Below are 57,671 nucleotides of genomic sequence, written 5' to 3' on the forward strand. Positions count from 1 at the left end.
AATCAATAAAAAATTGGTATCAACAAACTTGGCACACTATTGAGTTCTCAAACAACAGACACACCCGGCACCACCCAACCAAACGGTTCAGGATCGCTCCGGAGCAACTTTCCAAACTTACCCGCTGACTTCTCACTTGTCAAACCGGCGTCCGCGACGATCTGCACCGTGAGGCTTGATTGTCGGTTTTTCCGTCTGACTCCGTGGAGCAGCGCGGAAATAAACTCTACCACCACTCTTCCCAGATGGCCAACCCGGCTTCGAGACTCACACGGGGCAACCGGTGCCGGCCGCGAGAAGGCCCGGAACCACAAGGATTCCGGGCCTTCACGAAAAGGACTACCGCAGCAATCAGCCCGCGGCTGATGGTCCCGGCTTGAAGTACGCGGCGCCGAGCGGCGGCAGCGTAACGCTCAGGGTGGCCGGCTGTCCGTCCTGTCCCTCATCCGTCGCCTTCAGCTCGCCGTTGTTCAGCACGCCGGAGCCGCCGTAGGTCGTGGCGTCGGTGTTGAGCACTTCCGTCCAGGCACCTGCCTCCGGCACTCCCAGGGTGTAGCCGGCATGCGGCGCCCCGGAAAAGTTGATGGCGCAGACCAGGGGGTTGCCTTCCTTGTCCCAGCGGATGAACGACAGCACGTTGTTGTCTGCGTCTCCCCCGTTGATCCACTGGAAGCCGCCGGGCTCGTTATCGCGGGCGTACAGAGCCGGCGTGGATGCGTAGAGCTCGTTGAGGTCCTTGGTCAGCAACTGCAATCCCTTGTGCGCGGGGATGTCGGCGAGCCACCAGTCGAGCCCGTGCTGTTCGGACCATTCCGCTTCCTGGCCGAACTCCGTACCCATAAAGATGAGCTGCTTGCCCGGGTGGGCCCACTGGTAGGCGAAGAAGGCACGCAGGTTGGCAAGCTGCTGCCAACGGTCGCCAGGCATCTTCCGGAGCATGGAGCCCTTGCCGTGGACTACCTCGTCATGGCTGATGGGTAGCAGGAAGTTCTCAGTGAAGGCGTAGACCAGGGAGAACGTCACGGTGCCGTGGTGCCACTTGCGGTTGATGGGCTCCTCGGAGGCGTACTTCAAGGAGTCGTGCATCCAGCCCATATTCCACTTCAGGCCAAAGCCCAGGCCACCGTGGGCAGTGGGCGCGGTGACGCCGGGGAAGGCCGTTGACTCTTCGGCGATCATCACAGCACCGGGATGCGTCTTGTACACGGTGGCGTTGACTTCCTGGAGGAAGGAGATTGCTTCCAGGTTTTCCCTGCCGCCGAAGCGGTTGGGCCGCCACTGTCCCTCTTCGCGGGAGTAGTCCAAATAGAGCATGGAGGCGACGGCATCCACGCGAAGGCCATCAATGTGGAACTCGTCCAGCCAGTAGAGGGCGTTGGCCACAAGGAAGTTGCGGACTTCGGTACGGCCGAAGTCGAAGATCAGCGTGCCCCAGTCAGGGTGCTCACCAAGGGCCGGATCAGCGTGCTCGTACAGTGGCTCGCCGTCGAACTGGGCCAGGGCCCAGGCGTCCTTGGGGAAGTGCGCGGGCACCCAGTCCAGCAGGACTCCGATGCCGGCCTGGTGGAGTGCGTCCACCAGGTACCGGAATTCGTCCGGGTGCCCGAACCGGGAGGTGGGGGCGAAGTACGAGGTGACCTGATAGCCCCACGATCCGCCGAAGGGGTGTTCAGCCACCGGCATGAATTCCACGTGGGTGAAGCCAAGCCACTTGACGTAGTCCACCAGTTCCTTGGCGAGTTCCCGGTAGCCGAGCCCCAGCTTCCATGAACCGAGGTGGACTTCGTAGACGCTCATGGCCGAGTTGTGCGGATCCCGCTTGGCCCGGGCTTCCATCCATTCGTCGTCCTTGAACGCGTAGGAGGGCTCAACGACCCGTGAGGCCGTCAGCGGCGGAACCTCGGTTCCGAAGGCGAGCGGGTCGGCCTTCTCCACCCAGTGGCCGGACTTGGTGCGGATTTCGAATTTGTAGCACGCCCCTGCTACAACCCCGGGAATGAAGACTTCCCATACGCCGGAGGAGCCGAGGGAGCGGAGCGAGTTTTCGCGCCCGTCCCAGGCGTTGAAGTCACCGATGACGCGTACAGCCTGGGCGTTGGGCGCCCAGACGGCAAAGGACACGCCGTCCACGTCCCCCAGGGACGACTTGTAGTGCTGGACATGGGCGCCCAGCACTTCCCAAAGTTTTTCGTGCCGGCCTTCACCGATGAGGTGCAGGTCAACTTCGCCGACGGTGGGCAGGTAGCGGTAGGGCTCGTCCACGGTGACCGGTTCAGCATCAGGGTAGGTAACGGCCAGACGGTAGTCCGGGACGTGCCCCTGCTGCAGCGGCTCCAGAACGGCCACCCATACGCCGTGGGCTTCATGTTCCATGGGGAATTCGCCGGCCGCGGTGATGACGGTGACGGCTTCGGCCAAATGCTTCACGGTACGGATGGTGACGTGCCCGTAGTCGTCCAGGTGCGCGCCCAGGATGGAATGGGGTGCGTGGTGTTCACCGTTCGCGATCTTGCCCAGGGTGCCTGCATCCACGTGCAGCGGCACCCCCGGACGATCCGTTCGTGCTGAGCCTGTCATTTCATTACCTTCCGATGCTGCCCCGGCTTGGTCGCCGGCGCCGTTACCGCTGAGGAGCCGCCTGGAGGCGTTCACAGGGATCGCCAGCCAGTCCGGCCTGTTCCGCATTTCATAAACTACTTCGTACAGGGCCTTGTCCAGCCACAATGCCACAAACAGGGGCGATTCCCTGTGGACCGTACCCGGAGTGACCTCCGCATAACCGGCGAGGAACGCCTCGGCGCAGTCATCGACCCAGGAGGCCGGCACCTGGGCGCCTTCCTGCTCGCGCTGGGCGGCTCCTGCCGCGTAATCGAAGGACCGCAGCATGCCCACGACGTCCCGCAGGGGAACATCGGGAACGTTCCGCTCCGCGATGGGGCGCAGCGGTTCGCCTTCAAAGTCGAGGATCGCCCACCGCGGCGGGCTTCCTGCCTGTCCGGGGACCTGAAGGATCTGGCCAAGGTGAAGGTCGCCGTGGATCCGCTGGAGCGGACCGGTCGGCACGGCGTCGAGCCCTTGCAGCAGATCGTCCAGCGCTGCGTCATAGGGGCCGACGGCGGAGGCGGCTTCTGCCCAGGCCTGCCGGACGCGCTGGGCTACTGCAGGGGCAATCGCCTTTCCGGGTTCTGCTTCCGCGGTTTGCCCGAGCGCTTCAGCAAGCCGGCGGTGGACCGTGGCCGTGGCGGCGCCGAGGGCCCGGGCCTCGGCCGTAAAGTCCGTTCCGGACCTGGCCGCGTCAACAGCCAGGCGCCAGGCATCCCGTCCGCCGGCCAGAAACTCGTGCGCTACCGCCAGCTCCCCCTGGACGTACCGCGAGCCGGAGCCCGGGCCGTCGGAGGAAGGCCCGCCCTGCTTCAGCCATTCGCCCCGTACCCAGCCCAGGGTGGCCGGCACTTCGGTGGTTCCCGCTGATGTAAGGGCGGCACCTACTTCGACCTCGGGGTTGGTCCCATCCGAGAGCACGCGGAAGAATTTCACAATGGCGGCCGACTCGCCGTCGTCCACAATCACTGAACTGTTGGACTGCTCACCCGAAAGGACCTTGACCACTCCGCGGGCGGTGGGAAGGCGGTGGTTTCCCGGGGTGCGGAACCCGGTGGCGGTGCCGCTGGGCGCCTTTTCCTCGCCGCGCATGAGGTCGAGCCAGCCGCCAACAAAGTCCGGATCGTGCACGGCGTCGTAGACCCATGGCCTGGAGGGATCCATGCCCGCGGCCTCCCCCACCAACGCGCGTTCCATGCCCGCCGCCGGCGCGGGCCTGAAGCTCAAGGGGACCTGGACCACGTCGGTGCGGCGGCCGCCGTCGGGTCCCTTGGTGGTCACTTTCAGGAGGAACACGGCGAGCCCGGCGTGGCCGGAAGGATCCTCCAGCCCCAGGCTGCCGGCCTGGGACAGCTCGAAAGCGGGCGTCTTTACGGGGAACCAGCGTTGCTTCGGAAGCCATTCCTGGAGCAGCGCGGTCAGGGCGGGGGTAAGGATGGGCTGATTCATGTCAGTTCTCAATCGAGAGGATCGGCATTGCCTGCGTATAGGGGGACGAAGGATTGGAAGCTGTCGACCTGATCCTCAGCCAGAAGAAATCGTGGCTGCCCAGGGTCAGCGTCAGCGTCCCGTCCTCGTTGATGCCAGGAAATGGCTGGCCGCCAAACACGTCACGGAGACCGCGCCCGCTGTAATCGGGGATGCGCAGCCTGGCGGCCACTGGATGCTGCGAGAGGTTGAAAGCACACAGAATGGATTCGCCGTCCACCCCCGCCGAGTTACCGGTGGGCAACTCACGGAGGTAAGCCAGCACGGCGTCATGGTCGGCCTCGACATGCTTGAAGGCACCGAGGCCGAAAGCGGGATGGTTCCTGCGCACGCTGAGGATCTGCCGCGTCCAGCGGAGCAGGGATCCCGAGTGGGCGGCCTCGGCTTCGACGTTTGCCATGTTGTAGCTGTAAACCAGCGACTGAATGACCGGCAGGTAGAGCTTTCCGGGGTCCGCATTGGAAAAGCCCGCGTTCCGGTCGGGGTTCCACTGCATGGGGGTCCGGACCGCGTCCCGGTCCTCAAGCCAGATGTTGTCCCCCATGCCGATCTCGTCCCCGTAGTACAGGAACGGGCTGCCCGGTAGCGACAGCAGCAGGGCATTGATGAGTTCAATCTCAGCCCGCGAGTTATCCAGCAGGGGCGCGAGCCGGCGTCGGATGCCGATGTTCGCACGCATGCGGGGATCCGGCGCATACCAGCCCAGCATCGCTGCGCGCTCGTCAGCGGTCACCATTTCAAGGGTGAGCTCGTCATGGTTGCGCAGGAACGTGCCCCACTGGGCGCCGTCGGGAATGTCAGGGGTGTCCTGCATCGTCTCGATGATGGGCGCGGCCTTTTGGTCCCGGAGCGCGTAGTACAACCGGGGCATGATCGGGAAGTGGAAGGCCATGTGGCACTCAGGTGCCTCGTCCGTCCCGAAGTACTCCACCACCTCATTGGGCGGCTGGTTGGCCTCGGCAATGATCACGCGGCCGGGGTAGCTTTCGTCCACCATGGCGCGGAGCTTCCGAAGGAAGTCATGCGTGGCGGGCAGGTTCTCGCAGTTGGTTCCCTCCTCCTCGAAGAGGTAGGGGATGGCATCGGCGCGGAACCCGTCGATGCCCTGGTCCAGCCAAAACCGCACCACGTCGAAGAGGGCGTCGATGACCTTGGGGTTCTCAAAGTTCAGGTCAGGCTGGTGGCTGAAGAACCGGTGCCAGAAAAACTGCCGGCGGATCGGGTCGAAGGTCCAGTTCGATTCCTCGGTGTCCACGAAGATGATGCGGGCGTCCTGGTACTTCTCGTCCGTGTCGCTCCAGACGTAGAAGTCGCCGAAGGGCCCGTCCCGGTCCTTCCGCGACTCCTGGAACCAGGGGTGCTGGTCGGAGGTGTGGTTCAGGGGCAGGTCGATAATGACCCGCACTCCCCTGGCATGCGCCTCGGCAACCAACCGCTTGAAGTCCGTGATGGTACCGAATTCATCCAGGACCGAGTTGTAGTCGGAGATGTCATAACCCCCGTCGCGCAGCGGCGACTGGAAGAACGGCGGCAGCCAGAGGCAGTCCACCCCCAGCCACTGCAGGTAGTCAAGCCTGTCGATGAGGCCCGAGAAATCTCCCGAGCCGTCACCGTTGGCATCCGCAAAAGCTCTGACGAGGACCTCGTAGAAAACGGCTTTCCGGTACCACAGCGGATCGTGCTGCAGGCCCGGCGCATTCAGTTCGAAGGTGCTCTTCGGTGTGAAATGCTGGCCCGAACTTTGCGGATTAAAACTCACTGATGAGTTCTCCTCACGCTCAGGATGTGTGCGGGCTCAACATGCGGATCGAGGCGGACATAGTTGAACTCGCCCCACTCCCAGCTTTCACCGGAGATGAGGTCGTCAACGTGGAAGCCGCCGTTCGCAGTGAGGTCCTGGGGGTCCAGCTCGAGCGCAGCCAGGTCCAGTGCCACACTGCATTCCTTGGTGACATGCGGATCGACGTTGACCACCACAATGATGGTGTCCTTGGATCCGTCGGCGAGGGTTTTGTGCTTGGAGTACACAACTGTCGAATCGTCAGTGCTGTGGTGCACCGTCAGGTTCTGCAGGTCCTGCAGCGCCGGGTGGGTGTGCCGCAATTCGTTCAGCCTGGTGATGTAGGGGGCGAGGGTCCGCCCGGACTGCGCTGCTGCGTCCCAGTCCCGTGCCTTGTATTCGAACTTCTCGTTGTCGATGTACTCCTCGGCCCCTGGCCGGGCAACGTGTTCGTACAGTTCGTAGCCAGCGTAAACGCCCCATAGCGGGCTTGCCGTGGCGGCCAGGGCTGCCCTGATCTTGAACGCCGCGGGCCCGCCGAACTGAAGGTATTCGGTGAGGATGTCCGGGGTGTTCACAAAGAAGTTGGGCCGGAAGAAGGCCGACGACTCGTGGCTGACCTCGTGGAAGTACTGCTCAATCTCCTTTTTGGTGTTGCGCCACGTGAAGTAGGTGTAGGACTGCTGGAAGCCTGCGCGGCCCAGCGCGTGCATCATGGCCGGGCGGGTGAAGGCCTCGGCGAGGAAGACGACTCCGGGAACTTCCTTGTTAACCTGCGCAATGAGCCATTCCCAGAACCACACGGGTTTGGTATGCGGGTTATCCACGCGGAAAATCTTTACGCCGTGGCTGACCCAGAGCAGGACAATACGGAGAATTTCTTTGGAGAGCCCCTCGGGGTCGTTATCGAAATTGAGCGGATAAATGTCCTGGTACTTCTTGGGTGGGTTTTCCGCATAGGCGATGCTGCCGTCCACCCGGGTAGTGAACCACTCGGGATTCGACTGGACCCAGGGATGGTCCGGGGCAGCCTGCAGGGCCAGGTCCAAAGCCACTTCCAGGCCCAGTTCATTGGTCCGTGCCACAAAGGCGTCAAAGTCGTCAAAGGTGCCAAGGTCAGGGTGGATGGCGTCGTGGCCGCCCTCCTTGGCGCCGATCGCCCACGGCGAGCCGGGATCGTTCGGGCCGGCGACCAGGGTGTTGTTGGGTCCCTTGCGGTGCTGGACACCGATGGGGTGGATGGGCGGCATGTAGAGGACGTCGAAGCCCATGGCGGCGACGGCGTCGAGCCGTTGCGCGGCGGTGCGGAAGTTTCCTGAGGTCCAGGTGCCCGTGTTGTGGTCCAGGACTGCACCTTCAGAGCGGGGGAAGAACTCGTACCAGGCGCCGCGGCCGGCCAGGTCCCGCTCCACCAGGAGCGGGTACTGCTGGGAGACGGTGACGAGTTCGCGGATCGGCTGGTGCGCGACAACCCCGGCCACTTCGTGGCTGAATCCGGCCCCGAGGCGCTCCTCGGTGCTGAGGGACGTGTCGGCCAGCCTGTCCGCGGCGCCGCGGAGGACGCCCCTGTCCCACTCACTGCGGGAGCCGTCGTCGGACGCTTCACGGAGCAACGCGGCACCCTCGGAGAGCATCAGCTCGACGTCGATGCCGGCCTCCACCTTCACCTCGGCGTTGTGGTGCCAGGTGCCGTAGCGGTCGTGCCAGGCTTCAATGACGAAGGACCAGTTGCCAGTGTCCGACGGCGTGAGGACGCCTTCCCAGCGGTCCGTTCCCATACCGCGTTCCCCGCGGGGCGGGGCGAGCCTAACGCGCTGGCGTTCGTTACCTTCCGGATCCAGGAGCACGGCACTGACCCCAAGCTGGTCATGCCCTTCCCGGAACGCGGTGGCACCCACCACGATTCCCTCGCCAGGCAGGGCCTTGGCGGGAAACTTTCCACCCTCCACCACCGGCTGCACGGCCGTGATGGGGAAACGTCCAAACCGGAGGCCGTCCGTGATGGGGCCCTGCGGCTTTTTCTCTGATGCGGCAATGGTTCCTGAGTTAGTCGTCACAGGCTCGACGTTAGCGAGAAATGAGCAGGATTGCTAAGCCTGCGCACTAATTTCGCTGTGACCCGTGTCATTTCCTTGACGCCGAGGGTCATTTACCCAAAAGACACGCAATCCTGGTTCCAGCTGCCGATGTTGTCCGTTAGTGTGACGCAGGTGAAGGCAATCCGCAGGTTTACGGTCCGTACAGTCCTCCCCGAACCCATCCGGCCGCTGGTCCGGCTGGCGAGTAATTTGCGCTGGTCCTGGCACCGCCCAACGCGCGAGCTCTTCGCCGGGCTGAACCCGCGGCTCTGGGTGGAGAGCGGTGAGGACCCTGTCGGTTTCCTGGGTTTGGTAAGCCGGGAAGAATTCCAGCAGCTTGCCTCGAACCAATCGGTGGTGGAACGGGTCCGCGCCGCCGAGGAGGACCTTGACCGGTACCTCGAGGAGCCCCGCTGGTACCAAAGCCTGGGCTCGGACGCGCCGGCGTCGATTGCCTACTTCTCCCCCGAATTCGGTATCACCGAGGTCCTCCCCCAGTACTCCGGCGGCCTGGGCATCCTGGCCGGCGACCACCTCAAGGCTGCCTCGGACCTGGGCGTGCCCCTGATCGGCGTCGGATTGCTCTACCAGGCCGGATACTTCAAGCAGTCATTGTCCCGGGACGCCTGGCAGCAGGAAACCTACCCGGTCCTGGATCCGGACGGCCTGCCGCTCACCCTGCTCCGCGAGCCTTCCGGGGACGGCAACGGCCGGCCGCTGCAGATCTCCCTGCCTCTCCCCAACAACCGCCGGCTGCTGGCCCACATCTGGCGTGCCGACGTCGGACGCGTCCCGCTGCTGCTCCTGGACTCGAACGTCCCGGGCAACGACGAAGCCGCGCGCAGCATCACGGACCGTCTTTACGGCGGCGGCGGAGATCACCGGCTGCAGCAGGAACTGCTGCTCGGTATGGGCGGGGTCAAGGCGCTGCGTGCTTTCCAGAAGCTCACCGGGACAGGCGCTCCGGAGGTGTTCCACACCAATGAAGGCCACGCAGGTTTCCTGGGCATCGAACGCATCCAGGAGCTGATGTCCGGGGTTGAGGCCTTGACGTTCGACGAGGCTTTGGCCGCAGGCCGCGCCTCCACCGTTTTCACCACGCACACCCCGGTGCCTGCCGGCATCGACAGGTTTGAGATCTCACAGATCCACCATTTCTTCCAGGCGGGGCTCGCCCCGGCTGTGCCCGTGGACCGGATCCTGGAGCTGGGCCGCGAGAATTACGCCGCCGGCAACCCCTCCGTGTTCAACATGGCCGTGATGGGCCTGCGGCTGGCGCAGCGGGCAAACGGCGTGGCCAAGCTGCACGGCGAAGTGTCCCGCGGGATGTTCTCCGCGCTGTGGCCCGGCTTCGACCACTCGGAAGTGCCCATCACCTCCGTGACCAACGGTGTGCACGTGCCCACCTGGGTGGACAGCCGCATCTCCCGGCTCGCCCGGGAGCAGTTCGGCAGCGAAGCTGAAGCGAACGGCCGCTGGGACCTTGCCTATAACGTCAGCGATGCCGATGTTTGGGAACTTCGCCGCGAGATGAGGAGCGCCCTGGTTGACGACGTCCGCCGCAGGCTGCGGGCGGCGTGGAAGAAACGCGGCGCGGCCGATGCCGAGCTGCGCTGGACGGACAAGGTGCTGGACCCGGACGTGCTCACCATCGGGTTCGCCCGCCGCGTGCCCACCTACAAGCGCCTCACCCTGATGCTGCGCGAGCCGGACAGGCTCAAGGCACTACTCCTGCACAAGGAGCACCCGATCCAGCTGGTGATTGCCGGCAAGTCCCATCCTGCGGACGACGCCGGAAAGAAGATGATCCAGGACCTGGTCCGTTTCACCGACGACCCGGAGGTCCGCCACCGCATCGTCTTCCTGCCCAACTACGACATCGCGATGGCGCGGACGCTGTTCCCGGGCTGCGACGTGTGGCTGAACAACCCGCTCCGGCCGCTTGAGGCCTGCGGAACGTCCGGCATGAAGGCCGCGCTTAACGGTTCGCTGAACCTGTCCGTCCTGGACGGCTGGTGGGATGAGATGTACGACGGCGAGAACGGCTGGGCGATTCCCACGGCCAATAATGACGCATCCCCCGACGAACGCGACGACATCGAGGCCGCCGCGCTCTACGAGCTCCTTGAGACGCAGGTCGCCCCGCGGTTCTATGGCAGCACCGTTTCAGAAGGAGCCGGAGCTGCGGGTCCGTCGACGTCGGGCACGGAGAAGGTGCCCACGCACTGGGTGTCCATGATCAAGCACACCCTTTCGCACCTCGGCCCGGCGGTTTCGGCCGAGCGCATGCTGCGCGACTACGTGAACATCCTCTACCGTCCGGCAGCGGAGGCGGGCCGGAGCGCCGGCGCCAACTCCTACTCCCAGGCCCGGCTGCTTGCAGCGTGGACGGCAAAGGTCCGTTCTGCGTGGCCGCAGGTGCACGTGGAGCATGTGGACTCGGTGGGAGTCTCCGAGGATCCGCAGATCGGCGACACGCTCCAGGTGAACGCCTACGTGGCACTGAACAGCCTCACCCCTGATGACGTCAGCGTGGAGGTGGCCTACGGCCGGGCGGAGGAAAGCGACACCCTCACGGACATCACCGTGGTGGAACTGAAGGTCCAGGAAGACCTGGGCAGCGGCCGCCACCTGTTCAGCGGCTCCCTGGTGATCGACCGCTCGGGGTCCTTCGGCTACACCGTCCGCGTGCTGCCGAAGCATGATGCGCTGGCGTCGAAGGCCGAGCTGGGCCTGATCGTCAACGCATAACAGGCAGGGCCCGAACCACTGCAGGAGGATTCCATGAACGACCGCACTGTGGCAGACCTGATCGTGGAACGGCTCACAACGTGGGGCGTCAACCGTGTGTTCGGGTACAGCGGCGACGGGATCAACGGGTTTATGGGTGCCCTCCGCCGTGCGGAGGGCCGGGTTGAATTCGTTCAGGCGCGGCACGAGGAGACCGCTGCGTTTATGGCGGTGGGCCATGCGAAGTACACCGGCGGGGTGGGTGTGGTCACGTCCACGCAGGGGCCGGGCGCGGTCCACCTCCTCAATGGCCTCTACGACGCCAAGCTTGACGGCGTGCCTGTGGTGGCCATTGTGGGGCAGCAAAGCAGGACGGTGCTGGGGTCGGCCTACATGCAGGAAATTGAGCTGACCGTCCTGTTCAAGGACGTGGCTGCCCAGTTTGTGCAGCAGGTCAGCGCCCCCGAGCAGCTTCCCATGGTGCTGGACCGCGCCTTCCGCACAGCCAAGGCCACTTCCTCGCCGTGCGTGGTGATCCTGCCGCACGACATCCAGTCCGCGCCCGCACCGGAGCTGGAACAGGAACACGGCGTGGTGGTTACGGCCCCGTCCTGGAGCACGTCGGCCAAGACACCCCGGGAGGAAGACCTGGACGCTGCGGCGGCCATCCTCGACAATGCGCAGCGGGTGGCGCTTCTCGTTGGCCAGGGCGCCAGGCACGCGGCCGCGGAAGTGGTGGCTGTGGCGGAGCAGCTGGGGGCGGGCATCGCCACGAGCCTCCTGGGCAAGCCATATATGGACGAGACATTACCCTTCGCCGTGGGCACCATGGGACACCTCGGCACCACCGCCAGCGCCCATCTGCTGGGCAACTGCGATGCGCTGCTGATCGTCGGCTCGAACGATCCCTGGACCGAGTTCTATCCCCCGCCCGGGGCTGCCAGGGCCGTCCAGATCGATATCGACGAGCGGAAGATCGGCAACCGCTACCCCGTGGAAGTGGGACTGGCAGGAGACGCCGCAAACGCCCTCCAGGCCCTTGGCACGCGGCTCAATCAGCGGCAGCGCGGGCAATGGCGGGAGGACGTCGAACAGGAAGTGACGCGCTGGCGGGCTTTGGCCGAAGAACGCGCCGCGGTCCCTGCCCGGCCCGTGAACCCGGAGCGCGTGGTGCGGGAGCTCAACAGCAGGCTTCCGGCCAACGCCCAGGTGAGTGTCGACGTCGGCAGTTGCGTTTACTGGTACGCCCGCCAGCTGGTCCTTCCGCAGGGGGTGCCGGCCCACCTTTCCGGAACGCTGGCCAGCATGGGCTGCTCCATCCCGTACGGCATTGCGGCCAAGCTTGCCCACCCCGGCCGGCCGCTGGTGGCGCTGTCCGGGGACGGCGCCATGCAGATGTCAGGAATTGCCGAGCTGGTGACGGTGGCGCACCGCTGGCGGCAGTGGGAGGACCCCAGGTTCGTCGTCTGCGTCTTCAACAACCGGGAGCTCACCGAAGTGACGTGGGAGCAGCGCGAGTCCGAGGGCGAGCCGCGGTTCCGGGACAGCCAGGAACTGCCTGACTTCCCGTTCGCGGGTTATGCCGAACTGCTGGGCCTCACGGGCATCCGGGTGGACGATCCCGAGCTTCTCGGCGATGCCTGGGAGCGCGCTTTTGCGGCCGACCGTCCGGTGGTGATCGAAGTGCTCACCGATCCGGAGGTTCCCCTCCTGCCGCCCTTCCCGGGAGGCCGGGAGAAGGCGGAGAGCATGCGCAAAGCCCTGGCGGAGGAACCGGGAGGCAGCCGGGCACAGGACCTGCTGGAGACCTATGCGGGGCATGAAGAACGCCGCTAGGGCTGCTGCGGTGATCGTCAGAGCAGTACTGCGGTAACGGACAGGTCCTTGCCGGCGTAGCGCTCGGCGTCCTGGAGGATTTCGCAGATGACCCCGAAGGACCGGTCAGCGCGGAAAGGCGCTGCGACCTGCCACAGCACCGTGACCGGCGGGTTGCCGTTGTCCGTGATGCTGTCCGCGAAGTCATGCAGGGAATCGTTCAGGGCATCAAGGTTGACGCCGTAGTGTTCGGGGAAGTCCAGGACCTCGCCAAAGGTTTCCAGGACTGCCTTCTTGCTGTCGGCTGCAGGAACCACCAGGCTGCGGCGGCCTGCATCGGCCACCTGCTCCTGCAGTTCTTCCAAAGTCCATGTCTCGCCGGAGTAGATCTTCATTGGCGCCTAGCTGCCTTCTGCTATGAATCGAAACGTCTCGTAGTGGTCATCCGTGTAGTACTTCTCGCCGCCGCCGCCCGCAACAATGCGCCGTGCTCCCCGGTCTGATTCTCCCGGCGTGGGCACCGTGTATTCCCGGTAGTAGCCCCGGTCCCGCCGTGGCAGGATCCGCTCGAAATTCCCGAAGGTCTGGTCGTCCTGGTTGTAGCGGTACGGTCCCCCGGCACGAATGAGGGCGAGGGTCCTGCGGCCTTCAGCCGGCAAGGCAGACTCGCGCACCTCCGGCAGGCCGGACGGGTTGACCTGTGCCGGGGGCTTCGGTGAGGCATCTGCCTTCCCGGGGCCGGCAGCAGCGGGCCCTGTCGCGGGGGAACCCGTTGCGGCGCCCGGTGCAGGCGTGGCACTGGACCCAACCTCCGGCGTCGTACTTTCCGTCAGTTGGCCCAGGATCCCGGTGCCGCCGAAGGCGAGCAGCCCCAGCACCACGAGCGCAGTGAGCAGCAGGGGCAGGATATTGCGGTTGCGCATTAGGTCGTTCCCCGGTGCCTCAGGTGCGGTAGATATTGATGGAGTTGGCTTCCACGAGGTCCTTCTCCCCGGAAGCCACTTTGCTGCCCTGGCGGAGCTCGTGCAGCGGTGTGGTGGTCAGCCGCAGCTCGAACTTCGTGTGCGGGGTGCCCTGGGCGATGATCCGGGGCAGCGTGATGTGAACGTCGGAGGTGCTGCCGTTCACCACCACCAGGCCGGCCAGCGTCCCGTCGTCCGAACCGAGCAGGAGTTGCATCACGCGGTGCTGCGGATCGTTCCAGCGTTCCATGGACATGGGCTGCCCGGCCTGGTCGAACCAGTACAGGTAGGACTGCTCATCACGGACCGGGAACTCATGGGGCTGCGCGGCGAGGAACTCCTTGCGCAGGCGGATGTACCGTTTGGTGGTGCGGAGCATTTCGTGCGACTCGGGGGTCCTGGTCCAGTCCAGCCAGGCGAGACCGTTGTCCTGGCAGTACGCGTTGTTGTTCCCCTGCTGGGTCCGGCCCAATTCGTCTCCGGCCGTGATCATGGGGACGCCGATGGAAATCAACAGCGTGGCCATGAGGTTACGGCGGGACTGCGCACGCTTGGCCAGGATGGCGCCGTCCTCGGTGGGGCCTTCAAACCCGTGGTTATAGCTGCGGTTGTCGCCGTGGCCGTCCCGGTTCTGCTCACCGTTCGCCTCGTTGTGTTTGCGGTCGTAGGAGACGAGGTCATTCAGGGTGAACCCGTCATGGGCCGTGATGTAGTTGACCGAGGCAAGCCGGGAGCGGCCGGACGCCGCAAAGAGGGCGGCGGAGCCGGACATCACGTCCGCAAGCCTGGCCACCGATCCGCCCTGCCCGCCGGATTCAAGGGAAGCACGGTCTGCCAGCCAGAATGAGCGCACGGTGTCACGGAAGTGGTCGTTCCAGTCCGCCCAGCCGGCCGGGAAACGTCCGGTCTGCCAGCCGCCATAGCCAATGTCCCAGGGTTCGGCGATCAGCTTCACGTCGGACAGGACGGGATCGGCCGCAACGGCAACCAGGAACGGGTGCTGGGGGTCGAACTCGTTGGCATCGTTGCGGCAGAGCGTCACGGCAAGGTCGAACCGGAAGCCGTCGATGTGGAACTCGTTTACCCAGTGGCGCAGGGAGTCGACCACCAGTTGGACCACCTGGGGCTCAGCGAAGTTCAAGCTGTTGCCGCAGCCCGTGGTGTCCACGTACTTGCCGTTCCCGTCCGTCCGGTAGTAGGTGTCCTCCCCCAGCCCGCGGAAGCTCAGGGCCTGGCCGTCCGGCCCGCCTTCTGCCGTGTGGTTGTACACAACGTCCAGGATGACTTCCAGCCCTGCGGCATGGAGCGCCTTGACCAATCCCTTGAACTCGTCCTGGACGGCCTGGGGGCCCGCTTCCTGGGCCGCTTTGGTGGCATAGCCGGGGTGCGGGGCGAAAAAGGCCGCCGTGTTGTATCCCCAGTAGTTGGTCAGTCCCAGGTCCTGCAGGTGCGGCTCATCAAGGTGGAAGTGCACGGGCAGCAGCTGGACGGCCGTGATTCCGAGGCTTTTCAGGTGTTCGATGATGGCCGGGTGCGCCATGCCGGCGTAGGTGCCCCGGAGCTCCTGGGGCAGGTCCGGGTGGAGCATGCTCTGGCCGCGGACGTGGGCTTCGTAAATGATGGTGTCGCGCCATTCCAGGCGGAGCCGCGCGTCCTGTCCCCAGTCAAAGTCGCTGGCCATCCGCACACTGGTCAGGAATCCGTCGCGCTGGTCCACTGCCTGGCCGTAGGGGTCCAGCAGCAGCGGCTGGCCGCCGTCGTCGTTAACGTCCCGGGTGGGCACGGCAAGCGGCAACGACTGTTCGGTTGCTGCCGGGCGGAACCCGTACCGCGAGCCGTACGGCAGGTGGTCCACGATGCCGTGATGGACGCCGTGGGTGACGTTGGGCAGCGCCTGTACGCGCCAGTCAGCGCCCGGCGCCCTGTAGACGATTTCCAGGCTTTGCACGCCGGGGGCGTAGCAGGCCACGTTGGCCCGCGCACCCGGCCTCCCGTTTCCGGCCGGACCCGTAGCGGCCATTTCCGCGCGCGGGACAGTCACACCGAGTGGAAGGGCCGTTGAGGCGTCCGTGGTGGAAGCAGTGTCGAAGAGCGGCATAACCATCACCTAAATATTAGCCGCCAAGGGCACATCGCCTGCCTACGCGTCATCGTGGCGCATAGGCAGGCCGGGAAAACGGAACCTTTGTTACTGTGCTGCGTTTACTTGGCCGCGCGCTGGCGGGATACTTCGTACAGCGAGATGCCCACTGCCATGGAGGCGTTGAGGGATTCCATGGCCGAGTCGATGGGGATCGAAACAATCTGGTCGCAGTTCTCCCGGACCAGGCGGCTGAGGCCCTTGCCTTCCGAGCCCACCACGATGCACACCGGTTCGGTGGCCAGCGTGAGGTCGGGAAGCGAAACGTCGCCGTCTCCGTCAAGGCCCAGGACAAAGATGCCCATATTCTTGAACTGCTTCAGCGCACTGTTGAGGTTGGACGCCCGTGCCACCGGCACCCGGACCGCTGCCCCTGCACTAGTTTTCCAGGCCGAGGCGGTGACCCCCACCGAGCGGCGTTCGGGGACAATTACGCCGTGGCCGCTGAAGGCGGAGACGGAGCGGATGATGGCGCCCAGGTTGCGGGGATCGGTGATGCCGTCCAGCGCTACGAAGAGCGGCGCGTTGGCGACGTGCCCCTTCTTCCACTTATCCACCGTTTCTTCGGCGAGGTCGTAGGCGTCCTGGTACTCGTACGGCGGGATCTGCAGGACCAGGCCCTGGTGGACCGCGTCATCAGTCATCCGGTCCAGTTCCGGTTTGCCGGTTTCCAACAGCGGAATGCCGCGTTCGGCCGCGATCTTCAGGGACTCCTTGACCCGGTCATCCATTTCGATGCGGATGGCGATGTGCAGGGCTTTGGCGGGGATGCCGGCCCGGAGCGCTTCAACCACGGAGTTCCGGCCCGTGACCACTTCCTCCGTGGCCCGTCCCTTGGGGCCGGACTTGGCTGCGCCGGCACTGCGCGCGCCCGTGCCGCGCTTGGCGGCGGAGCGCTCAGCGAGCTGCTTGGACTTGTGCGCTTTATGGTACGGGCGGTCCTCCGCCTTGGGCGTGGGACCCTTGCCTTCGAGGGCCTTGCGGCCATGGCCACCGGTTCCGATGGTTGGGCCCTTCTTCGCTTTAACCGATCGGCGACCATTGTTGGCCATTGTGTTCCACCCTTGATTGTGTTGACTGCGTCTGCTTACCAGTCTACTGAACCAAGTAAAATCGCCTGACCCGGGGTTGCCTGCGGGAGAAATTCCCCGTTCAGTCCCGCTTCAGGCTCCAGGTTGCGCCGTCCGGGCCATCCTCCACGACGACGCCGGCGGCAGCCAATGTGTCCCGGATGGCGTCGGAGGCGGTCCAGTCTTTTTCGGCGCGGGCGGCGGCGCGGGCTTGCAGCTGCGCCTGGACCAGGACCTCCAACGCTGTTGCTTCCTTGCCGCTGCCGGAATCGTTGCCCGCCACGGCATTGAGTCCAAGCACCTCGGTCATCATCACCACGGCGTACATGGCGTGGCGGCCGGCGTCGTCATCCCCTTCGGCGAGGGCGGTGTTCCCGGCACGGACCGTCTCGTGGAGCGCCGCCAGTGCACGCGGGACGTTGAGGTCGTCGTCCATTGCCTCGGTGAAGGTACGGACAGCGTCGCTTGATGAGCCGAAGTTGCCGTCGACAATGCTGACGTCGTTGCCGAAACGGGCTGAGGCTTTGGCGAGGAAACCGTCAATGCGTTCGACGGCGGCGGCAGCCTCCTGCAGTGACGTGGGCCGGTAGTCAAGGATGGAGCGGTAGTGGGCCTGGCCGAGGTAGTAGCGGACCACCCTGGGTGGGGCAAGTTCCAGCATCTCGGCAGGGCTGATGGTGTTTCCGATGGACTTGGACATCTTTTCGCCCTGGTAGGTGACCATGCCGTTGTGCATCCAGAAGTTGGCGAATGGGTGGCCCGCGGCCTGGGACTGGGCCAGCTCGTTTTCATGGTGCGGGAACCTCAGGTCCAGTCCGCCGCCATGGATATCAAACTCGGTGCCGAGGTATTTGGTGACCATGGCGGAGCATTCCAGGTGCCAGCCCGGGCGGCCGGCGCCCCACGGGGAAGACCAGCTGGCGGTTGCCGGTTCGCCGTCCTTGGAACCCTTCCAAAGCGCAAAGTCGCGGGGGTCCCTCTTCCCCCGAGGGTCAGCGTCCGGAGCTGCCTGCATGTCGTCAATGTTCTGCCGGGTCAGGGCGCCGTATTTGCTCCAGGACCGGACGTCGAAGTAGACGTCGCCGGACCCGTCCAGGGCGGGGTAGGCGTGCCCGCGGTCCATCAACTGCTGGATGAGGGCATGCATTTCCGGAATGTGGCCGGTGGCGCGGGGTTCGTAGGTGGGCCGTGATACCCCAAGGGTGTCGTACGCCTTCAGGAATTCCTGTTCGTAGCGGTAAGCCAGGGCCCACCACTCCTCCTGGACCACTTCGCCGGGCTCCGGCGTAAAGTCCGCCGCGAACGACGCTTCCGACTTGGCGAGGATCTTGTCATCGATGTCAGTGACGTTCCGGACTACCGTGACCCGCAGGCCGCGGTAGGTCAGCCAGCGGGTGAGCTGGTCAAAAGCGATGGCGGAGCGGATGTGGCCGACGTGGGGCATGCCCTGCACCGTGGCCCCGCAGTAGTAGAGGCTGGCCTTGCCCTCGACGAGGGGGACGAAGTTCCGGACTTCGGCGGAGGCGGTGTCATAGAAGCGCAGGGTCACCGCTCCAGATTAGCCGATGGCGGCAGTGGGCTTCGGATATACCAAGGCAGTGGCCACCGCGGAGATACCCTCTCCACGCCCCGCGAACCCCAGGCCGTCGCTGGTGGTTGCCGTAACGCTGATGGGCGCCCCGGCCGCTGCGCTGAGAACCTGTTGCGATTCTTCACGGCGGGGACCGAATTTGGGCCGGTTGGCAACGAACTGGACTGCAACGTTGCCGATTTCGAAGCCGGCCGCCCGAACGATCCTGGCTGCTTCCGTGAGGAGGGTTACCCCGGATGCGCCGGCGAACTCAGGACGGCTGGTCCCGAAGTGTGTGCCGAGATCGCCAATTCCGGCGGCCGAGAAGAGGGCGTCCGCAGCCGCATGGGCCACCGGGTCACCGTCCGAGTGCCCGGCGAGGCCGCGCTCGCCTTCCCACAGGAGCCCGCCGAGCCACAGCGGGCGCGGCGCGTCCTCCGGGGCGTACGCATGCACGTCGATGCCGATGCCGGTGCGGGGCAGGACCACGTTGATGCCAGCCACGGTCACCCCTCCACCCAGCGGGCGCCCAGTGGCCCTTCCAAAAGTCCCTCCGCGAGGATCAAATCCAGCGGAGTGGTGATCTTCAAGGACTGGCTGGAGCCGCGGACAGCGTGGACCGGGGTGCCGAGCATTTCCACGAGCATGGCGTCATCGGTGACGGCGGCGGATTGCTGCTCGTCCAGGGTTCCCGCGGCTTCGTGCGCCTTCACGAGGGTGCTGAGCCGGAAGCCCTGCGGCGTCTGGACGGCGCGCAGGTTCTCCCGCGGCGCCGTCCCGGTGACAACCTCCGGCGCCAGGGCGCTGTCCTGGCCGGTAGTCGCGGCCACTGTTTTGACGGTGTCCACGACGGCAACAGCAGGAATAACCGCCTCAGCTCCGGCGGCCAGTGCGTCCACCACCCGGTGGAAGACCGCTTCCGGGGTCAGGGCCCGGGCAGCATCGTGCACCAGTACCGCGTCGATCCCATCCATCAGCGCGGCCATGCCCGCGCGGACGGACTCAGGCCGGGTGGCGCCGCCGTCGACTAGGGAAAGGAGGGGGCCGCCGTCAGCCAGTTCCTCGCGGAAGTCCTCGCACAGCTGCCGGAGGGCCGTGTCGGAGGCCGGGAGCGCGATGCACACCTGGCTGCTGACTCCGGACGCGACAATGCCCCGCAGGGCGTGCATCAGGATAGGTTCGCCGCCCAGCGGCACTGCTGCTTTGGGCATGCCGTAGCCGAGCCGTTGCCCGGAACCGGCGGCCACCAGGATCACTGCCGTGACGGGGCGCGGAGGAGTTTCACTCATGCGGACTAGCCTACGTGCCAGCGGCCGGCCCCGCCCGGACCTGAATCCGGGCAAAAAGAAGCCCCGGCGGCACTTGGGTGCCACCGGGGTTCAATTCTTAGGAAGCCAGGACCTCGTCGAGAACGCTTGCAGCCTTCTCCTCGTCGGTCTTTTCAGCCAGCGCCAGTTCTGAAATCAGAATCTGCCGGGCTTTGGCCAGCATTCGCTTCTCGCCTGCGGAAAGGCCCCGGTCGTGATCCCGGCGCCACAGGTCACGGACGACCTCTGCCACCTTGATGACGTCACCGGAAGCAAGCTTCTCCAGATTTGCCTTGTACCTGCGTGACCAGTTGGTGGGTTCTTCGGTGAACTCGGCACGAAGCACATCAAACACGTGCTCCAGGCCTTCCTTGCCCACTACGTCCCGAACGCCAACAAGATCAACATTCTCTGCTGGAACTTCAATGGTCAGATCACCCTGAGCCACCTTGAGCTTGAGATACATTTTCTCTTCGCCCTTGATGGTGCGCATCTTGATTTCTTCAATCTTCGCAGCACCGTGGTGAGGGTAAACTACTGTCTCGCCGACCTCAAATACCATGTGGACATTTCCCCTTTCCCGCAGACCAGTTTATCACGATTCAGGCATATGCCCGGCCGCGAAAAGGGCCACGAACCGCGAAAATACGCGGAAAATCGGCACAATCGACCCCCTTCACCCCCTTGACGAACGCGGATAATAGTGCATTCCGGAGGTGCTGCCAAGGGCGATATGACGGCGTCGAATCCTCCTTCCAGCAGCTTTCCGGATAGGCTATGGCTGAATAATCTTTCAAGACTCTCGAGGAGTACGTGACGTGCGTTTCACTGCGATGAACCGGGCCCAGCGCGCCAAGCTGGCACTGACGGGTGCCGCCCTTGGCGTCGGACTGCTGGCGTCGGGCTGCGGCTACACCAATTCCCAGCAGACCAGCGTGCAGTACCAGTCGTCGGACGGGATCATCGCCGACCTCGGTCCGCTCCAGCTGCGCAACATCCTCATTGTGTCCTCCGGGAAGGACCAGCCCGGCCGCGTAATCGGCGCGGTCTACAACTCCTCCTCGCAGGACGTGACCCTGAAGCTCAACGGCGCTGCAGGCTCGCAGACGGAAGTGCCGGTTAAGGCCAATTCCTCCACCCTGCTGAACGACACCACCGCCGAAGCGATCCTGAGCACCACGGGTGATATTCCTGGCTCACTCGTTGACGTCAAGATCAGCGAAAGCGGCACCAACATGAGCAACACCGTGAAGGTTCCGGTGCTGGACGCCACGCTGCCCGAGTACAAGGAATACCTGCCGGCAGGCAGCACTCCTTCTCCCAGCCCGTCCGCGACGCCGACGGCCTCCGAACTCGGAGGCGGAAGCGGCCACTAAGGCTGGCCGGAATAAGCAACGCACGTACAAAAGGGAGGGGCCGGCCGGCCCCTCCCTTTTGTATGGGTCGTTGCACGCCTCCTGTCCGGAGCCGGCAGTCCTACGGCTCGAACTTGTAGCCGAGGCCGCGCACGGTCACCAGGAACCGAGGCGCTGAAGGATCCGGTTCGATCTTCCCGCGCAGCCTCTTAACGTGGACATCGAGCGTTTTGGTGTCGCCCACATAGTCCGAGCCCCAGACACGGTCAATGAGCTGGCCGCGGGTGAGCACCCGGCCCGAATTGCGCAGGAGCATCTCCAGGAGTTCGAACTCCTTTAACGGAAGCAGTACCTGTTCACCGCCCACGCTGACCACATGGCGTTCAATGTCCATCCGGACGGGCCCGGCCTGGACGGTGGAGGAGATCAGTTCCTCCGGTTCACCCTGGCGGCGCAGGACGGCCCTGACCCTGGCCACCAGTTCCCTGGAGGAGTAGGGCTTGGTGACGTAGTCGTCGGCGCCGAGTTCCAGGCCCACCACTTTGTCGATCTCGGAGTCCTTGGCCGTCAGCATGATCACCGGGACGCTGGAACGCTGGCGAAGCTGGCGGCACACCTCGGTACCGGAGAGCCCGGGAAGCTGAAGGTCCAGCAGCACCAGGTCCGCCCCGTTCCGGTCGAATTCAGTGATGGCATCCAGGCCGTTGTCCACGACCTCCACCTCGAACCCTTCCTTGCCCAGCAAATAGGACAAGGGATCGCTGAACGATTCCTCGTCCTCAACAATCAAAATCCTGCTCAAGCGTTAGCTCCTCGTTCTTTTGCGCCTGCGGCGCGGGGTACTTGGGTGACGGCTGGCTTCCGGTGGCCATGTCCAGCCAGGCCAGAGGCGGCGGCGTGCGGGACCTCGTCCTCGCCCTCCTGCCCTTCCATTTCCGGGAGGCGGAGCGTGAAGGTGGACCCCTGGCCCGGCTGCGACCAGAGGGTCACTTCCCCGCCGTGGTTGGAGGCCACATGCTTGACGATGCTCAGTCCCAGGCCGGTGCCGCCGGTGTGGCGGGACCGGGCCGAGTCCACACGGTAGAAGCGCTCGAAGACGCGCTCCTGGTCCTCGGGACTGAGCCCCTCACCCTGGTCTGTCACGGAGATGGACACCAGGCCTTCCCGGGAGCGGACGCCGATGCCCACTCTGGTATTGGGGGGCGAGTAGCGAATGGCGTTGTCGATCAGATTCCGCAGTGCGGTGACCAGGAGGTCCTGGTCACCGAAGACCTTGCCCTCTGTCCGGCCGCCCATCACTATGCGGATGTTCTTACTCTCGGCCGGAAGTTGGGACCGGTCCACGGCCTCGGCAATGACCGCGTTGACGTCGACGGGGCGGCCTTCCTGCGCGACGCTTGCGCCCTGCAGCCGGGAGAGTTCGATGATGTCCTGCACCAGGGCGGCCAGGCGCCCGGATTCCTTGTGCATGCGTTTGGCGAAGCGGCGCACTGCCTGTTCGTCGTCGGCCGAGGACTCCAGGGCTTCGGCGAGCAGGGAGATGGCACCGACGGGGGTTTTGAGTTCGTGGGAGACGTTGGCGACAAAGTCGTTCCGGATCTCTTCCGTTCGCGTGATCTCCGTGCGGTCGTCCGCGAGCAGGAGAATGTATTCCTCCCCGAGCATGGCCGCCCGCACCTGGACGATGATGGTGCCCTGTCCCAGGGGGCCGCGCGGAAGCTCCAGCTGCTTCTCCAGGATGACGCCGTCGCGCCGGACTCCTGCCGTCATGTCCAAGAGTTCCTTGTGGACCACAGTGTGCCCGCGCACGAGGCCATAGGCGTAGGCAGCAGGGCTGGCGCGGACCACGCCGTCCACAGCGTCCACCACCACAAAGGCACGTCCGACGACGGCCAGCACCTCGGCGGCGCCGGTGGGCAGGGCGATTTCATCGGCGTCAACGTCCAGCAGGTGCCGCTGCTTCTCGCTCACCCTGAAGGCCAGCACGCCGAACGTGCCGAGCGCCAGGCCGATAAGGCCGGCGACCAGACCGATGAGCATAGGATCCACAGCTCCACCTTATGTGCTGGCAGGTGGCCGTCGGCGCGTCCAGGACCGCTGCACCGACGGTTCAACTAACGTTCATCTTCAAGGGCCTAACCGTTTACCGCATACTGGCAGAGTAACGAGTTGGACTGCCGAACGGCGACACGAATTCCGGCTGCCCTGGAGCGGGCGGGACGGAGTTCCAAGGAAAGGACGCCTCAGTGCGCAAGGTTTTTCAGGAAGAGCTCACCCAGGTCGGTGACCAGCTGGTGGAGATCTCCCGCCTGGTCAGCGAAGCCATGGACAAGGCCACCACCTCCTTCCAGGTGGCGGACGTCGACCTCGCCCAGGACGTCATCGCCGCGGATGCCCGCATCGATTTCCTGCAGAACAGCCTGGACGAGCGGGCCATCGACATCCTGGCGCTGCAGGGTCCGGTTGCCAGCGACCTGCGGATGATCGTGGGGTCCCTGCGGATGAGCGCCTCGCTGGAGCGGATGGGCGACCTTGCCCGGCACCTCGCCCAGCTGGCCCGCCTCCGATTCCCCTCCACCGTCATTCCGGAATCCATGACTGGAACGTTCAAGAACATGGCGGAGCTGGACCAGGAGATCGCAGACAAGCTCACCGTGCTGCTGGAAACGCGCGACCTTGAGGTGGCGCGGGACATCCTGAAAGCAAACACGGCCATCAACGATCTCCACCTCAGCGTGTTCAAGGCCATCGCCGCCCCCGAGTGGGCTGAGTCGCCCGCCACCACTGTGGACGTTGCCCTGGCCAGCCGGTACTTCGAGCGCTTCGCGGACCATGGCGTCTCGGTGGCGCAGAAGGTCACCTACCTGGTCACCGGAGCCTGGCACCCGACCGGCATCGAGCACAGCTAACAGCTGACCTTTTGAACAAGCGACGGCGGGGCGGTCGCCGAAAATGACCGGCCCTCCGTCGTACGTTTTTGTGGCTTATTTCTTGCCCTGGTTGGCCACGGCGAGGATGGCCTCGGCAGCTGCATCGGGATCCAGGTAGGTGCCGCCCGGCTTTACCGGCTGGAAATCCTCATCCAGGTCGTAGACCAGCGGGATACCCGTGGGGATGTTCAGGCCGGCGATTGCTTCATCGCTGATGCCGTCCAGGTGCTTGACCAGTGCGCGCAGGGAGTTGCCATGGGCCGTGACCAGGACGGTCTTGCCTGACTTCAGGTCTGCCTTGATGTCCGACTCCCAGTACGGCAGCAGGCGGACCAGGACATCCTTCAGGCACTCGGTGCGCGGCAGGGCGTCGCCCAGGTCGGCGTAGCGGGGGTCGTGCGCCTGGGAGAACTCGGAGTCGTCGTCCAGGGGCGGCGGCGGGGTGTCGTAGGAACGGCGCCATTCCATGAACTGCTCTTCGCCGTATTCGGCAAGGGTCTGGGCTTTGTCCTTGCCCTGCAGCGCGCCGTAGTGGCGTTCGTTCAGGCGCCAGTCGCGCTTGACGGGGATCCAGCCGCGGTCGGCCTTGTCCAGGGAGATGTTTGCGGTGTTGATGGCCCGCTTCAGCAGGGAGGTGTAGAGGATGTCCGGGAGAACATTGTTCTCAACCAGGAGCTCCCCGCCCCGTGCTGCTTCCGTGCGGCCCTGGTCGTTGAGGTCTACGTCCACCCATCCGGTGAACAGGTTCTTGGCGTTCCATTCGCTGTGGCCGTGGCGCAGCAGAATCAGCTTGTAAGTCATGATTTTCATCCTAGCCGAGCGCCGCTGCCGCCCGCCCAGCGTTACAAAGCGTGCCCTGCGGCGGGGGCTGCGGCAAGGATAAGGTGGGGCGGTGGTGCAAAAAGCTGAACGGGTGGCCGCCCCGCAGATATCCGGCAAAAACCCCGCCGGCAGGAACCCGGCCGGCAGGCAAGGCAGGCCGGTAGGCAACGTCACCCGCGGTACCACCAATCCCAACCGCATGCGGCGCGTTGACCGCTGGCTAACGGGCCCCCAGGCCTGGCGGCTCCGGTCTGCTGAAAACCCCCTGGTGGTGGATCTGGGCTACGGCGCCACCCCTGCCACCGCCGTCGAACTCTTCGAGAGGCTGTCCGCCCTGCGTCCGGACGTCCAGGTGCGCGGAATCGAGATTGAACCGGACCGGGTCCTCGCCGCACTGCCGCTGCAGCGGCCCGGCTTGAGCTTCCATGTGGGCGGCTTCGAAATTCCCGTTTCCGGGCGGCCCGTGCTGGTGCGTGCGTTCAACGTCCTGCGCCAGTATGAGAAAGCGGATGTGGCCGGAATTTGGCGGCTGGTGCAGGACCGCCTGTCCGACGATGGCCTGTTCATCGACGGGACCTGCGACGAGATCGGTCGGCGGGTGACGTGGGTGGCGCTGGATGCGGAACGGCCGCTCTCGCTCAGTATGTCTGTCCGGTTCGGCAGTTTTGACCTGCCCTCCGAGGTTGCCGAACGGCTGCCAAAAGCGCTGATCCACCGCAACCTCCCCGGCGAACGGGTACACGCCCTGATGCAGGCGATGGACCAGGCCTGGCTGGAAGCCGCTCCCCTGGCGTCCTTTGGGAACCGGCAGCGCTGGCAGGGCATGTGCCGAAGCCTGCGCGACGCCGGTTGGCCTGTTCAGGACGGACCGGCCAGATGGCGGCTGGGCGAGCTGACGGTGGGCTGGGAAGCAGTGGCCCCGCGGAACTAACTCCAACGGGTTGAGGGGCCCACGCCGGCAGGGTGCCCCGGGCGAGCTTGCGAGCCTAAGCAGACGGTGATGGGCCCCACGCCGGCAGGGTTCCCCGGGCGAGCTTGCGAGCCTAGGGTGCCGGTGGGATCACCAGGGTCCGTAGGGCCCCGTGTTGCGGCTGCCGCCACGGCCGGCATCCTTCACGGCCGGTCGCACGTCTGCCAGGTAGACGGACGCCGCGACGACCGCCGCGAGCCCGAACAGGCCGAGCGTGCCGAAAAAGCCGCCGCTGCCAAGGAATGAGATAACGCCGACGAGGGCGGCTCCCCCTGTCAGGGCCATCCAAAAGGTCTTGGTCCTTTTCCCGGTGGCCTCGAACGCATTGGCGCGGTGCCGGGCGCAGTCCACTACGGCCCACAGTTCAAGTCCGAGTGCCACGAGGGCAAGAATAAAGAACACTGCCTGCTCTACAGGCCGAATAATGAGTTCACCGTCCACAAGCCCAGCCTAGCCGCCCAGCGCGTCCAGCGCCTGCTTCAAATCTGCCCAGAGGTCCTCAACATTTTCGATGCCCACGCTGAGGCGGACCAGGTTCTCAGGAACATCTGTTGGCTCTGCGGCGTGCCGGCGCCGGCGTTCGATGAGGGACTCAACCCCGCCCAGCGATGTAGCGGGCAGCCAGAGGTTCACCGCGCGGACCACCGCGTCCGCAGCGTCAGCTCCGCTCATCCCGCCCACGGCCGCTACCTGGAAGCAGACGATCGAACCGAAGCCTTTCATTTGCGCTTTAGCCCGTTCGTGGCCAGGATCCGCGGGAAGGCCCGGGAACCGGAGCGATTCGATCCGGGGATGCGCTGCAATCCGCTCCGCCAGGACCATGGCCGTAGCCTGGGACCGTTCGATGCGCAGCGCCAGCGTCCGCAGTCCGCGCAGGGCCAGCCAGGATTCGAAGGGGCCGGCGATGCCGCCATGGATGGTCCGGTGATGAAGCAGCACGGAACGGATATCCGGGTTGGACGTCACCAGGGCGCCCAGGACGACGTCGGAATGGCCCGCCAGGTACTTGGTCACCGAATGCAGGACGACGTCGGAGCCCAGGCCCAGGGGCTGCTGCACCAAGGGGGTGGAGAAGGTGTTGTCCGTGACGACGATGGCCCCGGCAGCATGCGCTGCCGCAGTAAGAGCCGGAATGTCGGCGATGCTGAGCATGGGGTTTGTGGGACTCTCAAGCCACAGCATGGCCGCGGCCTTCCCGGCCGGGCCGCTGGGCGCCAGCGCTTCCTTGACTGCTTCGGTATCCGCGACATCAACGGTTCGAAGTGCGATAAAACCCTTTTGGGCAAGCTCGGCGGCCATCACCAGGGAACCGGAATAGCAGAGCGTTGGCATGACCAGCACTCCCCCGGCGGGAATGAGCGACAGGGCGGAACTGACGGCCGCGAGGCCCGAGGCATACAGGAGGCCGGGCAGTTCCGATCCCTCGAGCTGGCCCAGCGCTTCCTCGAAGGGATCCCAGGTGGGGTTGGAGTACCTGCCGTAGCCGCGGTCCCCATCAGCAAGGGCACCAATGCCGAAGAACGTGGAGGACAGGACGATGGGAGGGTTGACCGGCTGGTCCCTTTCCCGCGGGGGACGCCCGGCGGCCACCACTATCGTCTCGGCTGCCAGGGAAGCCGCCTGCTGTTCGGAAAGACTCATGCAGGAAAGCCTACTGTCCGGTGCGGGCACCCCGGAAAGCCGTTACCCGCCCGCCGGTACTGTCCACATACTCCCTGCGGCAGTCTGCCATTGCCGCGCGCGATGGGTAGGCTTAACCGGTGAGCAAACAACGGGCGGGCCTTTTCATCGCGTTTGAGGGCGGGGATGGTGCCGGCAAATCCACCCAGGCAGCCCGGCTTGCAGATGCCCTTGAATCCCGCGGCCTCACCGTCCTGAAGACCAGGGAGCCCGGCGGAACCCCCATCGGGGAGAAGCTTCGGTCCCTGGTCCTTGACCACGGCCATGGCCACATCGACGCCCATACCGAGGCCCTCATCTTCGCGGCTTCCAGGGCCGCCCACGCCAGCCAGGTCATTCGGCCGGCGCTGGAGCGCGGCGAGATCGTTTTGACGGACCGTTATATCGACTCTTCCGTTGCCTACCAGGGAGCCGGGCGGGACCTCGGTAAGGACGCCGTCCGGTCAATCAATGCGTGGGCCACCTCGGGCCTGGAGCCCCACCTTACGGTGCTGCTGGACGTCGACCCGGCAGTGGGCCGCCGGCGCCGGACCGCCGGTGACGCCGCGGAGGACCGGCTCGAATCAGAGGCGGATGAATTCCACCTGAGGATCCGGAACGCCTTCCTGGAGCTGGCCGCAAGCCGCGCCGGTTCCTACCTTGTGCTGCCCGCCCATCTTCCCGTGAGTGACCTTGCCGCACAGATCCTCCAGCGCGTTGACGCACTGTTGGCGGCCGCGGAGGGTGGCGCATGACGGTCTGGGACGACCTGCAGGGCCAGGCCGCCGTCGTCGAACAACTGCGCCAAGCGGCCACCGGTGAAAGCCTGACGCACGCGTGGCTGTTCACCGGGCCGCCGGGGTCCGGCCGGTCAAATGCCGCCAAGGCGTTCGCCGCGGCGTTGAACTGCGACCAGGAGGACGTCAACCGGCGCGGCTGCGGGCAGTGCCCGGCCTGCCTGACGATCCTCGGGGAGACCCACTCCGACGTCACCTTCGTCCGTACCGAAAAAGTCACCATCACCATTGACGAAGCGCGTGACCTGGTGGCCACGGCGGGCAACCGGCCGTCCTCCGGCCGCTGGCGGATCATCGTGGTGGAGGATGCAGACCGGATGGCCGAGCGCACCACCAACGTTCTGCTCAAAGCCATTGAGGAGCCCACTCCCCGCACTGTGTGGATGCTGTGCGCACCGTCCCCGGCTGACGTGCTGGTGACCATCCGGTCGCGTTGCCGAAGTGTGGCTTTGCGGCTGCCGCCCGCCTCCGATGTGGCTGCCCTGCTGGTTAAGCGCGACGGCGTGGAGCCGGCGCTGGCGGAGCGCGCGGCCCGGGCGGCACAAAGCCATGTGGGTATTGCCCGGCGGCTTGCCCGGGATCCTGCCGCCCGGGAACGTCGTCTGGAAACCGTGAGGTTCCCCTTGGGCCTGCGGGGCGTTACCGCCGCCGTGATGATGGCAGAGAAGCTGGTCAAGATCGCCACCGCCGAGGCCAACAGCTCCAACGAGGAACGCGACGCCGCCGAGAAGGCTGCCCTGCTGGCAACCCTCGGAGCGCCGGAGTCCGGAACCCTCCCTCCGGCCATGCGGAGCCAGGTGAAGCAGCTTGAGGACGACCAAAAGCGGCGGGCCAAGCGGTCCATCACCGATTCCCTGGACCGGACGCTCACCGACCTGCTGTCCTTCTACCGGGATGTGCTGATTATCCAGCTCGGGAATGCTGTGGAGCTCGTGAACGTTGAGCTGAGGAGTGAATTGGAGGAGTTCGCCAGCCGCTCCACTCCAGAAGCCACTCTCGCCCGCATGGACGCCATCAACAAAGCCCGCGAACGCATTACCACCACCAACGTAGCCCCGCTGTTGACCATTGAGTCCATGGCAGCCAGCCTGATCTAGCCCCCTCCAAGGAGACCCGATGACTGCCCGCCCCCTGCCCGCGCGCCCCCAATCCTGGGTGATTGGAATGCGTGCCGCCGGGGCCATGGCGCTTGCCATGGTTCTGGCCTCCTGCACCCTCATCGACGGCGGCAACCGTAGCCAGGAGGCATCCACTGCCAAGGCTGATCCCTCGATCGTGGCGTCCGCTCCGTCCGGGCTGGAGCAGTTCTACTCGCAGGAAGTGGTGTGGGAATCCTGCGAAAGCGAGTTCCAGTGCGCCAAGGTGAAGGTGCCGATGGACTACGACAAGCCCGAGGGTGACACCATCGAACTTGCCGCGCTGAGGGCACCGAGTACGGGCAACAAAACGGGCAGCCTGCTGGTGAACCCGGGAGGGCCCGGTGCGTCCGGGTATGACTTCGTCAAGGACGCCTCCGGGACACACTTTTCCCAGCCAGTGCGCGACGCGTACGACCTGGTGGGCTTCGATCCCCGGGGCGTTAAGCGCTCCGCCCCCGTGACCTGCATGACGGACGCCGAGCGTGACGCCGCCCGGGCCAAAATATACGACCTGGACATCGACGCCGGGCTGGAAGCAGCCCGCGCGGACAACAAGGCGATCGCAGCCCAGTGTGCCGAGCAGACCGGCCCGGTGCTGGCGCACATCGATACGGTGAGCTCGGCGAAGGACCTGGACATCCTCCGCGCAGTGGTCAATGACACAAAGCTCAACTACCTCGGGTACTCCTACGGCACGTTCCTGGGCTCCACCTATGCTTCGCTGTTCCCGGACAACGTGGGGCGCATGGTGCTTGACGGTGCCCTCGATCCGTCCATCAGCAACGAGGAGCTGACCCGGGGGCAGGCCCGAGCCTTCGAAAAGGCCATCCGGGCATATGTTGCCAGCTGCCTGGAGCAGGACGGCTGCCCGCTCAGCGGAACAGTTGATTCAGGAGTTCAGCAGCTCCGCGACCTCATCGCCGCCGTCGAGCAGACGCCCCGCACTGCCAAGGACGGGCGGGTGGTCAACGCCACGATGTTCGTCAGCGGCCTGATAACCCCGCTGTACAACGATCAGAGCTGGCCGGCCCTGACCCAGGCCCTTGAAGCGGCGATGACCGGAGACGTGAGCCTTATGCTTCGGCTGGCCGATCTTGGTGCCGACCGCGCTGCCAACGGGACGTATACGTCCAACTCCACGTTCGCGTTCAACGCCATCAACTGCCTGGACTACCCGATGGACTCCGATACCGCAGCCATGCGGGCCGAACAGCAGCGCCTCATGCAGGACTCGCCCACGTTCGGGTATTTCTTTGCCTACGGCGGCACCAACTGCGCCGACTGGCCGTACAAGAACACCCGCACGCCCGCGCCCGTTGAGTACACGGGAGACTCGCCCATCGTGGTTATCGGCACCACAGGCGACCCTGCAACACCTGTCGAGTGGGCCGCTTCACTCCGCAAGCAGCTGGGCAACGCCACACTGCTGACCTGGGAAGGTGAAGGCCACACCGCCTACGGCCGGTCCAACAGCTGCATCGAGGACCCCGTGGACAGCTACCTTGTCAGCGGCCAGGTTCCCGCCGATAACACGGTGTGCTGAAGGCCTCAGCCCTTTCGTCCCGCCCATTTTGACCCGGGCGCGGGGACTCTATTACAGTTGACTCTTGCATGAGGCGCCCGGTTCTTCCGGGCAAGCATGCGGTGCTTCCTTAGCTCAGTCGGTAGAGCGTTTCACTCGTAATGAAAAGGTCATCAGTTCGATTCTGATAGGAAGCTCGGGATAAACCCCGTGTTGTCGTTGATTTCGACGATGACGCGGGGTTTTTCGCTGGTTAATGGGCACCCGGGTTTTGGTCACGAGCAGTGAGAGCCCCGCCCACGACGAGGCCGGCTCGCGCACTAAGTGACTGCGATACGCGCCAACAAGAGGGCGTTTACGGTCACGTCGAAGACGGCTCGGCCATCTTTGTGGGTGAAAGGTGTCTCCGCGGGGCCCGTGTCTCCTGGCTGGGTGACGGTCACCCGCCGGGGTGTCTTCCCGCCGCAGGGTATGGCCACCTGGAAGTTTGCGCTCTGCGGATTGAACCCGCCGGTATCGAGGCCGTCCATGTTGGCGAAGAGCACGTCCAGGCGGTGCTCGGTGCGCTGCCGCAGGTCGATGACGACCTCGGCCGGCGCGTCGGTCACGATGGTGCGCCCGGTTCCCTCCATGATCCCCGCCAGGGCGGTTGTCACTGCGGCATCGTCGCTTTCGTAGTAGTGCTGCCCCACCTGCCCGGTCACCAGTATCACCGCGCCGTCGCGGTAGGACGTGCGCGACCAGTCGGGGCCCGGGCTGATGCCGAACGCGCGCAGCAGCGCCGGCTGCGGGCGCTGCGCGCCGTTCTCATCAAAGGCGCCGGCATCGGTACCGGCGGTGACCACCAGCGTGCCGCCGGCCTCGACGTAGCTCTTCAGCCCGGCGATCTCCTGATCCGAGAGTGCCGCCGGCCGCGGCGCCACCACCACCGGGTAGGGCGCGAGCCGTGCGGCCGACAAGTGCGGTGCGGTGACCACGTCGTACGGGGCGTGCGCGTGGATGAGGGCTTTGCAGATGCCGCGGTACTCGCCGACGTAGGGCAGGGACACCGCCGAATCCCTCTGCCTGGTGGTCCACCAGAGCTCATCAGCGGCGTTGGTGCTGGTGTAGAGCCCCACACCGGAGTTCCTGTCGACATAATCCCGGCTCGCGCTGGAGAAGACCACCGCCACCGGGTTGGCGCTCCCGCCGGCCCAGATGTCGTTGTTGTCCTTGAGCCAGCCATACATCCTGCCGCGCCAGGCATCACCCACGGTGCGGCTCAGGAGCGGGATCTGGCTCTCGTACGGCCGCTGGCCGCCGGCTATGGCCAGCACCATGACCCGCTCGGCGTCGTCGGCCTGCCGGCCGTAGGAGATCGCCCAGCTTGGGTTCTTGCCCGCACAGCCGCGTCCGTGCCGCATCATGATCGCCATCGAGATCCAGTCATCCGCCGATGCCTCACGCATGCCGGTCTCGTCGCTGACGCAGCTCACTTCCCACGCACGGAGCACGTCCCCGTCGTCACGGCTGGCGGCGTCCAGGCCCTGCACCGTGCCGTTGCTGTAATCCATGGTGCCGGTCTCGACGATCAGCTCGAAGTCGGGCCGTACCGTGCGGGCCCCGGCAAGCACCGCCTGCTCGAACTCGTGGATGATCCCGTGCCGCCACGCCACCCAGCGGCGGAACACCGGGTCGTCCCAGTCCACCCGGGCGGGTTGTGCCAGCCCGGTCTCGGCACGGAACTTGGCCGCGCAGGTCTCGTTCGTGCACGGCCACACGCCCACGATGTCCGAGAGCAGCGGAACATCACCCCACAAGCCATCCAACGCCGTCTGCGCCAGCCGCTTCACCCGGTTAATAAAGTAATCGCGGTACCCGGACGTGGGGCAGAGCCAGGCACTCTCGGTCCCCTCCGGCACCCAAAACACCCGGCCCCCGCCAACAAACACGTTCGCCTGGCCATCCATGCCGCGCTGCACCCAGTCCGGGTGATCCTTCCCCATGGTGCCTTGCCCGCTCACCGCGTTCCTGCTGAGCGCCTCCAGCATCGAGCAATACACCACCGCCTTCATACCGCGCTCGTGGCATTTCCGCGCCAACGCGTCAATGTAGATCGCGCTCTCCTCGAAAAGCCCCTCGCTCATATAGAAGGAAAGGTCCGTATCGACCACCACCACGCTCACGTGCGAGGCCGCGAGCGCATCGAGCCGCGCGTCGACGTCCGGATCATCCTCAAAGCTCTCGAACCCCGCCACACGGGCGTCGGAGACCCAGCTCAGCTCCGGGGATGCCGGCTCCACGACCTGCGGGCGCGCGCCGCCGAGCGGGTTGCTTCTGCATCCAGCGCTAACGGCAACAGCACCGAGTCCGACGGCGCCAGCGCCGAGCGTGGCTGCAATAAACCTACGTCTCGTTACCGGCTTAGCACTCCTGGTTGCCATGCACAGACCCTAACCTCGGAACCTTTGAACAGCCTGTGGACTTGCCTCCGAATGGCGAGGCCGCAGTTTGGAAAAACCTTGTGCGGCGGACCTACCGTTCCAACGTAACTACCGAAAATGCCAAGGCCCTCGTCCACCAACCAGGCAGGGCCGACTAAAGCGCCAGCGTGATGGGCCCTGCCGTGGAGGGGCCGCCGCATTGTTCGCTCCCTCCGACCCGGGTCCAGGTCAGGTCCACCTCGCGTTCGGCGAGTACCTCACCACTTGCCGCCGTTGCCCTGACGGTGGCTCTTTTGGGGGCATTCATGGGCGTACTGAACTGCCAGGTGCGGTCATCGATTTTTCTGCCGAAGTACGGGCTGTAGTCCGGGTCCCCGACGGGCTGTCCCGGCGTCGCGGGGGCAGCGGTCTCGGCCTGGCCAGGGAGGGCGGGGAGGCCGGGAGCGATGGTACTTTTGGGTGCCGTGCTTGGTTGTGGCGTAACGGAGCAGATCCCGTCCGGGCAGAACTGGACCTTGGCCACGCCGTCCACTGGCCCGTCGAGGACAACGGTGGCAGAGTTGCTCCAGCCGATGGCAGGACACACGCCGGGCGTAGCGCAACCTGCTGTCGAGATCGCAAGGATCAGGAGTAACGGGACTGACAATCTCTTCATTGGCCCAGCATGACACCGGCAGGCGGAGGTGAAGGTTGCCTTTCGGTCACATCTTGGAACCAGGATGACACCAGGTCCTCAGCCCGCAGTCCAAGCCGCCGAAAGACCGCTTTTCATGCGATTGTCATTTCCTGCTGCTAGTGTCCGGGCCATGAATGAAGTGTGGTTGTCATCAAATTCTGCTGCGGCACATGATCTGTCCGGCCGGTCCGGGTTCGACGACGGGTTCCTGGGGCTTCCAGTTCCGATACCGGCCCTCGCAGGTCCTGAGACAGTACTGCTGCCCTACACACACTTCTCAGTGCTTATGCGGCTCGACAAGCGTCTGGCCGCCATAACTGCTCTAGGTATCAATGGCGAGAAGTTGATGGACCTGGACAGGTCCGGAATCCAGTGGCGTCTGGACCCCAGACTGGCTGAAGACCAGCAGACCGGGGAGCGGCTCTACGCACGCAACGATATCGATCGCGGTCACCTGGTGCGCCGTGCCTCCGCTGTCTGGGGCGATTCCCGAGCGGAGGCAGCCCAGGCCAATCAGGACACCTTCCATTACACAAACGCTGCTCCACAGGCAGCAAAATTCAACCAAGGCCTGGACCTGTGGCTCGGCCTCGAGTCCTACCTGCTCGACAATGCCGCCGACTACGGGCGCCGGCTCATCGTCTTTACCGGACCCGTCTTCGGTGAGAACGATCCGGTGTACCGGGGCGTGGATATCCCTCTGCTGTTCTTCAAAGTCGCTGCCTTCCTGCAGGACGGGGAGCTGGCAGCCACGGGCTACGTAGTGGACCAGACCGCCCAGTTGGGCGAACTGCCGGACGTCACCCTGCCAAAGGCGGTGGACGAGGCTCCGCCGTTGGGCCCGTTCCGGACTTTCCAGGTACCCATCAGGGACATCGCCGCACTGACAAGCTTGGATCTGAGTCAGCTGATCGCCGCAGACCGAATGCCAATAGCGGTGCAGCTGCCCTCCGCCCGGGTAGCGACCACCTGGAGGAAGCTCTTGTCCCCGGAGGACCTGGACCTGGACTTCGACCTCATCAAGGACTAGGACGGGCAGTTCTTACAGGAACCATCCACCGGCAAGTAGTTGACCCGTCCGAGAGTCGAGTACTTCCTACGCATGCATGGCAAGGAATTGGCTTCTAGTCTTGTTGATACGGCAGCACGCCGGCTACGGCTGCTGCCGGCCATTCGGTTTTCCTTGTGGCGTGCTTCCAGCCTAAGAAGACGGTACTGGTGCACAGGTTCCAATATTCCAGGACTTCCCATGCCGCTGTCCCCCGAATCAGCCGAAAAGCGCTCGCTACTGGAAACGCTCCCCCAGCAGCTGCTCGGCCGTGTGGCCCAAGCAGCCGTTCGCGAGGACGCCCTGCAGCAAGCACCCGGCAGGCCGGTCCTGATGCTCCGGCCCGCCCTGGTGAAGGTGGGTTCCATCATCGGGCTCGCCATTGCCTACACCGTCACGCACGTGTTGGTGGAGTGGGACGACGGCGGCGGGCACGACACGCGGTGGGTCGCCAGCTGGCTGGTGCGTCGCCTTTAGCTGCGCCCGGCCCGAGCCGGTGGCAGCATGCGCGTGCGGAGTGCCCGCTTCGTCGTAGGCTGAACTTCGTGTGCGACGGAGAGGAGACCGCGATGGCCGGGAGTGCATTGACCGGGACGAGCGTGGCCGGGCTGATGGCGGAGCTCGCTGCGCTGGAGGAACCGCGGGCACGTGAGGTAAACGAAAAACACGGTGACGACCACGGGGTGAACCTCGGCAAGCTGCGGGCCGTTGCCAAGCGCCTGAAGACACAGCCGGAACTCGCCCGCGAGCTCTGGGAGACCGGCGACACCGCGGCGAGGCTGCTGTCCCTCCTGGTCTGCCGTCCGAAGGTGTTCGGGCGTGACGAGTTGGACACCATGTTGCGCGAGGCCCGCACCCCCAAAGTGCACGACTGGCTCGTGAACTACGTGGTAAAAAAGAATCCCCACGCAGAAGAGCTGCGCCTGGCCTGGTCCGCCGATCCCGATCCGGTGGCAGCGAGTGCAGGCTGGGCGCTGACCAGCGAGCGTGTAATGAAGCAGCCCGAAGGCCTCGACCTCGCCGGACTGCTGGACATCATTGAGTCGGAGATGAAGGGCGCGCCGGGCCGTCTGCAGTGGGCGATGAACACTTGCCTGGCACAAATCGGAATCGGGCACGCGGAGCACCGGGACCGGGCCGTCAGCATTGGTGAACGCCTGGAAGTGCTCAAGGACTACCCAACTCCCCCGGGCTGCACCTCGCCCTATGCGCCCAGCTGGATAACCGAAATGGTTCGCCGGCAACACGATAAGTAGCGGGAACCGCGGGCCGTAGGAGTATCCTTCTGCGCCGACGCCGGCACCTATGATGGCGTTCATGGAAGACGAGTCCCTGGCGGAGATTGCCAACGAGCTCTACGCCAAGCCGATGGAAGACTTTGTGGCGGCCCGTGCCGCCGCAGCGAAGGAAGCTGCCGGTTCGGACAAGGAACTCGGAGCAGCGGTGCGCACGCTGCCAAAGCCGTCTGTTGCCGCCTGGGCCGTCAACATGCTGGCCGTGCACCAGCCGGAAGCCCTTACCGAACTGGCGGATCTCGGCGGCAGGATGCGCGAGGCGCAGGCGTCGCTGGATGCCGCGGCCCTTCGCGGGCTGGGACGCGAGCGGCGGACCATGCTGGCCGCCGCCGTCGATACGGCCCGCTCAGTAGCTCAGCAGCACGGCCGGGCCATCAGCGATGCGATGGCCACCGACGTTGAGGAGACGCTTCGAGCCCTGACCGCGGATGAGGGCGCAGCTGCTGCTGTCCAGAGCGGACGGCTCTTGAAGACACTGTCGGCGGACGGCGTGAACGCCGTGGAGCTTGAAGGCTCCGTGGCAGTCCCGGCCGCCCTGCCCGCAGCCCGGGCGGCTCCCGCTCCGGCCAAGGCGCCGGTGCGAAAAGATCAAAAGGAGAGTACGACGGCGGCGGGCACCGACCGGACCAAGCCGGACAAGCCGCGGCTTGAGGCAGTCCGGCAGACACCGCGGCCAACGTCACCACCCGCGCTGGAGAAAGCCAAAACCGCGCTGGCCGAAGCGCAGGCTGCAGAAGCTGAGGCAGCCCGGCTTGCCCGGGACCTGCAGGACCAGGCAGACGAACTGCGGAGCAAAATCGCGGAGCTGACCCAGGAAGCATCGGATCTGCGAAACCGCCTCAAGGCGGCCGAGGACCGGCTGGAACAGTCCCGCAAAGGGCTGGCGGGCACCACTGCCGAGGCAAAACAGGCGGCGCGGGCCGCAGACAAGGCCGAACGGACAGCGATGCTGGCACAGGAACGGGTCCTCCGGCTGGGCAACACGCGGAGCTGATTCCGGGGAATGTCAGACCCCGGTTGCACACTGGATTTATGGAAAACCAATTCGTACAGGAATTTCACGTCACCTACTTCGACGCCGACTGCGGCCGTGCCCGCGCCGAGACCTTTGGCACCCTTGCCGAGGCCGAGCGGTTCGCCAGCCGGCACTGCGCCGGCGAGGACAGCTGGGCCGTCGTGGACGCAGTCCCGGTCCCGCAGGTCCGTATCGCCGCCTGAATCGATGCCGGCAAAAGTCGGGGCAGCCACAGATCGTGCTGATCCTGGACCGCTTCGCTTAAAGCGGTAACCCGCGTTGCACGGGAATTACCCAGGCAACGCGGGTCAACGGCCTGCTGAGAGCAGTGTGCTTAGACCGGAGTACTTAGACGGGAGCGCGGTTCAGCTTAGGCGAAATCGGCAACTGCAGGATCGGCTCCGATGCGGCCTTCACCCTTTGCGCTGCGGTCCAGCGCGTTGATGGCCTCGATGTCGTCCGAGTCCAGGGAGACCTCCAGCGCCGCGAAGTTCTCGCGGATGCGGGACTCGGTGACGGACTTGGGGATAACCACGTTGCCGATTGCGAGGTGCCAGGCGATAACTACCTGGGCAGGCGTGGCACCGTGCTTGTCAGCGATGGACGCCACCGTTGCGTCCTCCAGGAGCTCGCCGCCCTGGCCCAGCGGTGACCAGGCCTGCGTCAGAATCCCCTTCGAGGCACCGAACTCGCGCAGTTCGCGCTGGCTGAAGTACGGGTGGAGCTCGATCTGGTGGATGGCCGGGACCACGCCCGTTTCGTCGATGATCCGTTCCAGACCCTCGACAGTGAAGTTCGAAACACCGATCGACTTGACCCGGCCGCGCTTCTGCAGCTCGATCAGAGCCTTCCAGGTGTCCACGTACTTGTCCCGCTTGGGGGTCATCCAGTGGATCAGGTAAAGGTCAAGAGTCTCGAGGCCCAGCCGGTCCATGGACTCTTCGAAAGCCGCAAGGGTGGATTCGTAGCCCTGGTCTGCGTTCCACAGCTTGGTGGTGATGAAAAGCTGCTCTGGCGACAGGCCCGAGCTGGCGATGGCCCGGCCTACGCCCGCCTCATTGCCGTAGATCTTGGCGGTGTCGATGTGGCGGTAGCCCGCTTCGAAGGCCTGGCGGACAACCTTTTCCGCCACGCCGTCCTCAACCTGCCATACGCCATAGCCAAGCTGGGGAATCTGGTTTCCGTCGTTGAAAGTCAGTGTCGGTGTAAGAGTCATGCCCTTATCCTGCCAAACGAGATGCCCCGCGCCGGAAGATCAGGCGCCGACTATGCCACACGCTTAACCGGGAATATCTTCCTGCCGGGAGCCAAGACTTTCCTCCCGCAGTTGCCTCTCGGCGTCGGCCACTTGCTGGAAGACTGCCTCAGCGCGCCGCCGGACCGAGGCAGCTCCCACGGGGACGGGCCCAACGGCGAGCCGCAGCATGGCCGCTGCTTCTGCGGTGGTGGCGAGCGAATTGCCGGCCTTGGACAGCGAGCGGTGGACACCGGCGAGGGCCGCAGGGATGTCCAGCCCCTCGCTGGGTGACCGCTGCTGTGCTTGCACACACACTGCCCTGACGCGGTCCAGCAGTGCGGCCAGCTCATTGGCAATGTCCACCAGTTCCCCGTAGAGCTGGTCGTCCTCAACCCCTTCGAGGACCTGGTGGAAGCGGTCCAGCCCCCGGTGGAAGCGGTCGTGGGCCCGGCGCCACAATCCCTTCCCCAGTTCCGCGTCGTCCTTGCGCCCCTGCCTGGCGGCGCTGAAAAAGCCCAACGACCCTAGAGGTACTGTCCCGGACCGTGGTCCGGGTCAAGAGGCTGGCCTGGTCGTGCCGGAGCACCCGCCCGGGGTCCGGCTGACGCCCGCTGGGGCTCTCCGTTTTCGCCGATCACCACACCCGGCGCAATTACAGTGCCGGGAGGAAGCTGGCGGAGCTGCTGCTGCGCTGCGGCGTGCTCGCGGGCGGCGTGCTGGGCGGCAATGGCAGTCTGGATGCCGTGGAACAGCCCCTCCAGCCACCCCACAAGCTGGGCTTGGGCTATGCGGAGTTCAGCGTCCGAAGGTGTGGCCTCGTCCGGGAAAGGGAGGCTGATCCTGTCCAGTTCCTCCACCAACTCAGGCGCAAGCCCATCTTCCAGTTCCTTGATGGAGCGCTCATGAATCTCGGCAAGCCTTTCCCGGGCCGCGTCGTCGAGCGGAGCGGACTTCACTTCCTCCAGCAGCTGCCTGATCATGGTTCCGATCCGCATCACCTTGGCTGGTTCATCCACCAAATCCTGCAGGTTGCTGCCTTTGGGCTTGCCGCCGTCGGCCGCGGCTGCCGGCGCAGGTGCCGGTTGGCTGCCGTCGATGGTGGTGCCCTCTACCGGGAGGTCCTCAGGTGCCTGAGTGTCTTTCGGATCGCTCATGCGTTCATACTCTCATGAGCGATCCGCCGCGGGTTCACTCCATGAAGCCCGCTGACGCTTTGTCCGCTGCCGGCTCAATCAGCAGCACCGTCCCTGGGGATTGGAGTCCTGGCGGTCGGTCCGGTCCCGCCAGAACTCTCGCTCGCTCAGTGGCGGCGTGCTGTGGCCCGCCGCCCGGTGGTGCTCCAGATACTTCGCGTAGGCGTCCGCCCCGAGCACACCGCCAAAGTAACGGGCAAACCCCCGGAAGCCCTGCGCAACCGCGGCGAGTCCGGAGCTCATCAGTGGTGGCCTGCCCTCTCGAACCTCAATTCGGCGGGGACCTTGTCCCACTCGGCCATCAGCTCCTTCTCGGCAGGAGTGGGGATGAGCCCGGCCGGCGCGAAGACGCGGGACGGCCTCGACGGGTCTTCATTGCCCTTGGAAGCTGTCGCGTCCCCACGGCTGCGGAACGCCTTGAGGGTGGCAAGCACCGCCGTCGCGATCACAATGATGCTGAGCACCACGAAGATCACCGACAACCAGCCCTGGATGGCGGTGTTGCGCACCACGGCTTCCATGGCTGCCACGGATTTCGCTGTGCCGAACTCCGTCTTCCCTTCCGCCAGGGCCTTGCTGAAGGCGGCATTGTTGGCGAAGTACCCCACAGCCGGAGTGGGCGAGAAAATCTTCTGGTAGCTCGCCGTGATGGTAACCACCGCTGCGAACGCCAAAGGCAGTGCCACGATCCACAGGTACTTGAAGGTTCCGCGCTTGGCAACAATGGCCAGGCACACGGACAAGGCGATGGCGGCGAGCAGCTGGTTGGCGATGCCGAACAGCGGGAACAGCGTGTTGATGCCACCAAGCGGATCGGTGACGCCCATCAGCAGCACCGCGCCCCAGGCACCCACCATGATGGCCGTGCAAAGCCAGGCGCCGGGCCGCCAGGAGGCTTCCTTGAACTTGGGAACGAAGTTGCCGATGGAGTCCTGCAGCATGAACCGTGCCACGCGGGTGCCGGCATCCACTGCCGTGAGGATGAAGAGGGCCTCGAACATGATGGCGAAGTGGTACCAGAACGCCATCATGGCGGTGCCGCCGATGAACTGCTGCATGATGTGCGCCAGACCGACCGCGAGGGTGGGGGCGCCGCCGGTACGCGAGACGATGCTTTCCTCGCCCACGTTGCTGGCGGTCTGGGCTAGGAAGTCAGGGGTGATGTTGACGCCGGCCAGGCCCAGGCTGTTGACCCAGGTGGCGGCCGTTTCCACTGTTCCCCCAGTGAGGGCAGCCGGAGCATTCATAGCGAAATAGAGGCCGCGGTCAATGGAGATGGCCGCAACGAGGGCCATGATGGCCACGAACGATTCCATCAGCATTCCGCCGTAGCCGATGAAGCGGGTCTGCCGTTCCTTTTCCACCAGTTTCGGTGTGGTGCCGGAAGAGATCAGGGCGTGGAAGCCGGACAGTGCGCCACAGGCAATGGTGACGAACAGGAACGGGAACAGGGCTCCCGGGAACACCGGGCCGTTGTCCCTGCTGGCGAACTCGCTGAAGGCCGGGACGGTGATCTCGGGGCGGACCACAATGATGGCCAGCGCGAGCATCACGATCACGCCGATCTTCATAAAGGTGGACAGATAGTCCCGCGGTGCCAGGAGCAGCCACACCGGCAGGATGGCAGCGATGAAGCCGTAAACAATGAGGCCCCAGGCGATAGTGACCTTGTCCAGGGTAAAGAGCTCGGCGCCCCACGCGGTTTCAGCAACAATGCCGCCGCCGATGATCGCCGCCATCAGCAGGACAAAACCGATCAGGGAAACTTCCATGATTTTGCCCGGCCGCAGGTACCGCAGGTAAACGCCCATAAACAGCGCAATGGGGATGGTCATGCCGACGGAGAAGACGCCCCAGGGGCTTTCGCCCAGTGCGTTGACCACAACCAGTGCCAGGATTGCCACGATGATGACCATGATCAGCAGGGTGGCGATCAGGGCTGCCGTGCCGCCGATGACCCCCAGTTCCTCCCGGGCCATCTGTCCCAGCGAGCGCCCGCCGCGCCGCATGGAGAAGAACATGACCAGGTAGTCCTGCACCGCGCCGGCGAGGACGACGCCGATGATGATCCAGATAGTGCCGGGCAGGTAGCCCATCTGGGCCGCTATGACCGGGCCCACCAACGGCCCGGCGCCTGCGATGGCAGCGAAATGGTGGCCGAACAGGACGTTACGGTCGGTGCGGACATAGTCCTTGCCGTCCGCCTTGTACTCCGCCGGGGTGGCCCGGCGATCATCCGGCCTGGTGATGTAGCGCTCGATGACCTTGGAATAAAAGCGGTAGCCGATGAGATAGGTGCACACCGAGGCGAACACGAACCAGATGGCGTTGACCGTCTCGCCGCGGATGATCGCGAGCATAAACCATGCCACGCCACCCAGCAGGGCGATCGCCGCCCAGAGCGCGATCTTACCCGGCGTCCATTTTTTCTCTTCCGCCTCGCGGACCTTTTCATCCAGCGCCGAAGGAGGGAGGACAGTATCGGTGGCCACCGATCCTTCTCCCAGGGCTGCGTTCCGTCGACTATCAGGCGTTTCGGCCATGTCTCCTCCTTGAGATTTTTTCCGCTTCTGCTGACACGCACCCTACCAACGACGGGTGCGGCCCGGGCTGGATTTGGCCGCTTAAGGAAAGGCCCTGCGCCGAACGGCCTGCACCCGGCGCCAAACGACACGCTTCCGTTGCAGCCGGCGGCGCGGCCCGTCCTTGGACGGTTCCAAGCAAAGAGGGCCCCCATCCGGTGTTCCGGACGGAGGCCCTCTTTCCCGCCCGCGGCGGAACGGGTTGTCAGGCGTGCGAGTAGGTGAGGCAGTCGGCGTTATCGGCTCCCGGGCCCACGTGCACTTCCGGCGCCTTGCACATCAGGTGGTCGTTGTGCACGCATTCGGAACGCTGGCATGCTCCGACGTCGGCCAGCACCTTGGGCAGCCCACCGTGAAGGCCTGTGTCGATGAATGTGGCGCAGGCTGCGTGGTTTTCTGCGCCTCCTACCGTGATGGCGGCGGCGTTGCAGTTGGTGTGGTCGTTAAAGGAACAGTTCGTTACGCTGCAGTCGGCGACGTGCGTTGTCATGGAAAGTCCTCCTGATCCGGCGCCCTGACCGGGCGGCTCCTGAACCCCAATGTAAGCCCGCCGGGAACAATCAAAAAGACCCAATTTGGTGACGTAATTGCTCACATTCCCACCACGCGCCGGGATACCGGCAGCCGGGCCCGCGTGAAAAGCCAGGCCAGCACGGCACCCGTCAGCGGGACAGCGACCAGGAGGGCCAGAAGGTGCAGCCAGGGAACATCAAGGGCGATGCCCATTTCCGTGCCGGCGACGATGAGTACGGCCGGCACGGTGCCGGCCAGAGCTCCGAGCAGGGTCCCCAGTCCTGAGGTCAGCAGCGCCTGAGAACCCGCCAGTCCTTTCCGCAGTCGAGGTGAGGCGCCCACTGCAGCGAGGGTTGCATGGTCCGCCCGGGCATCCGCAAGGGACAGGCCGGTGGTAATGCCTGCTGCACTGAAGGTGATCAGTGCGCTGAGGGCCACAATTGACCACGTCAACAACGCGTTGTCCTGCGGGATGCCGGGTTCCACCCAGAACCCGGCGCCGGGCTGCTTGTACACCGCGGCAGCGGCCCCTGCTGCCGCATCCATCTCGGCAGCGGAGGGAGGACGGGTGAGCTGGACCAGGAGTTCAGCGGGGCCAGGGTGCATGCCCAGCCGGTGGGCCGTCTCCTGCGAGACCACCCCGTAGTAGGGAACAGCTTCGGCTGGTTCAACAACCACGGCGGCCAGGGCGGTGCTGCTGACCGTTTCGTGCATGTGCATGTGGGACGGGTCAACCGGGTCTTGCGCTTGCGTGCGTACATCCTGCGCCAGAAGCACGGCCTTCCCGTCGCGCACGAAGAGAGGGTTGGTCACCACCATGCCGCCCGCATCCAGCACCGCCAACGCCTCAGGTCCAGCTTCCCGGCCCATTACCGCGGCGATGACGTCCGCACCGCCCACTAGAACCGAACGGTAGCTGCCGGGCCACTGGGCGAGGGAGCCCTTGCACCTCCAGTCCTCACGATCGATCACTCTCCGCTGCGGCGTCATCGGACATTCATTTCCCGCTGGTGTGGCAAGCGAATATTGCAGGCAGTTTGAGGTTGCCGTCCGCGCTGGCCGGATGACGTCAGCGCCGGGGCCGGAAGCACAGTTTTGGACGTACGCGGGCGCGCTGATCTCCTTTGTCCAGGCAACACTGGTGAGGGCACCCTCCACCGCGGAAGACAGGTCCGCTGCCTCAACCCTGACTGCAGGCTGGGTGCTGCCGTCGGGCAGGAGGGGCTGTTCCAGCGACAGCGGCAGGTAGGTCTGGTACTCCAGCGCGCTCCAGGAATGGTTTTCGCGCATTCCGGCCTGCTGGCTGGCCGCGAGGACCAAGGCGGCGCTTGCCAGGGTTGCGGCCGCGAGGACTGCTGCCACGGCCGGCACCGTACGGCCGCGGTTCCTGGCCGAATCCCGCGCTGCCAGCCGCATGGCAAGCGGAAGCCAGCCCGTCCATGCGGTCAGCGCTGTAATGATCCATCCCACCAGGAGCACAAGTCCGACGACGGCGAGTACAGCGCCGGCGATCAGCAACCCCGCCACCACCGGAAGTTGCTCGGCTTTGCGGTCCGGGTCGCCGGCTGACTGCCCGACCAGCCAACCGGCGGCCAGAAGTCCCGCTGAGGTCAGCACCAGCGCTGCCCCAGCGACGATGGAGCGCTTGCCGCTGCCGGCCGGCGCCCTTCCCGATTTGAGCGCTCCGAGGGCGCCCTGGTGAGCAACGTGGTTGGCCGGGGCCAAGGCCGCCAGGACACAGCACAGCAGCCCCAGGGCCATGGAAACCAGGGTCAGCGGCAGGTCAGGATGGAGGCCGGGAAAGCGTGGGGAACCCATAAGGCTGACCCAATGGACTACAGCTGCTGCGGAGAGGAGGCCCAGGGCACCGCCGGACAGCACGGCGATGCCGCCAAGCCATAGTCCTCCTGCCGTCACTACCATTCGCACGGTTGGGGCATCCGCCCCTGCGGCCGCGAGCAGCGCCAACTCCCGCATTTGGCGCTTTGCCCCGACTGCGAAGGCTGCCCCGGCCAGGAGACCCACCTCAAGCAACGCCAAAGCGGCGATCAGACCGGCTGCCGCGTAAAAAGCCAAGGCCTCCGATGGCGGCTGGCGGGGCGTGACGCCTTCGATGCCGAGCTCGTCCGGCGCCGGCGGATCGAGCACCACACTGCGCGACAGCACACCCACCCCCTGGCGGTTGGCTTCACGTATCTGGGACCAGGCCACCGGTTCCGGACCAACCAGGTAGTAGGACACCGACTGCGGTAATTCGGCTTCCTGCTGCAGAGCGGAGTCCGGTACCTGCTCCGGCGCGAGGAAAAGAAAGGAGTTCCGGTCCGATGCACCGGCGTCCCTCACGGTTCCCACGGGAACGAAAGTACCGGCCGACGTCGTAATTTCCTCGCCAAAGCCCAGACCGAACCGTTCCAGCAGGCCAGGTGACACCACAACTTCCTCAGCAGACCGGGGAGCTCTTCCGTCAAGCAGGGTGAACTTTCCTGCAAAGGCGGGATGAAGGGCGTCGACCACCCTGCCCTCCAGGGGCACCAAAGCCGCGCCCACCCGGGTGGTCAGGTTCACCAGCCGCTGCGGCAGGACTTCGTAACCTGGCGGCAGCAGCTCCGCAGGATCTGCCGGGACAAAGCTTGGATCATGGTTCCCGGTGCTGGAAGCCACCCTGGTGTCGTTCAACGGGTCCTGGACGGAGTCCGCGTTGGGGACCGGGAGGGCAGTGAACCGGGCCTGCGTCTGCCCGAGCTCGTAGCTGATGACTTCTTCCGCCGTTCTTTGCGTGCTCTGGTACAGGGTGGCCGCGCCGGTCATCCCGGCTACCGGCAGCATGATCAGCAGGATGATGAGCAACGAGCGGCCCTTGTGCCGGTTGATATCCCGGCGGGCCATGCGCAGGGCAACGCGGGAGCTGCTCCGGCGCCCGCCCGTGGCCGGAGCGAGGTCCAACGGCATCAGAACCCGGCCTGCGCCAGCAGCACGGATGGATCATGCTGTGCAGCCGCCTGGTCCACGATGCGGCCATCCCGAAGGAACACCACGCGGTCCGCCCACGCTGCGTGCCTGGCTTCGTGGGTGACGAGCATCACGGCGGCGCCTGCATCCGCGCGGGACCGCAGCACTTCCATAACCCCATGGCCGGTGGTGGAATCAAGCGCTCCGGTGGGCTCGTCCGCAAGGATCAGACGCCGCTGTCCAACCACTGCACGCGCTATGGCCACGCGCTGCTGCTGGCCCCCGGACAGCTGGTCCATAAACCGGTCAGCCAGTTCAGGGATTCCCACCTGCCGCAGCGCATCCAGCGCCTGCCGGTGGGCTTTTTTCGACGCCGTTCCGTCCAGTTCCAGCGGCAGCGCCACGTTCTCGGCCGCAGTCAGGGTGGGGACCAGGTTGAAGTCCTGGAAGACGTAGCCGACGGCACGGCGGCGCAGGCGCGCGAGGTCGTTCAGCCCGAGTCCCGCCAGCGGGGTGGACTCCACAAAGACGCCGCCCGACGTCGGACGGTCCAGTCCCCCGGCAAGCGCCAGCAACGACGACTTGCCGGACCCGGACGGTCCCATGACCGCAACGAACTCTCCTGCACCGATGGTGAGGTCAACGTCGCGGAGGGCCGCCACCGCCGTCGCACCCTCCCCGAAAGTCTTGCTGACCCCGGCAAGTTCCAGGACCTGCTCTGGTCCCTGCACGCTCACCGGCGGCTGTCCGCGTTGAGCGGGGCGGACTCTTCCGTGACCCCGCTGGATGCCTTACGTGCCGGGCCCGATTGTGCCTGCTGGACCATCCTCGCTTCACAAAGATCCAGCCAGCGGACCTCCGCTTCGGTCTGGAAGATCAGGGAATCAAGGACCAGCAGCCAGGCAGTATCTCCAGACCGCTGGCTGGTGGCGGTGTCCCTGCGGGCCTTGGTGTAGTCCTGCAGGGCACGAATGGAGGCCACCCGCTGCGCCTGGATGATGCCTTGCACGTCCACGCCCGGGATGGTGACGGCGAGCGCCAGCTTGATGGCCAGTTCGTTGCGTGGCGGATTGTTCCGCTCTACCGGGGCTGCAAACCAATTTCCCACCTCGGCCTTTCCTGCGCCGGTAATGCTGTAGACCACATGGCCGTCACCGTCGTCGCCGTCTTTGGTGACCAGGCCGTCACGTTCAAGCCGGTCAAGCGTGGTGTACACCTGCCCGATGTTCAGTGGCCACGTGGCTCCCGTGCGGTTCTCGAACTCGACCCGGAGCTGGTAGCCGTAGCGCGGCTGGTCCTGCAGCAGGGCGAGGAGGCTATGGCGGATGGACATCATTGCTCCTTGCACTTGGAAGCCTCGGTATGCACGGTCCCCCAAGGCCCGTGCATACCGCGTATAGGACTAACCGTAATGCAGAAGAACGAGCCCGGCAATACTCGGTATCTACTAGGACAGCAGGTGCCTACATCAACAGGAGGATCTTGCCCACGTGGTCGCCCGAATCGAAATACTCGTGCGCGGCCTTCACTTGTTCCAGCGGGAAGGTCTTGGCCACGAGGGGCCGGATCCGGCCGTCGCTGACCAGGGGCCAGACGGCGTCGCGGACGGCGTTCATGATGGCGCCTTTTTCCTCCACCGGCCGGGGCCGCAGGGCTGTGGCCACCACCGCTGCGCGCTTCTTCAGCAACTGTCCCAGGTCCAGCTCGCCTTTGGCGCCGCCCTGCAGGCCTATCACCACCAGCCGGCCGTAGTCCGCGAGCGCGTCCACGTTCTGCGGCAGGTACTTGGCACCAACGACGTCAAGGATCACGTCAGCGCCCCGCCCGCCATTCTGCTCGCGGAGACTCGACGGGAAGTCCTCTTCTGCGTAGTTGATGGCGATGTCCGCGCCCAGGAAGGCTTTCGCGGTTCCCACCTTTTCGTCCGTTCCGGCCGTGGTGGCCACCTTGGCTCCCAGCGCCTTGGCGAGCTGGATGGCCATGGTGCCGATCCCGCCGGTGGCGCCGTGGATCAGAACCGTCTCGCCGGCCTGGAGCTGGGCGGTCATCACCAGGTTGGAGTACACCGTGGCGGCAACCTCCGGCAGGGACGCAGCCGTGACCAGGTCAACGCCGTCGGGCACCCGCAGCACCTGCTCCGCCCGCACCGCCACTTGCTGGGCGTATCCGCCGCCTGCCAGCAGCGCCACCACCTTGTCGCCGAGTGAAAACGGCTTGCTCACGCCGGGGCCAAAACCGGCTATCCGGCCGGAGACTTCCAGGCCCGGGATCTCCGAAGCGCCTGGCGGCGGCGGGTAAAAGCCCCTGCGCTGCTGGACGTCCGCACGGTTCAGGCCCGCGGCGACGACGTCGATGAGCACCTCCCCCGGTCCGGGTACCGGGGTGTCCGCCTGGCGGATCTCCAGTACTTCCGGGCCGCCCGGTTCGGATATGTAGACGGCTTTCATGGAACACTCCCGTTTCTGACTGAATACTGGCTGCAACCAGTGTGCACCGGACACCTTCCGGTCTCTGTTTTGTTGCAGGCAAGTGCCTATGAAACACTACTAGTCGAGGAAGGTTGTCCGAGCGGCCGAAGGAGCTAGTCTTGAAAACTAGTGTGCGGTAACCCCGTACCAAGAGTTCGAATCTCTTACCTTCCGCGATTGGGACCCCTGTCCGCCAGCACGCTGGCCGGCAGGGGTCCTTCGTTTAACGCGGCAGCTGCCCGGAAATGTACCGTACCGGCCCGCAGCCGGTTTTAGGCTTCGCAAAAATCCCCCAAAAGAACCGCCGGCCGAAGCTTCCCCTAAAGCTACCGGCCGGTATCCTTTTGTGATGGCCGGCACATGTGGTTCCGGCCACCAAATCAACCACTGCTGACAGCATCACCGGACCGGGCCACGGGGGCTCCGGCCGATGGGGCGGTCTGTTCCGCTGGGGAACGTCCTGCCGAATGCACGCGCTATCAACCTTGCGTTCATTCATCGCTGTTTTGATATGCCGGATACCACTTGACCAGGAGCAGGATCCGGGCCCCTTGTCCATCGGTACAACCCGGACACCTTCCATCGGCTCCCCTACCGGGGAGACCCTTCTGAAAGTAAGAGCAGATGCAAACACCTTGGAAATTAGCGCTGGGTACAGCGTTGACAGCCGGGCTCATAGCTCCGCTGGCAGCTTTTCCCGCGCTTGCGGACGGCACGGCCGCGGAGGTCCCGCCCGCGGCGGGGACGTCGCCGGTTGTCATCAACGAGGCCTATCTCAGCGGCGGCAGCGCAGGCGCCGCCTACAAGCACAAGTTCGTTGAGCTGTACAACTCATCGGACGCCCCGGTCTCCCTGGACGGCTGGTCGGTTCAGTACCGCTCCGCTACCGGCACGGCGGCTCCCACCGGCGTGGCCGCCCTTTCAGGTTCCATCCCGGCCAAGGGGTATTTCCTGGTCCAGGGTTCCAGCAACGGTGCAAACGGCGCGGATCTCCCCGCTCCGGACCTGATGGCAGGCAGCCTGAACTTCGGTGGCGCCGGCGGCACCATTGTGCTGGCAAAGCAGCGTACTGCCGTTACGTTGGCCTCCGGGTCCCAAGTGGAGCCTGCGGGGGTTGCCGATCTCCTCGGTTACGGCAACTCCAACACTTTCGAAACACTGGCGGCCAAGGCCCCCGGAAGCAATACCGACGTCAAGAGCCTTAACCGGGCAGCCGGCGCGGACAACAACAGCAATGCCACGGACTTCAGCCTAAATGCTGCCATCACTCCTACGGCCGCGGGCGGCACCACCATCCCGGATCCGGATCCCACACCTGACCCCACCCCTGATCCCACGCCCACCACCAGGACCATCGCCGAAATCCAGGGCACGGGCACCGCAAGCCCGTTGGTTGGGTCCACGGTAACCACCAAGGGCAAGGTCACCGCCGTCTTTCCCACCGGCGGGCTCAACGGCTACTACCTGCAGACTGTGGGAACCGGAGGGGATCTGACGGCAACCAACCACGCTGCCTCAGACGGCATCTTCATCTACTCCCCCGCCACTGCGGCGTCGGTCCAGGTTGGAGACCACGTTCAGGTGACCGGCGCCGTAGCCGAATACTTTGAAATGACCCAGCTCAACGTCACCGCTGCGGCAGGGCTCACCAAGCTGACAGAGCCCGCACCCGAAGTGAAGGCCACCACCTTCACGCTGCCCACCAACGAAACCTTCCGCGAATCCCTGGAAGGGATGCTCCTGGCCCCCGAGGGCCCGATGACCGTCACGGACAACTACACCCTCAACCAGTACGGCGAGGTGGGCCTCGCCGGCGGAACAACTCCGCTGGTCCAGCCCACCGCCGTCGCTCCCTACGGCACCGCCGAGCATGCCGCCGTGGCCGCTGAAAACGCGGACCGCGGCATCAAGCTCGATGACGGCTCCAGCACCAACTTCCTCAAGGACGCCGCCACCAAGGCCCAGGTCCTGCCCTACCTGACCACAACCGACCCGGTCCGCGTGGGCTCGCCTGTCACGTTCACCACCAACGTGGTGCTTGGCTACGGCAACAACGCCTGGAAGCTCCAGCCGCTGACCCATCTGACGGAGGCCAACAAGGCCGCCGTCCAGCCGGCAACCTTCGGCGCCACCCGCACTGAGGCTCCGGCCGCGGTGGGAGGCAACCTGAAGATCGCCTCCTTCAACGTCCTCAACTACTTCCCCACGACGGGTGACACCCTGGCAGGCTGCACCTTCTACGAGGACCGGGCCGGTAACCCCATCACCGTCCGTGGAGGCTGCGACTCCCGCGGGGCTGCAAACGCCGAGAACTTCGAACGGCAGCAGGACAAGATCGTTGCTGCCATCACCAAAGCCGGCGCCGATGTTGTCACGCTGATGGAGATCGAAAACTCCGCGCAGTTCGGCAAGAACAGGGATGACGCCCTGGCCAAGCTTGTGGACGCCCTGAACATCGAGACCCCGGGTATCTGGGATTACGTCCGCTCGCCTGCCAACGCCCCGCCGCTCAGCGATGAGGACATGATCCGCACCGCCTTCATCTACAAAAAGGCCGTCGCAGAACCGGTGGGTGAATCCATCATCCACAACGACACAGCAGCCTTTGCCAGCGCACGCAAGCCGCTGGCCCAGGTCTTCAAACCAGTGGGGGGCGGTGCCGGAACTGAGTTCATCGCCATCGCCAACCACTTCAAGTCCAAGGGCTCCGCTGCCACTCCGGAGGACACGGACAAGGGCCAGGGCGCGTCAAACCTGGCTCGTACAGCCCAGGCGAAGTCCCTTTTGGAGTTCACCAAGTCCCTGCAGCAGTCCAAAGGCACGGACAAGGTCTTCCTCATCGGCGACTTCAATGCCTACGCTAAGGAAGACCCCATCAACGTCTTTACCGCCGAGGGCTACGTCAACCAGGACGAAAAGACACGCAACGCCGACGGCACCGCCAAGCACTCCTACCTGTTCGGCGGAATGGTGGGTTCCCTTGACCACATCCTGGCCTCCCCCGCGGCGAACGCCGCGGTCACGGGCGCGGACATCTGGAACATCAATTCGGTGGAATCCGTAGCCCTGGAGTACAGCCGCTACAACAACAACGTCACCGACTACTACGCGCCGGACCAGTACCGCGCCAGCGACCACGATCCCGTGATTGTGGGCCTGAACCTGGAGTCTGCTCCCGCCACAGTTGACCTGAACTTCCTGGGCATCAACGATTTCCACGGCAGGATCGACACCAATACTGTCCAGTTCGCCGGCACCATCGAAAAGCTCCGCGCGGCTGCCGCTCCCGGCGCCACCGCTTTCCTCTCGGCCGGCGACAACATCGGGGCGTCGCTGTTCGCGTCCTCCGTCGCCAAGGACCAGCCCACCATCGATGTGCTGAACGCCCTGGAGCTCCAGGCGTCAGCGGTGGGCAACCACGAGTTCGACGGCGGCTGGGCGGACCTGCGGGACCGCGTCATCGCCGGCGGTAACAACGCCAAGTTCCCCTACCTGGCAGCCAACGTCTACCGGAAGGGCACCACCGAACCGGTGTTGCCCGAGTTCACCGTCCTGGACATGAACGGCATCAAGGTGGCCGTCATCGGCACCGTCACGCAGGAGGTTCCCTCCCTTGTGACTCCCGCCGGCATCGCTGACCTTGAATTCGGTGATCCCGTCGAGGCAATCAACCGGGCAGCGGCACGGATCACCGCGGAGAACCTTGCCGACGTCATCATCGTGGAAAACCACGACGGCGCAGGCTCGGGAACCGTGGAAGGCGCCACCTTGGAAGAGGAAGTGGCAGCCGGCGGTCCGTTCGCGAAGCTCGTCACGGAAACGTCGTCCGACGTCGACGCCATCTTCACCGGCCACACGCATAAGGAATACGCGTGGGACGCTCCCGTTCCCGGAGCCGAGGGCAAGACCCGCCCGATCGTCCAGACCGGCAACTACGGCGAGAACGTCGGGCAGATCCAGCTCACCGTGGACACAACCACCAAGCAGGTGACGGCGCACAAGGCCGGCAACGTCAAGCGCACCACCGACCCCGCCGCGGACCTCATCGCGGCCTACCCGCGCGTGGCCGCCGTCGACGCCATCGTCAAGAAGGCACTCGCCGAGGCCGCCGTCGTGGGCAACCAGCCCATAGGCGCAGTCACGGCGGACATCACCACCGCCTTCACCACGGACGCCGCCGGCGTCGCCAAACGTGATGACCGCGGGAACGAGTCCACCCTGGGCAACCTGGTGGCCGATTCCCTGCTGAATTCTCTGCAGCCTGCCGAACTGGGCGGCGCCGAAATCGGTGTGGTCAATGCCGGCGGACTTCGGAATGAGCTCTACTACGCCCCGGATGGAACCATCACGTACGCGGAGGCAAACGCCGTGCTGCCGTTCGTGAACAATCTCTGGACCACGTCCCTGACTGGCGCCCAGTTCAAAACCATGCTGGAACAGCAGTGGCAGACCAACCCGGACGGCACGGTCCCCAGCCGCGCCTACATCCAGCTCGGCCTGTCCAAGAACGTGAACTACACCTACGACGCCGCCCGGCCCGCCGGGGACCGCATCACTTCGGTGCGGGTGAACGGGGCCGTTCTCGATCCCGCGAAGTTCTACCGGATCGGCACCTTCAGCTTCCTGGCCACAGGTGGTGACAACTTCCGGATATTTACGGAAGGTGCCAACACGAAGGACTCGGGCCTGGTGGACCGGGATGCGTGGATCGGGTACCTGCAGGACAGCAGCCCCGTTTCGCCGGACTTTGCCCGCCGCTCCGTGGCCGTCACCAACACCACACCCGGCGAGGTCAAGCCGGGCGATCCCATCACGGTGGCCGTCTCGAAGCTGGACCTGACGTCGCTCGGCAGCCCGGTCAACAAGACGCTTTCAGCGGTGTTCACCGACTCCGCCGGCACCGCGGCCCAGCTTGGTTCCGTACCGGTTCAGGCCGGTGCGGCCAACGTCAGCATGGCTGTTCCCTCGGGAGCTGCTGCAGGAGCAGGGACGCTGGTCCTCACCGCGGCAGAATCCGGCACGGCCGTCACTGTTGACGTGACGGTGGCCAATGTTGTGGTTGAGCCGGTGTGCACCGCGCCGGCCAAGCCGACCAAGTGGTACGACGTCCTGGGCTGGATCCGCTACGCTGCGGCCTGGCTCCAGTACCAGGTGTGCCTGCGCGGTTAAGGAGCTAATTTCGACGGCCCCGTCGACGCTCTTTCACTTAATGCGCGTATCGCCCGAACGCTCTCTCATCCAGGTGAACTAGGTGAGAGAGCGTTTGGGTTTAAGGCGCGAAAGGTGAGAGAGCGTTCGGGTTTAAGGCGCGAAAGGTGAGAGAGCGTTCGGGTTTGCTACCACGCCAGGATGGTCCCGGCGATCTCGTCGGCGTCGCGCAGGGTCCGCTGGCCGCTGCGGTAGTTCGGCCCGCCGGACTGGACGGCCTCGGCGGCGATGGCGGTGCCCCACTGGGCGGACGAGAGCTGAAGCCCCAACACGTAAAGGCCTTCCGTCACTGAACCGTTCGCTGCCAACGGGCGGTATGGGTGCGGCTCCACATCCAGGCCGGTGGACTGAACGGGAGCGCCCTCCACCGACATCATGAGGCGCGGCCGGACCAGGCCGTCCGCAAGCAGTTGCTCCAGAACCGGCGAATCGTTGGCTGAGACTCTGTTGCCCGGCGCGAGGGCCTCCACCATGGTCCGTGCGGCCACCGGGGCGTCGTCCACCCAGGGGGAGAAGGCAGTGAAAACACTGTTCCGGCGATCCACCCCGAACTTGGGGTCGGGCCCCACGAAGCTGACCACCCCTGCCCGGGCCAAGGCCACAAGCTGTTCGGAGCGCAAGGCGGGAGGCCCGCTGGCCAGACCTTCCACAAACGATTCAAACCACCCACGCAGGCCGGCAACCCAGGACTCGTCGGTGATGCCGCCGTCGGCCGCCGCGGTCTTCAGCACGGCACGGCCGTGATGGAGGGCACCGATGGCCATCTTCACCGGGTCATCCTCGCCGAGCGCGGACCGGCGGGCATCGTCCAGCAGGTATTCCACGACGGCGGCGTCGTGCTCGGCGCGCGAGGCGAAGGAGCGTCCCGCCAGCGGGGCCGCGAGCCCCGGCAGGTCCAGCCGGTGCCGGGGCCCCACGTGGACGGCCAGCACGCTCTCCACGCTGTCCTCCCAGCTGGCGGCACTGTGCGCATGCGGGTGCAGGGCTTCGTCAAGGGCGGCAAGGAAGGCGGCGGGGTCAGGGACAGCGTTCGGCTGCGAGCGCACGAGCGTTGAGTAGTAGGCCCATAACGCATCGCGGTGCAGGAGCGGCCAGAAGTCATGGTCGAACGCCGGGCGGATCCCGGCCTTGCGGAAGCGTTCCAGCGCCGCCTCGGTGAAGTAGCGCAGGGTGACGGATGCCGGGTAGTAGCCGGTCAGGGCAGCTTTTGCACGGTAGGGCGTCCCCCGCCGGGAGGCAGCAATGATGTGCGGTTCCTGGCCCGAGGGCTCGTACTGGAGCACCCCTCCGTTGCTGACGAACTTTCCGCCGCGGCCCTCGGTCAGCTGGCCCATGGTGTCGAAGAAGTTCAGGCCCATGCCACGGACCAGGACCGGTTCCCCGGCGGGTATCAGGGACCAGTCCACGTCGGCGGGCACGGCCGGCGGCAGGTACCGCAGGCCCAACTGCTCCGCCGAGGCCTGCAGGTCCCGCTGTTCGGGGTTCAGCCGGGACGGGATGTGGCCCAGCGCCAGCACCACGGACCCGGTGCGGATCGTCGCCCCCGTGGCCAGGCCGACGTCGAACGTCCCGTCACCCGACGGGCCCACGGACAGTGCTGACGTTTCGTGGAAGTCGATGGTGACGCCGTCGGGCGCGTTACGCGTCAGCTCCTCCAAGGTGCTGCGGAGGTAGCGGCCGTAGAGCGCGCGGCTGGGAAAATCGCTGGAGGCCAGGACGGCAAGTTCTGCGAGCTCTTCCGCACTGAGGTCCGGCGACGGGCGCTTTTGCTGCGCTGCCCGCCATTGGTCGAAAGTGGTGCCGGCCACGGGCGGCGCCAAGGAAGGGTCCTCCGGAATCACTGTGGGATAGAAGGACTGCGTGTTCATTAGGAACAGCCTGGACTGCCCCGGCTGCCACACGTGCCCCGGACCTGCCGGGTAGGGGTCGATGACGTCGATATGGAGCAGAACCTGGCCGGCCCCGGAAGCAATCCGCGCGGCAGTGCGGGCGAGCAGGCGTTCCAGGACACTGGTGCCCCGCGGACCTGCCCCAATAATGGCGGTCCGTATGCTCTGCGTTATTTCCACGGCATCCAGAGTACGGGCTGAAAGCAAAGGATGCGCTGAACGCTTGACTTGCTACCGGAGCGGCGATGTTGCTTGGATGGGGCGCATGACCACCACTGCAGCTGATCCAGCGCCCGCCCCCGGTTCAGGCAACACGTCCGGCGCCCCTTCCGGCATTGCGCCCGAGCCCATTGACGAGAATGTCTGGCTTGAAGAGATTTACGGCGAGCAGCAGCTGGCGTGGGTCAAGGAACAGAATTCACGCACCGAAGACCTGCTGAAGGACGCCGAGTACGTGGAACTCGAGGGCGGCATCCTTGAGGTGCTGGACTCCACGGACCGGATCGCCATGGTGGGCAAGCGCGGTGACTGGTACTACAACTTCTGGAAGGACCAGCAGAATCCCAAGGGCCTGTGGCGCCGCACCACCTGGGACAGCTACTGCACCGAGACGCCGGACTGGGACGTCCTGCTGGACATCGATGCCCTGTCGGCCGCCGAGGGCGAAGAGTGGGTGTTCCACGGTGCAACCTTCCTCCGCCCGGCCCCGGGCGAGCCCTACCGGCTGGCGCTGTTGGCCCTGTCCCCCGATGGCGGGGACGCCAACCGCTACCGGGAATACAACGTGGAAACGCGGACGTTTGTGGACCCTGCGCAGGGCGGCTTTGACCTGCCGACGGCGAAGGGCAACATTTCGTGGCTGGACGCGGACACGCTGCTGGTCGCCTCCACCGGCGAGGGGCTTCCAAAGACGGCCTCCTCCTACGCGCGTACAGCCGTCACCCTCAAGCGTGGCGGCTCCCTGCCCGAAGCGCCCCGCCTGTTCGAGGTGCCCGAGGACCACATGATGGCGGTAGTGGCCCACGACTCCACGCCCGGGTTCGAACGTACCTTTGCCGTTGACTACATCGATTTCTACAACCGGAGCAACGCCGTCCTGCGCGACGGCTCCTGGGCGGTAATCGACGTGCCCACCGACGTCAACGTCAGCGCCCACCGCGAATGGCTGCTGTTCCGCCCGCAGCAGGACTGGGTGCACAACGGGTCGACGTATGCTGCGGGCTCGCTCCTCGCCGCACCATTTGAGGACTACCTGGCCGCCTCGCGTGACATCTCGGTACTGTTCACCCCGGATGCCACCACCTCACTGCAGTCCTGGAGCTGGACCCGGAACTTCCTGCTGCTCAACCTCCTGAAGGACGTTTCCTCCGAGATTCGCGTCCTTGACCCCTCCCGGCCAACCGGTGCCGCGGACGGGGCCTGGGAGTCCACTCCCCTTGATGCCTGCCCGCCACTGCACGACGTCAACGCCTACGCCGTGGACGACGAAGACGAAACCGACGGCGCCGGAGACGACTTCTGGCTTATCGCCACGGGCTTCACCACGCCCAGCATGCTGATGCGGGGCACCCTGGAACGCGCGGCGTCGGGGACGTCCGGAGTGGTGAGCCGGCACGCAACAGTCAAGACGTCGCCGTCGTTCTTTGCCGACGAAAACTATGAGGTGCAGCAGCACTTCGCCGTCTCCGATGACGGAACCCGGGTTCCCTACTTCCAGGTCGCCTCCCGCGACCTCGCGCTGGACGGGCAGAACCCCACCCAGCTCTCCGGTTATGGCGGCTTCGAGGTGTCCCGCACTCCCGCATACAGCGGCACGGTGGGCAGGGCGTGGCTCGAACGCCGCACGTCCGCGTCCTCCAACGGAACCAACGGCGAAACGCCGCACTCCCGCGGCGGCGTGTACGTGGTGGCGAACATCCGCGGCGGCGGCGAGTACGGGCCGGGATGGCACCGGGCCGCACTGCAGGAGAACCGGCACAAGGCATACCAGGACTTCGCGGCCGTGGCGCGCCACCTCATCTCCCGCGGCGTCACCTCGCCGGAGCGGCTGGGCTGCGTGGGCGGCTCCAACGGCGGACTCCTGGTGGGCAACATGCTGACGCAGTACCCCGAGCTGTTTGGGGCCGTATCCTGCGGCGTGCCGCTGCTGGATATGCGCCGCTACACCAGGTTGTCCGCCGGCCATTCGTGGATCGCCGAGTACGGCGACCCTGACGTCCCGGAGCAGTGGGAGTACATCAGGACTTTTTCGCCGTACCACCTGCTCAAAGACGGGGTGGAGTACCCGGAGACGTTCATATGGACGGCCACCTCCGATGACCGGGTGGGTCCGGTGCAGGCCCGCAAGATGGCTGCCCGGATGCTGGCCATGGGCATCCCCAATGTCTGGTTCCACGAGGCCCTCGAAGGCGGACACGCGGGAGCCTCGGACAACCGGCAG

44 protein-coding genes and 2 tRNA genes (1 of these 46 running past the window's edge) are annotated in these 57,671 nt (G+C 65.4%); 17 read left to right on the forward strand and 29 right to left on the reverse strand.

From position 1 onward, the window contains the following. Positions 1-351: 351 nt before the first annotated feature. From AC50X7_RS09690 to AC50X7_RS09700, 3 genes are read right to left on the reverse strand one after another with little or no spacing between them, the layout of a single operon-like run. Positions 352-4,050, reverse strand: a complete 3,699-nt coding sequence (locus tag AC50X7_RS09690; RefSeq protein ID WP_494978813.1) for a 1,4-alpha-glucan branching enzyme — start codon at positions 4,048-4,050, stop codon at positions 352-354. A gap of 1 nt (position 4,051) precedes the next feature. Further along, a complete protein-coding gene (gene treS / locus AC50X7_RS09695; RefSeq protein ID WP_494978814.1) occupies positions 4,052-5,848 on the reverse strand; it encodes a maltose alpha-D-glucosyltransferase in 1,797 nt (598 codons plus the stop codon). Continuing rightward, on the reverse strand, positions 5,845-7,926 hold the full coding sequence (locus tag AC50X7_RS09700) for an alpha-1,4-glucan--maltose-1-phosphate maltosyltransferase (RefSeq protein WP_494978815.1): 2,082 nt from the start codon (positions 7,924-7,926) through the stop codon (positions 5,845-5,847). The genes treS and AC50X7_RS09700 overlap by 4 nt, the downstream gene beginning before the upstream one ends. A gap of 153 nt (positions 7,927-8,079) precedes the next feature. Here AC50X7_RS09700 and glgP point away from each other — a divergent pair, with 153 nt between their 5' ends. Beyond that, on the forward strand, positions 8,080-10,698 hold the full coding sequence (gene glgP / locus AC50X7_RS09705; RefSeq protein WP_494978816.1) for an alpha-glucan family phosphorylase: 2,619 nt from the start codon (positions 8,080-8,082) through the stop codon (positions 10,696-10,698). Between the two features lie 33 nt (positions 10,699-10,731). Further along, a complete protein-coding gene (locus tag AC50X7_RS09710; protein ID WP_494978817.1) occupies positions 10,732-12,513 on the forward strand; it encodes a thiamine pyrophosphate-requiring protein in 1,782 nt (593 codons plus the stop codon). A 17-nt stretch (positions 12,514-12,530) separates the two neighbouring features. On the opposite strand, the gene AC50X7_RS09715 is transcribed toward AC50X7_RS09710, so the two are convergent. The 8 genes from AC50X7_RS09715 to AC50X7_RS09750 all read right to left on the reverse strand — a co-directional run bounded on the left by AC50X7_RS09715 (position 12,531) and on the right by AC50X7_RS09750 (position 20,103). Next, positions 12,531-12,887 carry a barstar family protein gene (locus tag AC50X7_RS09715; protein WP_494978818.1) on the reverse strand — a complete coding sequence of 119 codons (357 nt, stop codon included), beginning with the start codon at positions 12,885-12,887 and terminating at the stop codon, positions 12,531-12,533. A 6-nt stretch (positions 12,888-12,893) separates the two neighbouring features. Next, positions 12,894-13,415 carry a guanyl-specific ribonuclease gene (locus tag AC50X7_RS09720; RefSeq protein ID WP_494978819.1) on the reverse strand — a complete coding sequence of 174 codons (522 nt, stop codon included), beginning with the start codon at positions 13,413-13,415 and terminating at the stop codon, positions 12,894-12,896. Positions 13,416-13,434: 19 nt separating this feature from the next. After that, positions 13,435-15,558 (reverse strand): glycogen debranching protein GlgX, encoded by a 2,124-nt coding sequence (glgX, locus tag AC50X7_RS09725; RefSeq protein ID WP_494978820.1) that lies wholly within the window; start codon positions 15,556-15,558, stop codon positions 13,435-13,437. 98 nt (positions 15,559-15,656) lie between these two features. Then, a complete protein-coding gene (rlmB, locus tag AC50X7_RS09730; RefSeq protein ID WP_307096549.1) occupies positions 15,657-16,646 on the reverse strand; it encodes a 23S rRNA (guanosine(2251)-2'-O)-methyltransferase RlmB in 990 nt (329 codons plus the stop codon). Positions 16,647-16,746: 100 nt separating this feature from the next. Then, positions 16,747-18,213 (reverse strand): cysteine--tRNA ligase, encoded by a 1,467-nt coding sequence (gene cysS / locus AC50X7_RS09735; protein WP_494978821.1) that lies wholly within the window; start codon positions 18,211-18,213, stop codon positions 16,747-16,749. Positions 18,214-18,222: 9 nt separating this feature from the next. Further along, on the reverse strand, positions 18,223-18,723 hold the full coding sequence (gene ispF, locus AC50X7_RS09740; protein ID WP_493994953.1) for a 2-C-methyl-D-erythritol 2,4-cyclodiphosphate synthase: 501 nt from the start codon (positions 18,721-18,723) through the stop codon (positions 18,223-18,225). Between the two features lie 17 nt (positions 18,724-18,740). Continuing rightward, entirely contained in the window at positions 18,741-19,523 is a 783-nt protein-coding gene (ispD, locus tag AC50X7_RS09745; protein ID WP_494978822.1) for a 2-C-methyl-D-erythritol 4-phosphate cytidylyltransferase, read from the reverse strand. Between the two features lie 97 nt (positions 19,524-19,620). Next, positions 19,621-20,103 carry a CarD family transcriptional regulator gene (locus tag AC50X7_RS09750; protein WP_011690592.1) on the reverse strand — a complete coding sequence of 161 codons (483 nt, stop codon included), beginning with the start codon at positions 20,101-20,103 and terminating at the stop codon, positions 19,621-19,623. Positions 20,104-20,374: 271 nt separating this feature from the next. Here AC50X7_RS09750 and AC50X7_RS09755 point away from each other — a divergent pair, with 271 nt between their 5' ends. After that, complete coding sequence (locus AC50X7_RS09755) at positions 20,375-20,917, forward strand: hypothetical protein (protein ID WP_494978963.1); 543 nt, start codon at positions 20,375-20,377, stop codon at positions 20,915-20,917. Between the two features lie 100 nt (positions 20,918-21,017). On the opposite strand, the gene AC50X7_RS09760 is transcribed toward AC50X7_RS09755, so the two are convergent. Together AC50X7_RS09760 and AC50X7_RS09765 are read right to left on the reverse strand one after the other, a co-directional pair. After that, positions 21,018-21,698 (reverse strand): response regulator, encoded by a 681-nt coding sequence (locus AC50X7_RS09760; protein WP_104043086.1) that lies wholly within the window; start codon positions 21,696-21,698, stop codon positions 21,018-21,020. Beyond that, entirely contained in the window at positions 21,695-22,936 is a 1,242-nt protein-coding gene (locus AC50X7_RS09765) for a sensor histidine kinase (RefSeq protein ID WP_494978964.1), read from the reverse strand. The genes AC50X7_RS09760 and AC50X7_RS09765 overlap by 4 nt, the downstream gene beginning before the upstream one ends. Before the next feature lie 206 nt (positions 22,937-23,142). Between AC50X7_RS09765 and phoU the strand changes: the two genes are divergently transcribed. Continuing rightward, on the forward strand, positions 23,143-23,805 hold the full coding sequence (phoU, locus tag AC50X7_RS09770) for a phosphate signaling complex protein PhoU (protein WP_494978823.1): 663 nt from the start codon (positions 23,143-23,145) through the stop codon (positions 23,803-23,805). A 75-nt stretch (positions 23,806-23,880) separates the two neighbouring features. Here phoU and AC50X7_RS09775 read toward each other — a convergent pair whose 3' ends face one another. Then, complete coding sequence (locus AC50X7_RS09775; protein ID WP_494978824.1) at positions 23,881-24,627, reverse strand: phosphoglyceromutase; 747 nt, start codon at positions 24,625-24,627, stop codon at positions 23,881-23,883. 91 nt (positions 24,628-24,718) lie between these two features. Between AC50X7_RS09775 and AC50X7_RS09780 the strand changes: the two genes are divergently transcribed. Beyond that, on the forward strand, positions 24,719-25,579 hold the full coding sequence (locus AC50X7_RS09780) for a class I SAM-dependent methyltransferase (RefSeq protein WP_494978825.1): 861 nt from the start codon (positions 24,719-24,721) through the stop codon (positions 25,577-25,579). Positions 25,580-25,708: 129 nt separating this feature from the next. Here AC50X7_RS09780 and AC50X7_RS09785 read toward each other — a convergent pair whose 3' ends face one another. Both AC50X7_RS09785 and AC50X7_RS09790 read right to left on the reverse strand, forming a co-directional pair. Beyond that, positions 25,709-26,059, reverse strand: a complete 351-nt coding sequence (locus AC50X7_RS09785; RefSeq protein WP_307096558.1) for a DUF2516 family protein — start codon at positions 26,057-26,059, stop codon at positions 25,709-25,711. A 9-nt stretch (positions 26,060-26,068) separates the two neighbouring features. Continuing rightward, positions 26,069-27,259 (reverse strand): trans-sulfuration enzyme family protein, encoded by a 1,191-nt coding sequence (locus AC50X7_RS09790; RefSeq protein ID WP_494978826.1) that lies wholly within the window; start codon positions 27,257-27,259, stop codon positions 26,069-26,071. A 119-nt stretch (positions 27,260-27,378) separates the two neighbouring features. On the opposite strand from AC50X7_RS09790, the gene tmk reads away from it, so the two are divergent. The 4 genes from tmk (at position 27,379) to AC50X7_RS09810 (ending at position 30,932) form a co-directional block, all read left to right on the forward strand. Next, the gene (gene tmk / locus AC50X7_RS09795; protein ID WP_494978827.1) at positions 27,379-28,032 is read left to right on the forward strand and encodes a dTMP kinase; all 654 of its coding nucleotides are present in this window, start codon (positions 27,379-27,381) and stop codon (positions 28,030-28,032) included. Further along, positions 28,029-29,171 carry a DNA polymerase III subunit delta' gene (locus tag AC50X7_RS09800; protein ID WP_307096563.1) on the forward strand — a complete coding sequence of 381 codons (1,143 nt, stop codon included), beginning with the start codon at positions 28,029-28,031 and terminating at the stop codon, positions 29,169-29,171. The genes tmk and AC50X7_RS09800 overlap by 4 nt, the downstream gene beginning before the upstream one ends. A 19-nt stretch (positions 29,172-29,190) precedes the next feature. Beyond that, positions 29,191-30,756 carry an alpha/beta hydrolase gene (locus AC50X7_RS09805; RefSeq protein ID WP_494978828.1) on the forward strand — a complete coding sequence of 522 codons (1,566 nt, stop codon included), beginning with the start codon at positions 29,191-29,193 and terminating at the stop codon, positions 30,754-30,756. A 103-nt stretch (positions 30,757-30,859) separates the two neighbouring features. Then, positions 30,860-30,932, forward strand: a tRNA-Thr gene (locus AC50X7_RS09810). Between the two features lie 123 nt (positions 30,933-31,055). Here AC50X7_RS09810 and AC50X7_RS09815 read toward each other — a convergent pair. Together AC50X7_RS09815 and AC50X7_RS09820 are read right to left on the reverse strand one after the other, a co-directional pair. Further along, positions 31,056-32,720 (reverse strand): beta-galactosidase trimerization domain-containing protein, encoded by a 1,665-nt coding sequence (locus AC50X7_RS09815; protein ID WP_494978829.1) that lies wholly within the window; start codon positions 32,718-32,720, stop codon positions 31,056-31,058. Between the two features lie 592 nt (positions 32,721-33,312). Next, positions 33,313-33,813 (reverse strand): hypothetical protein, encoded by a 501-nt coding sequence (locus AC50X7_RS09820; protein ID WP_494978830.1) that lies wholly within the window; start codon positions 33,811-33,813, stop codon positions 33,313-33,315. A 151-nt stretch (positions 33,814-33,964) separates the two neighbouring features. Between AC50X7_RS09820 and AC50X7_RS09825 the strand changes: the two genes are divergently transcribed. The 5 genes from AC50X7_RS09825 (at position 33,965) to AC50X7_RS09845 (ending at position 37,395) form a co-directional block, all read left to right on the forward strand. Next, positions 33,965-34,864: a DNA/RNA non-specific endonuclease gene (locus AC50X7_RS09825; RefSeq protein ID WP_494978831.1), complete on the forward strand. Its 900-nt coding sequence runs from the start codon at positions 33,965-33,967 to the stop codon at positions 34,862-34,864. A gap of 219 nt (positions 34,865-35,083) precedes the next feature. Further along, positions 35,084-35,359, forward strand: coding sequence for a hypothetical protein (locus AC50X7_RS09830; RefSeq protein WP_494978832.1), 276 nt, complete (start codon positions 35,084-35,086; stop codon positions 35,357-35,359). A 92-nt stretch (positions 35,360-35,451) separates the two neighbouring features. After that, a complete protein-coding gene (locus tag AC50X7_RS09835) occupies positions 35,452-36,138 on the forward strand; it encodes a DNA alkylation repair protein (protein WP_494978833.1) in 687 nt (228 codons plus the stop codon). Positions 36,139-36,199: 61 nt separating this feature from the next. Further along, the gene (locus AC50X7_RS09840; RefSeq protein WP_494978834.1) at positions 36,200-37,171 is read left to right on the forward strand and encodes a hypothetical protein; all 972 of its coding nucleotides are present in this window, start codon (positions 36,200-36,202) and stop codon (positions 37,169-37,171) included. A 38-nt stretch (positions 37,172-37,209) separates the two neighbouring features. Then, entirely contained in the window at positions 37,210-37,395 is a 186-nt protein-coding gene (locus AC50X7_RS09845) for a hypothetical protein (protein WP_494978835.1), read from the forward strand. 167 nt (positions 37,396-37,562) lie between these two features. On the opposite strand, the gene AC50X7_RS09850 is transcribed toward AC50X7_RS09845, so the two are convergent. The 10 genes from AC50X7_RS09850 to AC50X7_RS09895 all read right to left on the reverse strand — a co-directional run bounded on the left by AC50X7_RS09850 (position 37,563) and on the right by AC50X7_RS09895 (position 48,113). Then, positions 37,563-38,408 carry an aldo/keto reductase gene (locus AC50X7_RS09850; RefSeq protein WP_494978836.1) on the reverse strand — a complete coding sequence of 282 codons (846 nt, stop codon included), beginning with the start codon at positions 38,406-38,408 and terminating at the stop codon, positions 37,563-37,565. Positions 38,409-38,471: 63 nt separating this feature from the next. Next, positions 38,472-38,948, reverse strand: coding sequence for a hypothetical protein (locus AC50X7_RS09855; RefSeq protein ID WP_307096585.1), 477 nt, complete (start codon positions 38,946-38,948; stop codon positions 38,472-38,474). Between the two features lie 5 nt (positions 38,949-38,953). Further along, positions 38,954-39,583 carry a bacterial proteasome activator family protein gene (locus AC50X7_RS09860; RefSeq protein ID WP_494978837.1) on the reverse strand — a complete coding sequence of 210 codons (630 nt, stop codon included), beginning with the start codon at positions 39,581-39,583 and terminating at the stop codon, positions 38,954-38,956. A 78-nt stretch (positions 39,584-39,661) separates the two neighbouring features. After that, positions 39,662-39,865: a YbdD/YjiX family protein gene (locus AC50X7_RS09865; protein ID WP_307096588.1), complete on the reverse strand. Its 204-nt coding sequence runs from the start codon at positions 39,863-39,865 to the stop codon at positions 39,662-39,664. Next, positions 39,865-42,165 carry a carbon starvation CstA family protein gene (locus AC50X7_RS09870; protein WP_494978838.1) on the reverse strand — a complete coding sequence of 767 codons (2,301 nt, stop codon included), beginning with the start codon at positions 42,163-42,165 and terminating at the stop codon, positions 39,865-39,867. The genes AC50X7_RS09865 and AC50X7_RS09870 overlap by 1 nt, the downstream gene beginning before the upstream one ends. Positions 42,166-42,409: 244 nt before the next feature. Then, positions 42,410-42,694, reverse strand: a complete 285-nt coding sequence (locus tag AC50X7_RS09875; protein WP_307096590.1) for a DUF1540 domain-containing protein — start codon at positions 42,692-42,694, stop codon at positions 42,410-42,412. 101 nt (positions 42,695-42,795) lie between these two features. After that, positions 42,796-45,666: an FtsX-like permease family protein gene (locus AC50X7_RS09880; RefSeq protein ID WP_494978839.1), complete on the reverse strand. Its 2,871-nt coding sequence runs from the start codon at positions 45,664-45,666 to the stop codon at positions 42,796-42,798. Then, positions 45,666-46,403 carry an ABC transporter ATP-binding protein gene (locus tag AC50X7_RS09885; protein WP_494978840.1) on the reverse strand — a complete coding sequence of 246 codons (738 nt, stop codon included), beginning with the start codon at positions 46,401-46,403 and terminating at the stop codon, positions 45,666-45,668. The genes AC50X7_RS09880 and AC50X7_RS09885 overlap by 1 nt, the downstream gene beginning before the upstream one ends. Continuing rightward, a complete protein-coding gene (locus tag AC50X7_RS09890; RefSeq protein WP_494978841.1) occupies positions 46,400-46,999 on the reverse strand; it encodes a PadR family transcriptional regulator in 600 nt (199 codons plus the stop codon). The genes AC50X7_RS09885 and AC50X7_RS09890 overlap by 4 nt, the downstream gene beginning before the upstream one ends. 130 nt (positions 47,000-47,129) lie before the next feature. After that, entirely contained in the window at positions 47,130-48,113 is a 984-nt protein-coding gene (locus AC50X7_RS09895) for an NAD(P)H-quinone oxidoreductase (RefSeq protein ID WP_494978842.1), read from the reverse strand. Positions 48,114-48,220: 107 nt separating this feature from the next. Here AC50X7_RS09895 and AC50X7_RS09900 point away from each other — a divergent pair. Beyond that, a tRNA-Ser gene (locus tag AC50X7_RS09900) sits at positions 48,221-48,308 on the forward strand. Between the two features lie 450 nt (positions 48,309-48,758). Next, positions 48,759-53,303 carry an ExeM/NucH family extracellular endonuclease gene (locus AC50X7_RS09905; RefSeq protein ID WP_494978843.1) on the forward strand — a complete coding sequence of 1,515 codons (4,545 nt, stop codon included), beginning with the start codon at positions 48,759-48,761 and terminating at the stop codon, positions 53,301-53,303. A 167-nt stretch (positions 53,304-53,470) separates the two neighbouring features. Here AC50X7_RS09905 and AC50X7_RS09910 read toward each other — a convergent pair whose 3' ends face one another. Next, positions 53,471-55,411: an FAD/NAD(P)-binding protein gene (locus tag AC50X7_RS09910; protein WP_494978844.1), complete on the reverse strand. Its 1,941-nt coding sequence runs from the start codon at positions 55,409-55,411 to the stop codon at positions 53,471-53,473. A gap of 85 nt (positions 55,412-55,496) precedes the next feature. On the opposite strand from AC50X7_RS09910, the gene AC50X7_RS09915 reads away from it, so the two are divergent. Then, positions 55,497-57,671 carry the 5' portion of a prolyl oligopeptidase family serine peptidase gene (locus AC50X7_RS09915; protein ID WP_494978845.1) on the forward strand. 66 nt of this gene lie beyond the right edge of the window, so 2,175 of the gene's 2,241 nt are visible here — the first part of the coding sequence; its start codon is at positions 55,497-55,499; its stop codon lies beyond the right edge, outside the window.

The organism is Pseudarthrobacter sp. Hb11, from assembly GCF_059383655.1.

What these genes read in the sequence shown, in the direction of transcription:
- AC50X7_RS09905 (WP_494978843.1), top strand. Translation starts at nt 48,759, where the DNA reads ATGCAAACACCTTGGAAATTAGCGCTGGGTACAGCGTTGACAGCCGGG.
- AC50X7_RS09690 (WP_494978813.1), bottom strand. Translation starts at nt 4,050, where the DNA reads ATGAATCAGCCCATCCTTACCCCCGCCCTGACCGCGCTGCTCCAGGAA.
- AC50X7_RS09815 (WP_494978829.1), bottom strand. Translation starts at nt 32,720, where the DNA reads ATGGGGAAGGATCACCCGGACTGGGTGCAGCGCGGCATGGATGGCCAG.
- AC50X7_RS09720 (WP_494978819.1), bottom strand. Translation starts at nt 13,415, where the DNA reads ATGCGCAACCGCAATATCCTGCCCCTGCTGCTCACTGCGCTCGTGGTG.
- AC50X7_RS09800 (WP_307096563.1), top strand. Translation starts at nt 28,029, where the DNA reads ATGACGGTCTGGGACGACCTGCAGGGCCAGGCCGCCGTCGTCGAACAA.
- AC50X7_RS09850 (WP_494978836.1), bottom strand. Translation starts at nt 38,408, where the DNA reads ATGACTCTTACACCGACACTGACTTTCAACGACGGAAACCAGATTCCC.
- AC50X7_RS09865 (WP_307096588.1), bottom strand. Translation starts at nt 39,865, where the DNA reads ATGAGCTCCGGACTCGCCGCGGTTGCGCAGGGCTTCCGGGGGTTTGCC.
- AC50X7_RS09805 (WP_494978828.1), top strand. Translation starts at nt 29,191, where the DNA reads ATGACTGCCCGCCCCCTGCCCGCGCGCCCCCAATCCTGGGTGATTGGA.
- ispD (WP_494978822.1), bottom strand. Translation starts at nt 19,523, where the DNA reads ATGAGTGAAACTCCTCCGCGCCCCGTCACGGCAGTGATCCTGGTGGCC.
- AC50X7_RS09895 (WP_494978842.1), bottom strand. Translation starts at nt 48,113, where the DNA reads ATGAAAGCCGTCTACATATCCGAACCGGGCGGCCCGGAAGTACTGGAG.
- glgX (WP_494978820.1), bottom strand. Translation starts at nt 15,558, where the DNA reads ATGGTTATGCCGCTCTTCGACACTGCTTCCACCACGGACGCCTCAACG.
- AC50X7_RS09880 (WP_494978839.1), bottom strand. Translation starts at nt 45,666, where the DNA reads ATGCCGTTGGACCTCGCTCCGGCCACGGGCGGGCGCCGGAGCAGCTCC.
- AC50X7_RS09840 (WP_494978834.1), top strand. Translation starts at nt 36,200, where the DNA reads ATGGAAGACGAGTCCCTGGCGGAGATTGCCAACGAGCTCTACGCCAAG.
- AC50X7_RS09820 (WP_494978830.1), bottom strand. Translation starts at nt 33,813, where the DNA reads ATGAAGAGATTGTCAGTCCCGTTACTCCTGATCCTTGCGATCTCGACA.
- AC50X7_RS09845 (WP_494978835.1), top strand. Translation starts at nt 37,210, where the DNA reads ATGGAAAACCAATTCGTACAGGAATTTCACGTCACCTACTTCGACGCC.
- AC50X7_RS09755 (WP_494978963.1), top strand. Translation starts at nt 20,375, where the DNA reads ATGAACCGGGCCCAGCGCGCCAAGCTGGCACTGACGGGTGCCGCCCTT.
- AC50X7_RS09835 (WP_494978833.1), top strand. Translation starts at nt 35,452, where the DNA reads ATGGCCGGGAGTGCATTGACCGGGACGAGCGTGGCCGGGCTGATGGCG.
- AC50X7_RS09875 (WP_307096590.1), bottom strand. Translation starts at nt 42,694, where the DNA reads ATGACAACGCACGTCGCCGACTGCAGCGTAACGAACTGTTCCTTTAAC.
- AC50X7_RS09830 (WP_494978832.1), top strand. Translation starts at nt 35,084, where the DNA reads ATGCCGCTGTCCCCCGAATCAGCCGAAAAGCGCTCGCTACTGGAAACG.
- AC50X7_RS09890 (WP_494978841.1), bottom strand. Translation starts at nt 46,999, where the DNA reads ATGTCCATCCGCCATAGCCTCCTCGCCCTGCTGCAGGACCAGCCGCGC.
- AC50X7_RS09715 (WP_494978818.1), bottom strand. Translation starts at nt 12,887, where the DNA reads ATGAAGATCTACTCCGGCGAGACATGGACTTTGGAAGAACTGCAGGAG.
- AC50X7_RS09750 (WP_011690592.1), bottom strand. Translation starts at nt 20,103, where the DNA reads ATGGTATTTGAGGTCGGCGAGACAGTAGTTTACCCTCACCACGGTGCT.
- rlmB (WP_307096549.1), bottom strand. Translation starts at nt 16,646, where the DNA reads ATGGCCAACAATGGTCGCCGATCGGTTAAAGCGAAGAAGGGCCCAACC.
- AC50X7_RS09870 (WP_494978838.1), bottom strand. Translation starts at nt 42,165, where the DNA reads ATGGCCGAAACGCCTGATAGTCGACGGAACGCAGCCCTGGGAGAAGGA.
- AC50X7_RS09860 (WP_494978837.1), bottom strand. Translation starts at nt 39,583, where the DNA reads ATGAGCGATCCGAAAGACACTCAGGCACCTGAGGACCTCCCGGTAGAG.
- AC50X7_RS09710 (WP_494978817.1), top strand. Translation starts at nt 10,732, where the DNA reads ATGAACGACCGCACTGTGGCAGACCTGATCGTGGAACGGCTCACAACG.
- AC50X7_RS09775 (WP_494978824.1), bottom strand. Translation starts at nt 24,627, where the DNA reads ATGACTTACAAGCTGATTCTGCTGCGCCACGGCCACAGCGAATGGAAC.
- AC50X7_RS09765 (WP_494978964.1), bottom strand. Translation starts at nt 22,936, where the DNA reads ATGCTCATCGGTCTGGTCGCCGGCCTTATCGGCCTGGCGCTCGGCACG.
- AC50X7_RS09825 (WP_494978831.1), top strand. Translation starts at nt 33,965, where the DNA reads ATGAATGAAGTGTGGTTGTCATCAAATTCTGCTGCGGCACATGATCTG.
- AC50X7_RS09790 (WP_494978826.1), bottom strand. Translation starts at nt 27,259, where the DNA reads ATGAGTCTTTCCGAACAGCAGGCGGCTTCCCTGGCAGCCGAGACGATA.